The sequence below is a fragment of the Mesorhizobium sp. BHbdii genome (assembly GCF_053848045.1).
The window spans coordinates 2,248,668-2,303,537 of record NZ_JBSPKX010000001.1; the positions used below are offsets into that span (position 1 = coordinate 2,248,668).

The following is a 54,870-nucleotide window of genomic DNA, read 5'->3' on the forward strand; positions in this document are numbered from 1 at the left end:
ACCAGCGCCGGCAAGCCGTGCGCGGCCACTATTACGAGTGGCCGGGCATTGATGGCGAACGCGGCGAGATCTGGTGCTACAGCGACCGTTTTTCATACCGCCGGCACGAGACGGTGGTGCTGCATGTCAGCTCGACGGCCTCCAGCTTCAGCATGTCGATCGTCCGCGACGGCGGCACCGAAACGAAAATGTTCGAGAAGGCTGGGATCGCGGCGCGCTGGCAGGATACACCCGACCAATGTTCGGTCGTGGGCTGCGGCTGGGGCGCTTCGTTTGAATTCCGGGTCGGCGACGACTGGCCGTCCGGAGCCTACCGCATCACGCTGACGGCGGACGGCCGCGACGGCAAGCCGATCCGCTGCCAGGATCTTTTCATCGTTAGCCCGCAGCCCGGCAAGAAACGCGGTCGTGTGCTGCAGGTTGCAGCCACCGGCACCTGGCTTGCCTACAACACGTGGGGTGGCTCCAATCATTACGAAGGCATCACCGGCCCGAACCGCGACCAGTATGCCCCAATAGTCTCGAAGCAGCGGCCATGGTGCCGCGGTTTTGTTGTTCTGCCGAACGAGGCGCCGCGCGTGCCGCTCGAGGTCGCCGTGCCGCCGAAGACCGTGCCGCGCTATCCGCATATGGAATGGGCCTTCGCCACCGGCCATTCGAAGAAATACGCCTCGTCCGGCTGGGCAAGCTATGACAGCCACTTCTTTCGTTTTGCCGAGCGTGCCGGCTATGCCGTCGACCTGGCCAGCCAGCACGAACTGCATTTCTCGCCCGAAATCCTCGACGGCTATGACTGCGTCGTCTTCGTCGGCCACGACGAATACTGGACCTGGGAGATGCGCGACACTGTCGACGCCTATGTCGAGCGCGGCGGCCATGCGGCGCGCTTCGCCGGCAATTTCATGTGGCAGACCAGGTTGGAGGACGAGGGCCGCCGGCAAATCTGTTACAAATACCGCGCCCGCGCCGAGGATCCGGCCTATCGGGGCGGCGACGTGACCCGCGCCACGAACTCCTGGGAAGCACCTGAGATTGGCCGGCCGGGCGCCTCGACTTTCGGGCTCAATGCGACTAGGGGCCTCTACGCCGGCTGGGGCGGTTGCGCGCCGCGCGGCGTGCGCGGCTTTCCGGTCTACCGGCCGGAGCATTGGGCGTTCGCCGGCACAGGCATCTACTACGGCGACCTGCTCGGCGCCGACAGCCATGTCTATGGCTATGAGGTCGACGGGCTCGACCACGAGATCCGAGGCGGACAGCCCTACCCGACGCCCAACAGCGGCGCACCGGACGGGCTCCAAATTCTCGCGGTCGGCATGGCCAGCCAGGTAGAGGAGAGCGCCAATATTCCGTTCGAAGACCAGTTCCTCGGCGACGAGGACGGACGCTTCACCGCCGAAACGCTGTTCGGCGAGGCGAGCGACGCCAATCTCGACAAGGTCAAGCGCGGCAACGGCATGATCGTCAATTTCCCGCGCGGCAAGGGCGAGGTGTTCCACGCCGGAAGCTGCGAATGGGTCGCCGGCCTGGTAAGGCAGGACCCGATGGTCGAGCTCGTCACCAAGAATGTTCTCGACCGCTATCTCGGAAAGTCCTGACATGCTGAAGTCCCAAACCCCTGCCCCGGACACCGAGACGCGCCCGCCATCGCATCTGTTCTATCTGTCCAGTCTGCGCCGGCCGCTGGTCGACCGCGCCGAAGGCATCTACATCTGGACGCAGGATGGCCGCCGCTTCATCGACGGATCGAGCGGACCGATGGTCGCCAATATCGGTCATTCCAACCGCAACGTGCTCGATGCGATGAAGCGGCAGATGGACCGCGCAACCTTCGCCTACCGGCTGCATTTCGAGAACGAGCCGGCCGAGGAGCTCGCGCGGCTATTGGCCGGAAAACTTCCCGAAGGCATGGACCGCATTTTTTTCGTCTCGGGCGGCTCGGAAGCGACGGAATCCTGCATCAAGCTCGCGCGGCAGTGGGCAGTGGCGACAGGCCAGCCCAAGCGCTGGAAGGTGATCACCCGCTTTCCCTCCTATCATGGCGGCACGCTTGGTTCGCTATCCGTCACCGGCGACGACGCCTTGGCCGAAACCTTCATACCGATGATGCAGGTCATGCCGACAGTGCCGGCGCCGGCCGCCTGGCGCGACCGCGACAATCTCTCGATGGAGCAGCGCGGCATCCGCTACGCCGACATGCTGGAGGAGAAGATCCTCGCCGAAGGGCCGGAAAGCGTGCTCGCCTTCATCATGGAGCCGGTCGGCGGCGCTGCCACCGCGGCGCTGGTCGCGCCGGACAGCTATTATCCGCGCATCCGCGAAATCTGCGACCGCTACAGCATCCTGCTCATCCATGATGAAGTGATGAGCGGTGCCGGCCGCACCGGAAAATTCCTCGGTGGCGACCATTGGAACTGCAAGCCCGACATCGTCGCGCTGTCGAAGGGGCTGGGCTCGGGCTATGCGCCGCTCGGCGCGCTGGCGGCACCGATGCGGCTGGTGCAGCCGCTGCTCGCCTCCGGCGGCTTCCAGCACGGCCATACCTATGCCGGCAATCCGCTCGCCTGCGCCGCCGGGCTCGCCGTGCTTAGCGAGATGGATCGTCTCGGCCTGATCGCCAATGCAGCTGACATGGGCGATCTTTTGATGGCCAAGCTGAAGGGGTTGGCCAAGCGGTTTCCGTTCATCGCCGACGTGCGCGGCAAGGGCCTGCTCCTAGGTGCCGAGATGGTCGCCGACCCCGATACGCTGGGGCCGATCGCACCGGCGAAGAAGGCCACCCAGCGGCTGCTCGACCTCGCCTATGAGCGCGGCCTGATCATCTATGGGCGAAAGGTCAAGGGCGGCTTCGACGGCGACAATTTCATGGTGGCACCTCCGATGATCATTACCAAGGAACAGATCGGCGAAATCGTCGCCATCATCGGCGACTCGCTGCAGGTGCTGGCCGGCGAGCTCAACCTGCCGGTGGAAGGCTGAAATGGCGCCGCGAAAAGTCATCGTCACCTGCGCCGTCACCGGGTCGGTGCACACGCCGTCAATGTCGCCGCACCTGCCGGTGACGCCGGACCAGATCGCCGCAGAGGCTATTGCCGCCGCCGAAGCCGGCGCCTCGATCTTGCATCTTCACGCCCGCGATCCCAGTGACGGGCGGCCAACCGCCGATCCTGATGTGTTCATGCAGTTCCTGCCGCGCATCAAGCAGGCGACATCAGCGGTGATCAACATCACCACCGGCGGCTCGTCGCTGATGACGCTCGACCAGCGGCTGGCCGCACCGCTCAGGGCCGAGCCCGAGATGTGCTCGCTCAATATGGGCTCGATGAATTTCGCGCTGTTCCCGATGCTCGACCGGCCAAGGGAGTGGCATCACGAGTGGGAGCCCAAGCTGCTTGAAGCGACACGTGACACGATCTTCAAGAACACCTTTGCCGACATGGAGACCGTGCTCGAAAGACTTGGAAAGGGCTGCGGCACACGTTTCGAATTCGAATGCTATGATGTCGGCCACCTCTATTCTTTAGCGCATTTTCGCGACCGGGGGCTGGTGTCAGGACCTCTGTTCATCCAGTTCGTGTTCGGCATATTGGGCGGTATCGGCGCCGATCCCGACAATTTGGTCCATATGAAGCGTATCGCCGACAAACTGTTCGGCGACAGCTATCAGTTTTCGGTGCTGGCCGCCGGCCGCCACCAGATGCCGATGATCTCGATTGCGGCAGCGATGGGCGGCAATGTCCGCATTGGGCTGGAGGATAGCCTCTACGACGGCCGCCAGCTGGCAAAGTCCAATGCCGACCAGGTGCGCCGTATCCGCAGCGTGCTCGACGGGCTGTCGCTGGACGTCGCCTCGCCCGCTGAGGCGCGTGAGATGCTGGCACTCAAGGGCGGCGACCGGGTGGCGTTCTGAGATGCGGCCGTGATCAACCCAGCGTCAAAAGACATTCGCATCCGGCCCGGCACCGTTGAGGACGTCGAAACCATCCATGCCGCGATCCTGCGGCTTGGCGCCCATATCGGCGCGCCCGAGGAAATCACTTCTACGGCCGACGACCTTCGCACCTACGGCTTTGGCGAAAACCCTGCCTTCTCGACGCTGATTGCGGAAGTCGGCGGCGAGTTCGCCGGCCTGTGCCTGCATTTCCCGATCTTCTCGACCTGGATGGGCCGGCCCGGCGTCTATGTGCAGGACCTCTATGTCGAGGACCGGTTTCGCGGCCGCAGGATCGGCGAACGCCTGCTGCGCCGTGCCGCGCGAGAATGCCGGGAGGACGGCGGCGTCTACCTCAGACTGTCCGTCGACACCGACAATGAAACCGCCAAAGCCTTTTACGAAAGACTGGGCATTGCCTGGTCGAGCTACGAGCAGGTGCAGAAGATCGCCGGCGACGCGTTCTTTGCCTTCGCCGATGCGCCGGATGAGGAGCCAAGATGAAAGCCTTTTATGCCTCGGAACAGAAGCGCCATGATCCCAAGGCATTCCTCTCCAGCGGTGCGCAGAAACCCAATCCGGAAAAGCCGGAACGCGTCGAACGGCTGCTCGCCGGCGCAAGGGCCGCCGGCTGCACGATCGAACGGCCGAGAGATCACGGGCCAGGACCGGTTGCGGCGGTGCATACGCCCGAATATCTCGATTTTCTCGAGCACATCTTTGTGCGCTGGCAGCGCATCGAAGGCGCTTCGGCGGAAGTGATCCCCAACATCCATCCGATCGCGCGGGGCGGCTCCTATCCGGCCTCAGCGGTCGGCCAGGCCGGCTATCACATGGCCGACACCGCTTGCCCGATCTCAAGCGAGACCTGGCAGAGCGCGCTGTGGAGCGCTTGGAGCGCGGTCGAGGCCGCTGAGGCCGTGATGTCAGGCGCACCGGCTGCCTATGCGCTCTGCCGTCCGCCCGGCCACCACGCCTTTGCCGATGTCGCCGGCGGCTTCTGTTTCATCAACAATTCAGCGGTCGCGGCACAGACGCTCCGCAAGAGTGCGGCGCGGGTGGCAATCCTCGACGTCGATCTGCATCACGGCAACGGCACGCAAGGCATTTTCTATGCGCGACCGGACGTGCTCACCGTCTCGCTGCATGCCGATCCGGTGCGCTTCTACCCGTTCTTCTGGGGTCATGCCGACGAACGTGGCGAAGGGGCCGGCCTCGGCTACAATTTCAACCTGCCGCTGGCGCGCAAATCCGGCGACGCCGCATTCCTCGACGCGCTGGATGTGGCTTTCCAGCGTATCCGCGCCTTTGCGCCGGAAGCGCTTGTGGTGGCGCTCGGCCTCGACGCCTTCGAAGGCGATCCGTTCGGCGGACTGTCGGTAACGACACCGGGCTTCTCGCGCATCGGCGAGGCTATCGCCGGCCTCGGCCTGCCGACGGTCATCGTGCAGGAGGGCGGCTATCTCTGCGACGAGCTCGGCGACAATCTTACTGCCTTCCTCACCGGCTTCGGCGGCAGCAAGAGGCGGTGATGTCGGATCAAGATCGCTCCTGTCGCAGCATCGCGATGACGCGATGCACGCTCTCCAGTGTCTCGTCGATTTCGGCCGCCGTATTGTAGTGGGCGATGCCGATGCGCACGACGCCCTGTTCGGGCGGAATGCCGAGCTGGTGGACGATTTCCCAGGCATAGTTGTGGCCGGACCACAGGAAGATGTTTTCCGCATTCATCTGCCGTACGATCGTCTCCGGCACGATGCCGTCGACGGTGAAGGAGACCGTCGGGACGCGCTCCCCGACACGCGCCGGATCGGTAATGCCATGGATGGTCAGGCTTGACATAGCCGACAGGCCGTCGATCAGCCTTTGCGCCAGCGGGTTCTCATAAGCTATTGATCTTTCGAAGGCCTTGGCGATCCTGGCGCGGCGCGAGCCGCCATCGCCTGCCGCCGCGCCGAGTTCCGCAAAGTAATCGACCGCGGCCGTCAGTCCGGCCATCAGCTCGATCTGCGGCGTGCCGAGTTCGAACCGCTCCGGCAGAGCATTGGACGAACAGCGGCATTTGTACGGTTTCAGTCTCTCGATGACATCAAGCCTGCCCCACAATATACCCATATGCGGCCCGAAGAATTTATAGGCCGAGCAGATCAGGAAATCACAGCCGATATCCCTGACGTCGATCAGGCCGTGCGGCGCGAACTGAACGGCGTCGACATAGACCAGGGCGCCGGCCTGCTTGGCAATGCCGGTCAGCGCCTTCGCCCGGTTAATCGAGCCGGTCAGATTGCTGGCGTAGTTCAAAGCGACGAGCCGGGTCCTGTCGGTGAGCAGCGCAGCAAGCGCCGCCTCCTCGATCTGCCAGCTCTGCTCGTCGAAAGGCAGCCAGCGCACGACAAAGCCAAGGTCTTCGGCCAGCTGCAGCCACGGCGATACGTTGCCCTCGTGATCCATGCGGGTGAGGATGATTTCGTCGCCCGGTTTCATCGTGCGACCGAGCGTGCGCGATATGTGATAGGTCAGCGTCGTCATATTGGCGCCGATGATGATTTCCTGCGGGCTTGCAGCACCCAGGAAATCGGCCATCGCCGCATGGGCGTCATCGACGATCTGTTGGGACGCGGTCGTGGTTTCGAAAAAGCCGCCGAGATTGGCGTTGGTGGTCAGCAGGCAGCGTGACACCGCGTCGGCAACCGCCTGCGGCACCTGCGTGCCGGCAGGGTTGTCGAGATAGATGCGGCGACGGCCCTTGTCGGTCAGCGACAGGGCCGGAAATTTCTCGCGCACGGCATCGATCGGAAAATCCATTTCTGCCCCTTCCCATTGTAATCATTTGATAACTTCGCTACCGGCCGTATTGCTCACGGACACGGGTTGCCGACACGCTGGTGGATTGCATCGACCGCCTTCTGCATGTCCTCGGTCCAGACGACATCGGCGCAAGACAGCGCCATTTCGAGTTGCGAAATGGTCGTCGCGCCGATGATGCTCGAGGTGACGAAAGGCCGGCTCGTGACATAGGCGTTGGCAAACAATGCCGGCTCCATGCCGAAAGAGCGCGCCAGCTCGTTGTACTCAAGCTGCGCTTCCGCGGCGTTGGGCGTCTCATAGCGCTGGCCCCGATTGAAGAGCTGCGAGCGTGAGCCTTGCGGCCGCGCGCCATGATCGTACTTGCCGGTGAGATAGCCCTGCGCCAACGGCGAATAGGGCAAAAACGAAACCTGTTCGCGCTCGCAGACTTCGGCGAGATTCACCTCGAAGCTGCGGTTGACGAGATTATAGGCGTTTTGCAGCGACACCAGGCGTGGACCGAGGCCCTTGTCAGCTTCGGCGATGAACCGCATGACGCCCCAGGAGCTCTCGTTCGACAGACCGAAATGGCGGATTTTTCCAGCCTTCACCAGTTCGTCGAAGACGGCGAGTGTCTCGGTGATCGGCGTCTCGCCAGCCTGTGCGCCGACGGAATCGGCTCGCAGCGGCACGGCACCGACGCGGTTCGGGTTGGCGCCCCAAGGCACGTCCCGCTCCGGCCAATGGATCTGATAGAGATCGAAATAATCGGTGTTGAGCCTGGTCAGCGACTTTTCGACGGCATCGAAGATGTCGGCGCGCACCAGCTTCGACGGGCGCCCGCCGCGGAACCATGCATTTGCGGTGCGGCCAACCACTTTCGAGGCGAGGATCACTCGATCGCGATTGCGCTTCGCTTTCAACCAGCTGCCGATGATCTTCTCGGTCCAGCCCTGCGTCTCCGCCTTGGGCGGGATCGGGTAGAGCTCGGCAGTGTCGATGAAGTTGACGCCGCGCGAAAAGGCCAGGTCCATCTGGGCGTGGCCATCCGCTTCGGTGTTCTGCTGGCCCCAGGTCATCGAACCCAAGCAGATCTGGGAAACAAGAAGATCGGTCCGACCGAGGCGGCGTTTGTGCATGGAACTTTCTCCGGCGGGAAATTCTTAGCGCTGCTGCGCGGGGAGGAAGCCGCAGCATACAGGAAGGCGCGGGCTGTCTCCAAGCCCGCCGCAAATCGGCTAGCACTTTTCCGCGAGATCCAGTGAACGCAAGGCGCAAGTAGGTAAAAAGCCGGACTGGATTTTCATCCAGTCCGGAATTCCGCCAGGAATGGCGAGGAAAAACCGGCCCTGTGCCGGCATTCAGCTATACGGTCAGCCCGCGCCGGGAGTTTCACCGCCGAAGTCGATTGTGGTCAAGAAATTCGGTGCGGCATAGCTGCCATGCAAATGCTGCACTGCACAATTGTCATGAGTTGACTATATTTGGGACTCGGGAGGACCAACCAGGGCTTGAATCATGGGTTTCCTCACTGAAATGTTCGCCCGTCCGCGTCCGCAGGAACATCTGCGCTACCGCGCGGCGCTGGCGCTGCTTCATTCGATGAGCAATGCCGACCGTGCGGATATCGGCACCAAACCAGCCGACTTCCCGCGCGTCGCCCGCGAAATGTCCTCACGCTAGTCAGGTCGCACGACATTCCGGCTCACCGCCATTCTTCAACGCGACCCCATGAAAGTCGCCTTGCTTAACGGCACGCCATTGTGGCGCAGGATGTCGTAGGCGGTGGTCACGTGGAAATAAAAATTGGGCATGGCGAGATGCAGCAGATACTGCATGCCCGTCATCGAGAATTCGCGCTGGCCAAGCTTCAACTCGAGCACCCTGTCATCCGAGCCGTCCATATCGGCAGCCGAGAATGTCGCCAGATGGTCGACGGTCTTGGCGATGCGCGCCTGGAGATCGGCAAAGCTCGCCTCGTTGTCTTCGTATTTGGGCACCTCGCGACCGGCAAGCCGCGATGGCGCGCCCTTGGCGTGATCGGTGGCGATCTGTACCTGCCTGGTCAACGCATACATGTCCGGCGCCAGCCTCGACGTCAAAAACACCTGCGGGTCGATCTTGCGGTCAAGCGCATTCTGCTCGGCGATATCCAGCACGTTGGATAGCGCCTTCAACCTGGCCGAAAACACCGGCACGGCCGCTTCGTACATCGATATGGTCACGTGATTCTCCTATCCGGCGGGACGCCGACGGCGGGACCTAACGCCTCCGCGGGCGATTCTTCAAGCGTCACCACGTCGCCGCAATCGGTATGATAGGATTTCGCATCAGGTGGAGATTCCCGATGAGAAGCGCCCTTTTCGCAGCGACCGCCATTTTCTCCTTTACCGTGTCAGGCCAGCCAGTGCTCGCCGCCGATGCGCCCTATGTCGACGACAGGTCGGACGCCGAAGCGGTCATCCGCTCGCTCTATAGCGCCATCAACCGGCAAGAATTCGCGCGCGCCTGGGATTATTTCGGCGACACCAAGCCGGCCAAGGATTTCGACGCCTTCGTAAAGGGCTATGACGGCACCAACGCCGTCGAAGTCAAAACCGGTGCCGTGTCCGAAGACGGTGCTGCCGGCAGCATCTACTACAGCGTTCCGGTCGCCATCCGGGCGACAGCTAAGGACGGCAGCGAAAATGTCTTTGCCGGCTGCTACACGCTGCGCCAGGTCAACGCCTCGATCCAGGAACCGCCATTTCGCCCGATCTTCATCGACAAGGGCGCGCTGAAACCGGCGAAGGCCGATTTCGAGAATGCTGTGCCGGAAAGCTGCGGCGACGGACCGCCGCCGCCGAAGAAGGATGCGGCGCTGGAGCAGGCCAAGGAGGCGTTTGCGGCCACCTATGGCGAACAATGCGACAAGGAGATGCCTGGCGGCGAGCCTTTGGGAGAGCCGGACGCCTACTCCCTCCGCTACAAGGATGCGGGCGCCGCGGCCGACGAGCCCGAACGCGAGACGCGGCTGTTCCGATTCTTCTGCTCCATGGCTGCCTACAATGAGAGTGCCGTCTACTATGTCTACGACGAGGTATCCGGCGTCCGGCAGCTGCAGTTCGCCTCGCCGGAACTCGATATCCACTATGAGAACAACGATAGCGAAGGCAGGGTCGAGGCGATGAACGTCACCGGCTTCCAGACCGACGATCAGTTGGTCAATTCCGAATTTGACGACGCCACCAAGACGATCTCGTCCCTCAACAAGTGGCGCGGCGTCGGCGATGCCTCATCAGCCGGGACATATCTTTTTCGCAACGGCAATTTCTCGCTGGTGCAGTACGATGTCGACGCCTCCTACGACGGCGAGATCAACCCGCAGACGGTGGTGGACTACAACACCGCGCCTTGAAAGCGCGCTTCAAGTTTTTTCTTGATGCATGTCGTTGTCCCAAAACCGCTACACACTTTTGGGCGACATGCATTAGGGCGCCTTCGACAGCATCCAATTGAGCGTGCCGCGCCAGTCGGTCATGCGGATCGGCGTGCCGTGCGTGCCGGTCTCGAAACGAACAAAGCGGGCCGGATAGGTTTTCGATTTGGCCAGGATCGAACGGAAGAAGGCTTCCTGTTTTGCCACCGGAAATACCGGATCCTTGCTGCCGTGGCCGAAGAAGACCGGGACACGGCGCCTAAATCCCGGGCTCGAGAAGAAACTTTCATCCCACAGCGAACCGAGCAGCAGCAACCCGTCGATGCGGCCGCCCATATCCTTGCGGGCAGCAAGCTTCCAGCACAGTGCGCCGCCCATCGAGCCGCAGGCAACGAAGATCTTCGCGCCCGGCGACTGCTGGGCATAATGGCCGATCAGCGCGGCGATCTGGGCCGCCCCGGTGTCGCCGAAATCGGAAAAGTCCGGCGACAGATAGAGGCCGCCATTGCCGGCCATCAGGTTCTTGATGCGGTTGAAATTGCCGCCGAAGGTGAAGTCGTCGACGCCCTGCTTGCGGCTGCCGCCCTGCCCGTGCAGATAGAGCACTATGATGGCAGCACCTTGCGTGCGGCCGACGCCGACGTGGCGGATATTTCCGGCATCGGTCTTCAGCGACAGATCCCGCTGCACGTTACGCACACCGGTGTCGACATACTGCGCCTGCGCGCGGCGCTCCGGCACTTTGTCGCGGGCGTTGATATCGCGCAGCTCGCGATAGTCGACGACTGTATACGCGCCGTTGTTCTTGGATGAGAGCGTGCCCGGATAGGCAAACAGATCATCCTTGAAGGGCTTTAGCGGCAGCGTTTGGCCATGCGCCAAACCCGAAAACAAAAGAAACGTCGAGATCAGAAGGGGTAAACGGAAAGCCATGCCAAAGGCATCGTTTTTCGGCTTCGGTTTGTCAATCCTGCAGCACGCCGCCGGCGCCTTCCAGCGCCTCGCGGGTGTCGACGTCTATCGAAGCCGCCTTGCCGATCTCGACATCGACAACATCGAGCCCCTCGGCCTCGACCAGATGGCGCGCGCCGGTATCGCCTTCGAGATGAGCTATCGCCGCAAACAGCGAGCGCGGCAGCAGCACCGGGTTACCTCGCTTACCCTCATGCGAGGCGCGTACGACCGATTGGCCCTCGGACTTGCGGAATGCGTCAATCAGCCTGTCGACGTCGGCCGACGAGACGCCAGGCATGTCGCCGAGCATGATCATGGCGCCGGCGGCATCGCCGGCAACCCGGGCGATGCCGGCCTTCAGGGACGAAGACAGGCCCTCGGTGAAATCCGGATTATCGGCGAAGGTCACATCCAGGCCCGACAATGCGGCGTGTACGCGTTCGCGCTGATGGCCGGTGACAACGATGATGCCCGAAGCTTTCGAACCGAGCGCGCGCTCGGCGGTGCGGCGCACCAGCGGCTTGGCGTCGAACAGCGCCAGCAGCTTGTTCGGGCCGCCCATGCGGCTGGAGCGACCGGCGGCCAGCAGCACGACATCGACTTTCAACTCGGCCCTGGCCGGCAACGGCTCGCGCGGCTGCGGCCGCGTCGGGATTTCCATCAACAGACCGCCGACACCCATGCCGGCAATATCCTTGGCCGTCACGTCGAGACCGGCAATCAACCTGTCGAGAACCCAGTCGAAGCCGTTCTCCTTGGGGCTGCGGGCGCAGCCGGGCGCACCGATGACGTGCTTGCCGCCAAGTGTGCCGAGCACCAGCAGATTACCGGGATCGACCGGCATGCCGGCGCGGATGATGATGCCGCCGGCCTTCTCGATCGCCGCCGGGACGACGTCGCCAAAATCGCTCATCGCCGAAGCGCCGAAGATCACCACCATGTCGTTGTCGCGCGCCAGCGAGGCCGCAGCTTCCGCAACGGGACCAACTTCATGCGGCGTGCGGCGCTCCGCCGTCAGCCGGCCGCCTGAGCGCGCCAGGCGGGCTTCGGTGACACGCAACGTCTTGTCGAGCACGTTCGGCTTGATACCGGGCAGAACCGTCTGGATGACGCCGACACGCACCGGCTGATAGGCATTCACGGCGAAGATCTCGCTGCCGGCGCAGATCCTTGCCACCGCATCGACCAGCACGGAGTCGACCGCGAAGGGAATGATCTTCACGGTCGCCACCATCTGGCCCTTTTCGACCGGTGCGTGCTGCGCCAGCGTGGCGATGGTGATGGTCGGGTCGACGGCGTTTATGGCGTCGATCATCGCCGCGTCGACAGTGAAGATGCCGCCCGCCTCGGCGTGCAGGTTGACCCGGCCGGTCGCGGCGGGCTTGGCCTCGATGTTGCGATGGATCATGCTTTCGGCGATCTTTTCGGCGGCAGCGTCCTCGCTCAAATCGTCGGGAGCAAGAACAGCCGCGACAACCTCCGAAATCCCTGCCGCCTTGAGCAAAGATACATCATCGGCGCTCAGCCGATGCGCCTTGCGGAAGCGCCGTTCTCCGACCGTGGTGGCATGCGCCAGCACCGCGCCCTCGGCCGTGTCGATCGGGATCGGGCCGAATTTCACGCCGCCGCGTCCGTAGAGCGCCGCGCGTCCTCTTGGACGCGCAAAGGACGCTCTACTACTTTGAATCTACGCATTGTGCTTCTCCAAAATCGATTCCGATCTTTGGGCCGATGCGGAGGCTTCGAGGCCACGCGAGCGAAAGGCCTGGATCGCCTGCGCCAGCACCGCGACGGCGATCTCGGCCGGGCTCGCTGCGCCGATGTCGAGGCCGATCGGCGCGTGAATGCGGGCGATCTGGTCGGCGGTCGCGCCCAATGCCAGCAGGCGCTCGACGCGCTTCGCATGGGTCTTGCGGCTGCCGAGCGCCCCGACATAGAAGCAGTTGGCGTCGAGCGCCGCCTTCAGCGCGAAGTCATCGATCTTCGGGTCATGGGTGACGGCTGCCAACGCCGTATAGCTGTCGAGCGGCTGGCGCTTCAAAACATCCTCGGGCCATTCGGCATGCAGCGCGACATCGGGAAAGCGGTCTGCGGTGGCAAACGCCGTGCGCGGATCGACGATCTCGACGGGAAAGCCGGCGATCTTGGCCATCGGCGCCAGTGCCTGGCTGATATGAACGGCGCCGATCACCAACAGGCGCGGCTGCGGCAGATAGGCGTTGAGGAAGAAAGTTCGGCCCTCCGCCTCGACCGACCCGGAACTGCCTGATCGAAACGCCTTGGAGATCGCAGCGCCCAGATCGCCGGCGACCTGGTCGCCCTCGCGCACGATGCGGTCGCGGCCGTCGCCTAGATCGGTGACCAGGATCGCCGCGCGGCGGGCGCGGCGTTCGGCGTTCAGCGTCTTCAGCGCATAAGGATCCATCGTGCCCGGCCTAACCCAACCGCTCGACATAGACTTTGATGCGGCCTCCGCAGGACAAGCCAACCTGCCAGGCGGTCTCATCGGCGACACCGAACTCCAGCATCTTTGCCTTGCCGCTGTCGATGACATCGATTGCCTCGGTGACCACCGCGCCTTCGACGCAGCCGCCAGAGACGGAGCCGTGGAAGTTGCCTTCCGCGTCGATGACAAGATGGCTGCCGACCGGACGCGGCGCCGAGCCCCAGGTCTCGACCACGGTGGCAATGGCGACATCCTTGCCGTCCTTCATCCAGCCTTCGGCGATGATCAGCGGATCGCGCGCCTCATCGAGATAGATACTGTTTTCCATCACCGTTGCTCCCGGAGAAAACATATGGCTATGCGGCGCTTCACGCGCCACCTTCAATCCATCTGCGTGGGTCGACCAAGCGCGCCGAATTCTTGTCCAGCGACTCGCAGAGATCAGCGAGCGCATCGAGATTGTGTACCGAGCGGAACTCGTCGACATGCGGCAGCATCGCCTTGACACCGCGGGCACGGGCCTCGAAACCGTCGAAGCGCAGCAGCGGGTTCAGCCAGATCAACCGCCGGCAGGATTTGTGCAGGCGCTCCATTTCCTCCGACAGGCCGGCGATGTCGTCGCGCTCCAGCCCGTCGGTGATCAGCAGCACCACCGCGCCCTGGCCCAGCACGCGCCGCGACCACAGCCGGTTGAATTCCGCCAGCGTATCGCCGATGCGGGTGCCGCCCGACCAGTCCATCACCGCAGCCGAGCAATCGGCGAGTGCTGCGTCAGGATCGCGATGGCGCATCTGCCGCGTCAGATTTGTCAGCCTGGTGCCGAAGACAAAGGCATGCACGCGTCGGCGCTTTTCGGTCAGCGCATGCAGGAAATGCAGAAAGATGCGCGTGTACTGGCTCATCGAACCGGAAATATCGGCAAGCACGACCAGCGGCGGGTGAACCTCGCGCGGTGACCGGAATCTTGGCAGGATCAGTTCGCCGCCTGTCCGCGCGGCCGAGCGCATCATGGCGCGCGGATCGATACGTCGGCCATGCGCGTCGGATTTGAAACGCCGTGTCCTGACCATGTCGAAGGGCAGCCGCAACGCGGTGATCGCCTTCTTGGCGTCGGCCATCTCGGCGGCGTTCATCTGGGCAAAGTCCTTGCCCCTCAGCACCTCGTTGCCGGAACATGTGAAGCGGGCATCGACCTCGATCTCGGGGATTTCTTGCGCCGGCTGGTTCTTCTGGTGGCCCTCGAACATTGCCTGGCTGACGCGGTTTTCCGCAGCACGCGGCTTCTGCTTCTCTCTGATATCAGGCGCCACCGGAGAAAAAATCGCCAGCATCTTTTCGATCAGCTCGTGCGATTTCCAGAACAGCCGGAACGTCTCGTCAAAGGTTGGGTGGTCCTCGTGCCGCGAGACGAGGACAGCGTGCAGCGTCCAGTAGAAATCGTCGCGGGAACCGATGCCGGCGGCCAGCACCGCCTCGATCGCGTCCTTGACCGAGGCCGGGCCGACCCGCATGCCGGCCTTGCGCAAGGTGCGGGCGAAATACACGATGTTGTCGGCGATCCGCCCGTCCGGCGTGGCCTCTTTCGGTTCGCGACGCGGCGTTGCCATCGCCCTACTCCGCCGCCGAAAGCTCGGCCTTCACCTCGTTGAGGATGCGCCGGCCTTCGCCCTGTTCTACACGGGCAATGTCGTCCTGGTATTTCAACAGCACGCCGATCGTGTCGGAAACGGTTTCCGGATCGAGCGCCACCTTGTCGAGTTCGGTCAGCGCGCCGGCCCAGTCGATGGTCTCGGCAACCCCCGGCACCTTGAACAGCTCGATCTGGCGCAGCTTCTGGATGAACGAAACCACCTCTGCCGACAGCCGGCTGTTGGCCTGCGGTACTTTCCTACGCACGATCTCCAGTTCGCGCTCGGCATTCGGATAATCGACCCAGTGATAGAGGCAGCGCCGCTTCAGCGCGTCGTGGATCTCGCGGGTGCGGTTGGTGGTGATGATGACGATCGGCGGCTCCTCGGCCTTGATCGTGCCGAGTTCGGGAACAGTCACCTGGAAATCGGAGAGGATTTCGAGCAGGAACGCCTCGAAGGCCTCGTCAGTGCGGTCTAGCTCGTCGATAAGGAAGACCGGGGCGCCGCCCGCCTTGCCGGTCAGCGCGTCGAGCACCGGGCGGCGGATCAGGTACTTTTCGGAAAAAACGTTACGCTCCATGTCGGAGCGGTCGACCTTGCCGGCCGCCTCCTCCATGCGGATCTCGATCATCTGCGCGGCGTAATTCCACTCGTAGACGGCGGAGGAGACGTCCAGGCCTTCATAGCATTGCAGGCGGATCAGCCGGCGGCCAAGCGCTTGCGCCAGCACCTTGGCGATCTCGGTCTTGCCGACGCCGGCCTCGCCCTCGAGAAACAGCGGCCGCCTCATGCGCAGCGATAAGAACAGGACGGTCGCCAAAGACCGGTCCGCCACATAGTCCGCGCCGGTCAGCAGATCGAGCGTCTCGTCGATCGTCGCCGGCGCGGGGCGCGATTTCAACTCGGTCATTCTCTCTCCGTGGGTGCAGCCATCCAGAGCCTCTACAGAGCGTGATAGCCGCGGTCGTGATAGATCAGCGGCCGCAAATTATCGCCGGTGCGCAGGCCTGTCACCTTGCCAAAAAGCACACGGTGGGTGGCCAGATCCTTGGTGTCGATCAGTTCACAGTCGAACACGGCGAGCGCGCCCTTCAGCGTCGGCGCACCGGTCGAGATCACGTCCCAATCGCCCAACGCGAAACGTTCCCCGACAGGCAGGCCGGTGAGACCGGAAAAGCCGACCGACAGCGCCTCCTGGTCCGAAGCCAGCGTGTTCAAGGCGAACTTGCCGTTCTTCACGAACGGCTCGTTCTTGGGATTTTCGCGATTGAGACAAACCAGGATGGTCGGCGGCGTGTCCGAGACCGAACAGGCTGCAATCACGGTCGCACCGCGCCGGCCGGCGGGGCCATCGGTGGTAACCACATGGACGTGGCCGGCAAAATGGCTCATCGCGTCGCGATAGGCCTGCGGCCCTATGTCGTTCTTCTTCAGCACCGGCGATTTCCATTGGTTTGAAGCGAGGTGAACCCAGCGTTATATATGGCGGCATATTGCATGCCACAAGCGAAGTGGTTGACATGCATCCTGAATTTCGCGTGTTGCGTGAAAGCTGACCAGCCTTTAGGTCTTGGCAGGAAGTGGCGCCGGCAACACGCGACCGGCGCGGAGGAATTCTTCGCACGCATGCGACCCCGGACAATAGGCACGACAACGACAATAGCGGTGCTGGCCTGGCTGTCTCTCGCCGGCGATGCGAACGCTGAGAAGCTGCTGGTCGGTGTCGCAGCACCACTGTCGGGGCCCTCGGCGATCCTCGGCAGGCAGATCGAGGCGGGTGCTGGCCTGGCAGCGGAAGCGAACGATGCCCAGCTCAAGGTTGTCGATGACGCATGTACGGCCGATGGTGGGGCTGCCGCAGCGAGAGAATTCGTTGCGGCGAAAGTCGGCGCGGTCGTCGGCTTCCTCTGCACCGAGGCGATCGAGGCGGCACTGCCGATCCTGAAGGACGCCAACATACCGGTCATCACCGTCGGCGTGCGCACCGAAAGTCTGACCGACCGGCGCGCCAAGACCGGTTGGCCGATCTTTCGGCTTGGGCCGCGCGGCGATGACGAGCGCAACGCCGTCGCCTCCAATCTGACCCGCCGCTGGCAGAACGAACTGTTCGCCATCGTCGACGACGGTACGATTTACGGCCGCGAAATCGCTGAGACGCTTCGGGCGGCAGCCGATCAGGCGGCGCTGAAACCGGTGTTCGTCGACACATTCCGGCCTCAGCTCGACAACCAGATCGGGCTGGTCGGGCGGCTGAGGAAAGCCGGCGCAACGCATGTGTTCGCCGGGGGCGACGGCGAAGACATCGCCATCATGGGCCGCGACGCCGGCCAGCTCGATGCCGGCATCACCTTTGCCGGCGGCGAGGCGCTCCGCACCCCGCCCGGCGACGTGCCTTATGCCACGGGCACGCTGATGATCGCACCGCCCGAATGGGATGATGTCGCCGCCCCCAAGGTGCTCGACAGCTTTGCCGCGCAAAAGATCGTGCCGGAGGGTTACATGCTGCCGGCCTATGCGGCGGTCGAGATCGCCGAGGCGGCGACGGCCCTGGCGGAAACCTCCGGCAATCCACTGGCCGATGCGCTCACCGCGCGCGACTTCAGCACCGCGATCGGACCGATCCGCTTTGACGGCAAGGGCGACTTGACCGAAAACCTCTATCGGGTCTTCCGTTTCAACGGCGCAAATTTCGCGCCGGCGGAGGCCAAATGATGTTTCGGACAGGGCCGCGCAATCTCATCACCGATGTCGCCGGCCTGCGCGTCGGCAACGCTTCCGATGTGAGGCTGAGGTCCGGGGTGACCACCATCGTCTGCGACGTACCTGCGGTGGCCGGTGTCCAGATCCTGGGCGGTGCGCCGGGCACCCGCGAGACCGACCTGCTCGAGCCGCACAATTCGATCGAGGCGATCCATGCTGTGGTGCTTTCGGGTGGTTCGGCCTTCGGTCTCGACGCCGCCTCCGGCGTACAGGCGGCACTGCGTGAAAGGGGCATCGGTGTCGAGGTCGGCGGCTTTCGCGTGCCGATCGTGCCGGCGGCGATCCTGTTCGACCTGCGCAATGGCGGCGACAAGGATTGGGGCCGCTATCCGCCCTACCGCGATCTCGGCTATGAGGCGGCACAGGCTGTCGGCCTCGACTTTGCGCTGGGCACGGTCGGCGCGGGCACCGGTGCGTTGAGTTCCGGCCTCAAGGGCGGCCTCGGCTCGGCCTCGACGGTGCTCGACAGCGGCGTCACCATCGGTGCGCTCGCCGCCGTCAATCCGACCGGCTCGGTGACGATCGCCCAAACCCGCCACTTCTGGGCGGCGCCCTTCGAGATCGGCGGCGAGTTCGGCGGGCTTGGTTATCCCTCGCCTATGCCGGAGAACGCGAAAACGATCCTGCTGAAGTTTCGCGACAAGCGTATCGGGAAACGGACGGAGGTCGGCGGCAACACGACCATCGCCGTCATCGCCACGGACGCCGTCCTCACCAAGGCCGCCGCCAAACGCCTGGCGATATCAGCGCATGACGGCTTCGTGCGCGCCATTTGGCCAACACACACGCCGGCCGACGGCGATCTGGTTTTCGCGCTGGCGACCGGCGAGAGCGGCATCGAGCTCGCGCCCAACGACGCCATCGAGCTTTACGCCGCGGCCGGCGCCACCATGGCGCGCGCCATCAGCCGTGGCGTCTTTGCCGCGACGCCAGCCGACGGCGACCTGTTTCCGGTCTGGTCGTCGCGCTGAATGCCGTAATCAAATGGACCGTAATCAAATGTCGTGATCAGGTGGGGTCGGATTTTTCCTCCTCGAATGTGACCGCAACATCCGAATTTGCCGACAGCCGCACTTTCTGGCCCTCGACTTCGGCTACGAGGCTGAGCGGGATATAGTGGTGATGCCCCCTGTGAGCGCCCTCGCCGCTGTCGCGCTTGGTCAGCTTGATTCGTTGTCCCTCAACTTTGTCGACGGTGCCGACATGGACGCCGTCGGCGCCGATCACTTCCATATGTTCGCGAATGCTGGCTGCACCGGTCATTGTGGGTTCTCCATTTGAAGCTGCCGACATAAACAAATGAGAACGCGATTGGATGCATCGGCTTGTGTCTCAGAGGCGCGACGTTTTGACGACGTCGTGATAGTGATCGAAACAACGCCGGCTGCTCAAACGGAAATCCGATGCAAATCCTTGTCCTGTTTGCCGTTTCCCTCCTCGCCCAGTTTGCAACTTCGCTCGACGCGCATGCCGGCGATGTCGCCGAGCTTGAAATCCTTGGCTTCACTAGTGATGGCGGCGCCTTCGCCTTCGAGGAGTATGGCGTCCAGGACGGATCGGGATTTCCCTATGCCAATCGCTATTACATCAACACAGCCGACGACAGTTTTCTCAAGGGCACACCGATCAGAGTGCGGCTTGACGACGAGAACGCAACGCTTGACGCAGCGCGCCTTGCAGCCCGGCAGAAAGGCGAAGCCATTATCAAGCAGGCGGAATTGACCGCGAATCGCGGCATCTCGGCCGGCTTCAACCCGGTGACCGAACTTTCGGCCGATCCGTTCCGCATGGTAGTCAACCCGCAACCGATCTTTTCGCCGGTCGATGATCCGCTCGAGTTCCGGCTCGACGAGATCGGTATGAACGATACCGAAAACTGCCAGAGCCTGGGCGAGATCAACGGCTTTCGCTTGCTGCGCATCGAAGCGAAAGACGGCGGCAAGACTGAGCTTCTGCACGAGGACAAGTCGATCCCCAAAAGCAGAGGCTGCCCGAACGGCTATCGGATCGGCGCGGTGCAGACATTTTCCTTGCAAAGCCTCAGCGCCTATGCCGTGCTGATCGCGGTGCGCCAGTACGGCTTCGAAGGGCCGGACTATCGCTGGATCGCGGTGACCGGCCGGCTGTGACGCCGCTCCCCGCCTTACACAACCGCCTGGATCGTATCCGCAACGCTTTGCCATCGCCGGGCGTCGCGGTTTGCGGCGCCCTGCCGTGGGCCGCAGCGATGGGCGCCAGCGCGCTTGTCAATCTGCTGTTGGACGACTGGGAGACCCCGGCAAAGATCCGCTTCGTCTCGCTGCTCTATGCGGCCGGCGGTGCGCTCGCCTTTCCGGTTGGCCTGTTCCTGGCGCGGCTCGTCTCGCTCGGACGGCATTGGCAAGTTGCCTTGGCGGCCGCGTTTGTCTGCCTTCTTGCCGCCACGATCGGCTTCACTGGCGGGCTCTTTGCGCTGCAATACCGTTCCTACTATGCCCAGTGGCATGAACCTGCACTGACCATCGCCTGGTCCATCCAGTTCGTGCACACAATGGCGACGGCGTTCTATCAATTCATCGTTCTGGGCATTCGGCTTTATTTTCCGCTCGGTTTCATCGCGCTGGCTCTCGCCAGCATCTGGTTTGCGCGGCAGCAGCGTTGAGGATTTTGTCTGTCTCTGTTAGGACGCGGGCGAACGCCCTCGCAAGTCAGGACTGACGGATGATCCCTCGCTACTCCCGGCCGGAAATGGTGGCCATCTGGTCGCCTGAAACCCGATTCCGCATCTGGTTCGAGATTGAGGCCTACGCTTGCGATGCACTGGCCGAGCTCGGCGTCATCCCGAAGGAGGCCGCCAAAACCATCTGGGAAAAGGGCGGTGCCGCGAAGTTCGACGTCGATGCCATCGACGAGATCGAGCGTGTCACCAAGCACGACGTCATCGCCTTCCTCACTCATCTTAGTGAATTCGTCGGGCCGGATGCCCGCTTCATCCATCAGGGCATGACCTCCTCGGACGTTCTCGACACCTGCTTTGCCGTGCAGCTCACCCGCGCCAGCGACATCCTTCTGGCCGACATCGACGGTCTGCTTGCGGCGCTCAAGCGTCGCGCTTTCGAACACAAGGACACAATCACCATCGGCCGCAGCCACGGCATCCATGCCGAGCCGACCACCTTCGGCGTCAAGCTGGCGCAGGCCTATGCCGAATTCTCGCGCTGCCGCGAGCGGCTGGTGCACGCGCGTGAGGATATTGCGACGTGCGCCATATCAGGTGCTGTCGGCACTTTCGCCAACATCGATCCCTATGTCGAAGAGCATGTGGCGAAGAAACTTGGATTGAAGCCGGAGCCGGTGTCGACGCAGGTGATCCCGCGCGACCGCCACGCGATGTTCTTCGCGACACTCGGTGTCATCGCATCGTCGATCGAACGGCTGGCGATCGAGATCCGCCATCTGCAGCGCACCGAGGTGCTGGAGGCGGAAGAGTATTTTTCGCCCGGACAGAAAGGCTCGTCGGCGATGCCGCACAAGCGTAACCCGGTGCTTGCCGAAAACCTCACCGGGCTTGCGCGCATGGTGCGTTCCTTCGCGCTACCGGCGATGGAGAACGTGGCGCTCTGGCACGAGCGCGATATCTCGCATTCGTCGGTCGAGCGCATGATCGGCCCGGATGCGACCGTGACGCTCGATTTTGCGCTGTCGCGGCTGACCAGTGTCATCGACAGATTGCTCGTCTATCCCGACAACATGCTGAAGAACATGAACAAGTTCCGCGGCCTCGTGCATTCGCAGCGTGTGCTACTGGCGCTGACCCAGGCCGGTGTCAGCCGTGAGGACGCCTACCGGCTGGTGCAGAGAAACGCCATGAAAGTGTGGGAGCAGAGTGCTGATTTCCTTGACGAACTTTTGGCTGACAAAGAGGTCACCGCAGCCTTGCCCGAAGCCGAGATCCGCGAGAAATTCGACTTGGACTATCATACCAAACAAGTCGACACGATCTTCAAGCGCGTGTTCGGAGAAGCGTGATGATTTCGGCGGCCGGAGATTTCGATTTTCTCGCCCTGCCGGGCCGCGGCAATTCCGGGCCAGATCACTGGATGTCGCATTGGTGCCGGGCGTTCCCCAATTCTAGCCGCGTGCTGCAGGCCGAATGGGACAGGCCCAACCCTGAGGACTGGATCGGCCGGGTGGACGCAGCGATTGCCGCAGCACCTCGGCGCGTGGTGCTGCTTGCGCACTCGCTGGCGGTGGCGACGGCAGTGAAGTGGGCGGCCGGCGCCAGCGAAAGCCAACTCAACAAGGTTGCGGGCGCATTGCTGGTTGCCGCAACCAATGTCGAGAATCCTGATCCTTCCTTCGACCTTGTTCGTCCATTTGCGCCGATGCCGCTGAAACGCTTGCCATTTCCGACCTTGGTGGTGGCAAGCCGCACCGATCCGCGCGTCACCTTCGACCAGGCAACGGCCTTCGCCGCTGCCTGGGGCGCGGACCTCGCCGATGCCGGCGATCTCGGCCATATGGGAAACGAGACCCACCTCGGCCTTTGGCCGGCGGGCCTGCTCATGCTCGGCCGCCTGCTGGAAAAGGCCCGGCTCTAACAGGCTTCCGAAACGCTCAGGCCTTGCCGGGAACGGTCCTGATCACCGTGCCCCATGGATCCTCGCGGGTCGTTGCATCGGTCACGTTGTCCGAACGCATTTCGACCCAGGCCAGGCCGGACCGGGACGGATCGCGACGACCGGCGCCGGCGCTCTGCCACGCATTGGCGCCGATGTGGTGGTGGTAGCCGCCTGACGACAGGAACACCGCCGCACCGCCATATTTCGCCACCGTATCGAAGCCGAACTCCTGGTGCCACCACGTCTCAGCATCTTCCGGCCGACCGACGCGCAGGTGGACGTGGCCGATGATGCTGTTGTCCGGCATGCCCTGCCAGCCGGCATCGCCGGCCGGCACTTCTGCGACGACAGAGGGGATATTCATCCGTTCGGTCGCCATCGCCACCTTGTCGCCATTCCATTTCCAGTCCTCATGGCGGCGGTCGGCATAGATTTCGATACCGTTGCCTTCCGGGTCGGTCAGGTAAAGCGCCTCGCTGACCAGATGGTCCGACGCGCCTTCGATGTCGATCTTGTTGGCGATGGCATGATTGATCCAGCGACCGAGATCAGCCCGGCTGGGCAGCAGGAAAGCCGTGTGGAAGAGGCCGGCGCTGCGCGGATCGTCGGGTTTCGCCGCTGCATCCGCCTCAATGTCGAGCAAGGGACGATTGGCGGCGCCGAGCGTGATCGCGCCGCCGGCGCGGCTCAGTTCCCGCAGACCGACGGCGTTGCGATAGTAAGCGGCCAGGCTTTCGGCATTTCGCGCGCGCAACCCGACGCGGGCAACGCTGACCGGGGTCGTGGCGGCAAAAGGCAGTTCGCTCATCAAAATCTCCGTTCGGGCGGCCCTCGACGAGATCCCCAAAGCCAGGACCCCTGTGCCACCGATCATTGTACGTCGTGTCAGTCCCAAAATCCTGGTTTCCTTACACGACTGTTTCTTTTCCTGACGACAGATCGTCGATCGCGATCGTTCACACAAGGCGGCAAGAAGCGAACATGGTGTTCACAATTGTGGGCAATCGCACCGATAATCGCGGTTGCACGAAACCGTGTCGCTCGCTACATGCGCGCCATGAAAGTCAGGGATGCAGACATTCTCATCGTGCCGGGCTACACCAATTCCGGCCCCGACCATTGGCAGAGCCGCTGGCAGTCGAAATTGTCGACGGCGCGCCGTGTCGAGCAGGCGGAATGGTCGAAGCCGGTGCGCGAAGACTGGACGGCGAGCGTGGCGAAGGCGGTCAACGAGGCCGAACGGCCGGTCGTTTTCGTCGCGCATTCGCTGGGCGTCGCCGCCGTAGTCCAGGCAATGCCGCAGTTCCAGCGCCGGGTCGCCGGAGCCTTCTTCGTGGCGCCGCCCGACGTCGCCAATCCTAGGATAAAACCAAGGCACCTGATGACCTTCGGTCCCTATCCGCGCGAGCCGCTGGCATTTCCTTCGGTGGTGATCGCCAGCCGCAACGACCCGTTCTGCACGTTCGAGGTGGCCGAGGACATTGCCGGCGCCTGGGGCTCACTGTTCATCGATGCCGGCGATGCCGGCCATCTCAATGCCGATTCCGGCTTCGGGCCGTGGCCCGAAGGATCGATGACGTTCGCCAAGTTCCTGACGGATCTTTAGTGCATGTCGCCCAAAAATGCGCAGCGGTTTTGGGACAACGACATGCATAAAACAAGGATTAAGCGCGTTGCATCCCTTCAACGCGACGCGCTTTAGGACCCGATCGAGTCCTTGACGCTCTTCAGCAGGGTTTTTGCCCCCAGACCGATCAGCGCGTGCTCGGAGCCCATCGCCAGCAGCCGATAGCCCATCGACACCACACGGCCGGCGATGGCCGGCTCGACGACGTAGATTGCGGCATGCTTGCCGGCCTTGCGTGTCCGCTCGGCGATCGAGGCAACGGTTTCCATCATGCTTTCGAGCGTCGAGTTGACGGCGGCGCCGTTCGACCAGGCAATCGAGAAATCCGAGGGGCCGAGGAAGATGCCATCGATACCCTGCGTGTCGAGGATGCCGTCGAGCGCATCGAGGGCGGCGTGCGTTTCGACCATGGCGAAGGCCATGGTGCGCTCGTTGCTGTCGCGCAGCCAGTCGGCATAGTCGCCCTTGCCATGACGCGGAAAGGCATAAGTCGGGCCCCAGGAGCGCTCGCCGAGTGGCGGGTACTTCATGGCGGCGGCAAACAGCCGCGCGTCCGCCACCGAATTCACCATCGGCGCAATCACCGCCTCGGCGCCGAAATCGAGCGCGCGGCTGGCCATGTCGAAGCGGCCGACCGGAATGCGCACCAGCGCCGGTTTGTTGGCGGCCAGCACCGGCCCAAGGCCGCGCAGCACGCTGTCCTCGTGATGTCCGCCATGCTGCATATCGAGGGTGACGGCATCGAAACCCTGTCTGGCAAGAATCTCGACCGTCAGGGCATCAGGCACGCCGGACCATGCGGTGCACAACGTTTCATCGGCCGCAAGGCGTGACTTGAGGGACATTGGCGCCTTCCTTAATCGCTCTCGCATCGGCCCAAAATCGGCAAGCCCGACGCGAGGAGTCATGTTTGAGAGCGTACTTTGTGCGTCCGAATGGATGCATGTCGCTCTAATGCAGTTCAGCCGGAAACAGCTGCAAAGGCAAAGAAAAACCGCCCGGAGAGACTGGGCGGTCGATTGGTCCAGCGTATCGATTGGCTCAGAGCAAGGGATCAGGTGTTCTTGATCTGCTCGATCGCCTGCGCCATCAGATCGTCCATGGTGCGGCGAATCTGATGGTCCGACTGGACGACCCCGGCCTCGTCGAAATCCTTGCGTATCTTGCGGAACACGTCGTGATCGCCGGCTTCCTCGATGTCGGCGAGGACCACCTGCTTGGCATAGGCTTCGGCGTCGGCCCCGGCCTTGCCGAGCTTTTCGGCGGCCCACAGGCCGAGCGCCTTGTTGCGGCGGGCCGCGGCCTTGAACCGGAGCTCCTCGTCGATTGCGAACTTGCGCTCGAAGCCCTCCTCGCGATCTTTCATGCTGCTCATGGCATCCCTCCGGTCAAATCCGATTCGTTGGCAGTTGGAATATTTGTATTGCCGCAGCACAAACCAAAAGCCCGCGGGCCGGTCAATATGGTATGTCACTTGCTGCGCTGCGGCATTTCATTCCCGAAAGCGGTTGATTGAAAGGATTTGCCGATTGAGCAAACAGTGCGATTGGGATAGACACCGGCATTGAACCCCTACCGTTGCCGCACTAATTTAGGCAGACGGACAGGAACTGGCCGCTTGCCGCCTGCCCGGAAATCCAGAGAAAAGATCAGATGAAAAATCGCCGCCGCATTTATGAAGGCAAGGCCAAGATCCTCTATGAGGGCCCTGAGCCGGGAACACTGATCCAGTTCTTCAAGGACGACGCGACCGCTTTCAACAAGAAGAAGCACGAAATCGTCGATGGCAAGGGCGTGCTCAACAACCGCATTTCCGAGCACATCTTCAACCATCTCAACCGGATGGGCATTCCGACTCACTTCATCCGCCGGCTCAACATGCGCGAGCAGCTGATCAAGGAAGTCGAGATCCTCCCGCTCGAAGTGGTGGTGCGCAATGTCGCCGCCGGTTCGCTGGCCAAGCGTCTTGGCATCGAGGAAGGCACCGTGCTGCCGCGCTCGATCATCGAATTCTATTACAAGGCCGACGCGCTCGACGACCCGATGGTGTCTGAAGAGCACATCACCGCTTTTGGCTGGGCGAGCCCGCAGGAGATCGACGACGTCATGGCGCTGGCCATCCGTGTCAACGATTTCCTCTCCGGCTTGTTCATGGGCGTCGGCATCCAGCTCGTCGACTTCAAGATCGAGTGCGGCCGCCTGTTCGAGGGCGACATGATGCGCATCGTCGTTGCCGACGAGATCTCGCCGGACTCCTGCCGTCTGTGGGACGTGGCGACCCAGGACAAGCTCGACAAGGACCGTTTCCGCCGCGACATGGGAGGGCTGGTCGAAGCCTATCAAGAAGTCGCCCGCCGCCTCGGCATCATGAACGAAAACGAGCCGCCGCGTCCCGCCGGACCAGTGCTCGTCGCCTCTACCGATGGCGTCAAAGGCAAGCCGCACTGAGATTCTTTGCCGCTCAACACTTCGAACAGGAGCATGTCCAGCGTGATCAAGGCCCGCATTACCGTAACCCTCAAGAATGGCGTGCTCGACCCGCAAGGCAAGGCGATCGAGCATGCGCTGTCCGGGATGGGCTTTGACGGCGTCGGCCAGGTGCGGCAGGGCAAGGTTTTCGACGTCGAGCTCTCCGAGAGCGACAAGGCCAAGGCGGAGGCCGATCTCAAGGCGATGTGCGACAAGCTTCTGGCGAATACGGTGATCGAGAATTACGCAGTGGAGATCGCCTGAGGTGAAATCAGCCGTCGTTCTTCTGCCTGGCCTCAACCGCGACCGCGACATGATCGCGGCGCTGACCAAGATTTCGGGAACGCCACCGGTCACCGTTTGGCAGACCGACAGCGAAATCCCCGATGTCGATCTGATCACCATCCCCGGCGGCTTTTCCTTCGGCGACTATCTGCGCTGCGGCGCCATTGCGGCGCGTATGCCGGTGATGCGGGCGGTCGCCGAAAAGGCAGCCAAAGGCGTGATGGTCATCGGGGTCTGCAACGGATTCCAGATCCTGGTAGAGGCCGGCCTGCTGCCGGGCGCCTTGATGCGCAACACCTCGCTGAAATTCGTCTGCCGGCAAGTCAAGCTGCAGATCGCCAACGCCAACACGATGTTCACCCGTCGCTATCAGCCGGGTCAGATCATCCGCTCGCCGGTGGCGCATCACGACGGCAATTACTTTGCCGACGCCGAGACGCTTCGCAGGCTCGAAGGCGAAGGGCAGGTCGTGTTCCGCTATGCCGAAGGCACCAACCCCAACGGCTCGATCAACGACATTGCCGGCATCATCAACGGCCAGGGCAACGTGCTTGGCCTGATGCCGCATCCCGAGAACCTGATCGAAGCAGCGCATGGCGGCAGCGACGGCCGGGCGCTGTTCGAAAGTGCCCTCGGCATCGCCGCTTGATATCCTCAGCGCTCATACCTTTTCCCAACTCGAAATAGGCGCCGCCTGACCATGAGACAGACGATTGCCCGCCTCGCTCTCGTCGCCACCGCCGGCCTTGTGCTCGCCTCCTGCCAATCGAAGCCGAAGAGCGCACCGGCGCCTTCGGGCAAGAGTGCGGCGCTGCTTGCCATGGAACAGGTGGCGATCGCCGCTCACAAATGCTGGATCGCCAGCAAGGATCCCGCCTTCAGGCCCTATCAGATGGCCAATGAGCTGAATTCGTTCACCGGCACGCCGCGCTTCCTGTTGGTCCCAGCCAAGCATTATGGCGCAAAGCCGTTGCTGGTCGTGCAGGCGCAAGGCAATTCACGCCGGGTGGACGTGTACGGTCCGCTGATGGCCGAACCGCTCGGTGCGCGCATCGGCTCGGACATCGCCCGTTGGCAGACAGGCAACCCGGCCTGCGGTGTGGCTGCGTAGCGTGCCATCGACGCCGGAATGGTGATGCAGATTTGCAGGACGAGCGTGGCCAGGCCTATGACCAAACCGGCGATTTGCAGGAAGCGGCCATGACGGCCTAATGCACTGGCGCGCCGATATCAGGCGAAGAGTCCTAACGGCGCCGCCGGCGTCGCCGTCTCGGCGCTCGGCATCACCGGGCTTTTTCTGGTGCTGTGCATAGTCGCCGTACTTGCAGACCGCGGCGTCTCACGGATGAGGAGCCACGGTAACGATCAAGGCACGAAAAGGCGTCCTAAGACCGCGTCTTCTTAAGGATGCACACAAGCTTGATGCATCTTTCAGTCCCAGAACCGCCTCAGACCCTCTCGGTGGGCCTCGCAGCGCGAGATGCCGATATCCTTGAGCTGATCGTCGGTCATCTCCAGCAATGCCAGCCGGCTTCGCCGGCGATCCAGCAGGCTGCCGATCCGGCTCGCGAGTGACCTGACCGTGCGCACCAGGCGACGGACATAACCTTGCCGGCCCGACGGACCGACTCCGAGCAATTCAGCTCTCGTGTAACGGATTGTATCGATTGCAGCCATTTTCTTGCTACCAGAATTCGAGATTGTACCCTTTTGTTGCGCAATCCATATGTATTGACTCTCAATTCGGTGCAATATAGAAAATTGTCACCATGACAAATTGGCTACCCGACCTTACGTCCGGCTCCGGACCCCTCTACCAGCGGCTTGCAGATTCCATTGAAACCGACATCGACCGCGGCGTTATCGATGCGGGGGCAAAACTGCCGCCGCAACGCGACCTGGCTTATGACATCGGAACAACTGTCGGCACGGTCGGTCGGGCCTACCAATTGTTGCGCGAACGGGGGCTGGTGAGCGGCGAAGTCGGGCGCGGAACCTATGTTCTGGGCCGGCATGAGACCAAGACCGATCTGCTGGCATCCGACCCACATGTGGAAGGCACGCGCTATATCGATGCGCCTCGCGGTAAGTTGCGCTTCGACAGCACGGCTGCGCCGGATATTGGCCAGGGCGCCATTGTCGCCGATGTGCTCTCGCGCACGGCGCAGGACCATCGGTATGAGATTTCAAGCTATACGCGGGATTTTCCGGACCGCTGGTTCGAGGCCGGTTGCAGCTGGCTCTCGCGAAATTCGTTTCGCCCGAGCCCTGACGGCATCGTACCGACGCTCGGCACCCATGCGGCGGTTATGGCGGCGATTGCCGCGCTCACCACGCCTGGCGACTATATCGTCTTCGAGCACCTCACCTATTCGCAGATTTCACGCAGCGCCGGCCTGATCGGCCGCCGGACCGCGCTGGTGACGTCTGACGACGAAGGACTAGACCCAGAGGATTTCGAGCGCGTCTGCGCGCAAAAACATCCGAAAATGATGTTCCTGATGCCGACGGCCAAGAACCCCACACTGGTGACGCTGTCGGCAACACGCCGCGAGGCGATCGCGCGCGTCGCGCGCGAATACAATGTCATCCTGATCGAGGACGATCTCTATGGCGATCTGACCGACGACCCGACCCCGCTATTGGCCGAATATGCCCCCGAACGGACCATCGTTGCCGGGGGCCTGTCGAAATCCGTCGCGGCTGGTGTTCGCGGCGGCTGGCTCGCCTGTCCACCGGCCTATCGCCACCGGATCCGGGTCGCTCACAAGATGCTGACGGGTGGCCTCCCCTTCCTGCTGGCGGAAGTGTGTAGCCGGCTGGTTCTGTCCGGCCAGGCCAGCGAGATGCGCAATCGCAGCATCGTCGAGATCAACGCGCGCATCGCGATCGTGCGCGAGACGCTGGCCGGGTTCGACTTCAAGGCAGTGGACAATGTGCCCTTTGTCTGGCTCACCCTGCCTGATCCATGGCTTTCCGGCACCTTCAAGAATGCCTGTCTCGAACATGGCGTGCTCATCGATGATGAGGACGAGTTCAAGGCGGGACGTTCCGAGCAGGTTTTCCACGGCGTGCGTTTTGGCGTTTCGCAGCCGAGTCGGCGAGAGGACATCGCGGGCGGCGTCGGCGTGATAAGGCGGCTTCTCGACGAGGGCCGCGCCGGATACGACAGTTTCTCCTGAACCGGCTTGAAACCGGCGGGTCGAGTGGGCTTTCCATCGTTTTTCGTCGCTTGATGGGTGTATCGGCCTTCGCGCTTGCGATAAGAGGGGACTCGATCCAAGGATATAAATTGCCGCCCATGACCATTTCCAATTCCGTGCCGATCACTCCGGAACTCATTGCCGCGCACGGGCTGAAGCCCGACGAGTATCAACGCATCCTCGACCTGGTCGGGCGCGAGCCGAGCTTTACCGAGCTTGGCATCTTCTCGGCGATGTGGAACGAGCATTGTTCCTATAAATCCTCGAAGAAGTGGCTGCGCACGCTGCCGACCACAGGACCGCAGGTCATCCAGGGACCGGGTGAGAATGCCGGCGTGGTCGACATCGGCGACGGCGACTGCGTCGTCTTCAAGATGGAGAGCCACAACCACCCCTCCTACATCGAGCCCTATCAGGGGGCGGCGACCGGCGTCGGCGGCATCCTGCGCGATGTCTTCACCATGGGCGCGCGGCCGATCGCGGCGATGAACGCGCTGCGCTTCGGTGCGCCGGACCATCCCAAGACCAAACACCTCGTTGCCGGCGTCGTTTCCGGCGTCGGCGGCTACGGCAATTCCTTCGGCGTGCCGACGGTCGGCGGTGAGGTCAATTTCGACGCGCGCTACAATGGCAACATCCTGGTCAACGCCTTCGCGGCGGGGCTCGCCAAGACCGATGCGATCTTTCTGTCGGAGGCGAAGGGCGTCGGTCTGCCGGTCGTCTATCTCGGCGCCAAGACCGGCCGCGACGGTGTCGGCGGCGCAACCATGGCCTCGGCCGAATTCGACGACAAGATCGACGAGAAGCGGCCCACCGTTCAGGTCGGCGACCCGTTCACCGAAAAATGCCTGCTCGAAGCCTGCCTCGAGCTGATGGCGTCCGGTGCCGTCATCGCCATCCAGGACATGGGGGCTGCCGGTCTCACCTGCTCGGCGGTCGAGATGGGCGCCAAGGGCGACCTCGGCATCGAGCTCGACCTCGACAAGGTGCCGGTGCGCGAGGAGCGCATGAGCGCCTATGAGATGATGCTGTCGGAGAGCCAGGAGCGTATGCTGATGGTGCTGCGCCCCGAAAAGGAAAAGGAAGCCGAGGGGATCTTCCACAAATGGGGCCTCGACTTCGCCATCGTCGGCAAGACCACCGACGATCTGCGCTTTCGCGTGCTGCATCAGGGCGACGAAGTCGCCAATCTGCCGATCAAAGACCTTGGCGACCAGGCGCCGGAATATGACCGTCCCTGGGCCGAGCCGAAGAAGCCGGCGCCCCTGGCTGCCAGCGATGCCCCACAAGCGGACATCGCCGAGGCTTTGTTGAAACTGCTCGGCGGACCCGACCTTTCATCGCGCCGCTGGGTATGGGAGCAGTACGACACGCTGATTCAGGGCAATTCGCTGCAGCTTCCGGGCGGCGATGCCGGCGTGGTGCGCGTCGAAGGTCATCCGACCAAAGCGCTCGCCTTCTCGTCCGACGTGACGCCGCGCTATTGCGAGGCCGACCCTTACGAGGGTGGCAAGCAGGCGGTGGCCGAATGCTGGCGCAACCTTACCGCCACCGGCGCCCTGCCGCTCGCGGCCACCGACAATCTCAATTTCGGCAATCCGGAACGGCCCGAGATCATGGGCCAGTTGGTCGGCGCCGTGAAAGGCATTGGCGACGCCTGCCGTGCTCTCGGCTTTCCGATCGTCTCCGGCAATGTCTCGCTGTACAACGAAACCAACGGGCAAGGCATCTTGCCGACGCCGACCATCGGCGGCGTCGGACTGATCGCCGACTGGTCCAAAATGGCACAGATCGGCTTTGCCGCCGAGGGCCAGATGATCCTACTGGTCGGCGCGCCGTCCATGTGGGGAACGCATCTCGCGCAGTCGGCCTACCTGCGCGACATTCATGGCCGCACCGACGGCCCGCCGCCGCCGGTCGACCTCGACCATGAAAAGCGCGTCGGCGACCATGTACGCGCCCTGATCGCCTCCGGCGTCGTTACCGCTGCACATGACGTTTCCGATGGTGGCATTGCGGTCGCGCTGGCCGAGATGGCGATGGCGTCCGGCATCGGCGCGACCGTCCCCGGCCTGGTCGGGACCGATCCGATCCCGGTCTGGTTCGGCGAGGATCAGGGCCGCTATCTCTTGACGCTGTCGATCGATCCGCAGAGCGATGAATGGGATGCAATTCGCGAACAGCAAAGTAAGCTCGGCATCTTTGCGCCGTGGATCGGCTCGACCGGCGGTAGTGACCTGAAACTCGGCGAGGCACGGGCGATCCCTGTCGGCGAATTGACCGCTGCCCACGAATCCTGGTTTCCTCGCTTCATGGGAAATGAGCTCGTGGACCCGTGATATGATCGAGTGGGGCCGTTTGGGTGGTCCATCCGCCATTTCGATCATATCTATGAGATCACGACCTGAACAAGGAATCCTCGCATGGCAATGGATGCGCACGACATCGAACGGCTAATCAAGGAAGGCATTCCGGACGCCAAGGTGACGATTCGCGACCTGGCCGGCGACGGTGACCATTATGCGGCCGAGGTGGTGGCCGAGAGCTTTCGCGGAAAAAGCCGCGTCCAGCAGCATCAGATGGTCTATGACGCATTGAAGGGCAATATGGGCGGCGTGCTGCACGCGCTCGCTTTGCAGACCAGCGTGCCGGACTGAGGGTTTCGCCTCCAACCCCTCGTCACTTTTTCGCCGAGACGGCAATGATCGGCCCTGCAGGATAGTTTCCGCCGACGATCATCCTCTCGCCATTCGACAGCGCCGAAACCACGCCGTCGAAGAAAAGTGCGTTGGGGCAATGCAGCGCATCACGGAACAGGCGTGCAAAGCTGCCGAGACTGACTTGCGAGCGTGAGATCGCCAGCACGACCGTGTCTTCGTCACGCACGCCGACGCCATTGCGGATGTGACGCGACGTGCCGTTCGCCTCGAAGCGAGGATGAAGCCGGCCGTCGATCACCAGCATCGGGCCGGATTGCGTGGCGAACGCCACGTCCGGCTTGGCGGCGGCATAGGCGTTCGTTTCCATGACCGCCGCCAAGCCGTCGTTCCGAACCAGGAACACGCCATTCGGCTTCAGGAAGAAATTGCCTTCGCTATCAGCGAGGTTGAGCGGCGCCATCTCGCGACCATTTTCGACGAGAAGGCCGACCGGCGTCAGGTCCTCATGATACATGCCGGCGTTCATGGCGAGCAGCACCGGCCTGCCCTCGCCCGACATCGCCCTGTCGAATTTGTCCAGCGAGCCGAAAGCTTTGCCGTCTGCGCCGGCGTGGAAGACAGCAACGTCGTAGCTGCGAAGATCGATCTCGCAGACGATATAGGGGATCGCCTCGAAATTCAGGTCCCGGCATGGCCCGGGCAGTTTGCCGCCGACGGTGACAGGCGGATGCTCCGATGGCCTGAACCACCAGATCAAGGCCAGCGCAACGAGCAGAACCCCAATCAGGATTGCCGCGCTAAGTCGCCTTTTCATCGCTTCCTTAGGAAATAGCTGGCCGATGCTCTTGGCCCAATATCAGGCCATCCTTTGCGCCATTTGCGTGACGATGCGGCAAACGTCTTGTTTCGGGCAACCTATGGGTTTATTTGAAGGGTATGTTTCGAGCCCGACTCCCGCGGGCATGAAAGGATTCTCCATGAGCGGTATCAACGACTACATCGACAGCGAAGTGAAGGGCAACGACGTCGTTCTCTTCATGAAGGGCACGCCCGGTTTCCCGCAATGCGGATTTTCCGGTCAGGTCGTGCAGATCCTCGACTACATCGGGGCCGACTACAAGGGCGTGGACGTGCTGACGTCGTCCGAGCTGCGGCAAGGTATCAAGGAATACTCCAACTGGCCGACGATTCCTCAGCTCTACGTCAAGGGTGAATTCGTTGGCGGCTGCGACATCATCCGCGAGATGTTCCAGGCAGGGGAACTTCAGACGTTCCTCGTCGAAAAGGGCGTGAGCGTCAAAGGCGCCGCCTGACGAGCACGTCGGGCACTTCGCCAAGCTGATTACCTCCCGGTGTCGGGGTACAAGACGAACGAATGCGCCGGTGCGCCGGCGCTTTTTCGTTTGAAGATCGGACTTTGCCGTGGATCAGCATGCACAAGCGCCGCAACAGGCAGGTACCTTGCCTATTCCGCGCTGGGAATTCATCGCTCTGTGCGCGGCATTGATGGCGCTCAACTCGCTAGCCATCGACATCATGCTGCCGGCACTGCAGCAGATCGGCGCCTCGCTGGGTGTGGAGAATGAAAACCACCGCCAATATGTGATTGCCGCTTATATTCTGGGCTTTGGCGGTGGACAGCTCTTCTTCGGACCGATCTCGGACCGCTTCGGGCGCCGTGCTCCGCTCGTTGTCGGGCTGGTGATCTATGTCGCGGCAGCGGCTGCGGCGGCAATTGCCCCGACATTCGCCATCCTTATCCTGTGCAGGGTGGTGCAAGGCATCGGCGCCGCGGCCACACGCGTCATCGCCGTCTCGATCGTGCGCGACACTTTCGACGGCCGGCGCATGGCCGAGGTCATGTCATTGATCTTCATGGTGTTCATGGCCATTCCGGTCGTCGCCCCCGGCATCGGTCAGTTCATCATGCTGTTCGCGACCTGGCACGTGATCTTCATCACTATGGCGGCCGGGGCGCTGATCGTGTCGGCCTGGGCGCTGCTGCGCTTGCCCGAAACGCTGCATCCCGAATATCGCAGGCCGCTGACGGCCGAATCCATCATCGGCGGCTTCCGCATCGTGCTGACCAATCGCATGGCACTTTGCTATGCCTTTGCCAGCACTTTTGCCTTTGGCGCAATGTTTGGCTTCATCAACTCGGCGCAGCAGATCTATGTCGGCGTTTTCGGCGTCGGCGAGATGTTCCCGGTGATTTTCGCAGGGATAGCCGGCGTGCTCGCCTTTTCGAACTATCTGAATTCGCGCCTTGTCGGCCGCATCGGCATGCGCCGCTTGTCGCAGAGCGCGCTGCTCTTGTTTCTGGCCATCAGCCTCGCCTGGCTGATCGTTTCCATCCAAATGAAGATGCCGCTCTGGCTTTTCATCACCTTCTTTGCCTGCGCGATGGTCCCGTTCGGCGCACTCGGTGCGAATTTCAACGCGCTCGCCATGGAGCCGCTCGGCCAACTGGCCGGCACGGCATCGTCCATTCTGGGTTTCATGCAGACCTTCCTCGGCGGCCTGCTCGGCACGCTGATCGGCCAAGCCTTCAACGGCACAGTGACGCCCTTGGCCGCCGGATTCTGCAGCGTTTCGCTTGGCGCATTGGTGATGGTGCTGATCGCCGAGCGCGGCAAATTCTTCCAGCCGCAAAATCCGCCGGTTTAATGCCGGACGCGCTTTAGGATGCAGCCCCACTCGCTGCTGTGAAGCGAGGGAACAGCATACGCCCTGCGATCGCTCCACCCATGCTGTCCGAAACGGGCAGTGGCAGAGCCTTGTCAAGAGCCTCGAGGACGGAAGCCACGAAGGCCCGGTTAAGCGTGGCATCATTCCCTAGACGGGAGTAGGTGGCGCGAGGCTTGCCGATAAGTGTGCCGTTTCGGCGAATTGAGAACTGCAGCGTCAGAGTCATGCCCGCGGTTCCGGGCGGCGGCTCCCAACAGGCGACGATCGCGGAGAACATCTCGTTTACGGTGTCGATGGGATCGGGACTGCGACATGCGCGTTCCTGCGATCTCGCCTCGTTCGGGCCGGCAACCAAGGCCAGGGCAAGCGCCAGTGCGACAATTGCGGACCGAGGTTTCATTTCGGGTCTCCGGTTTCGCGCGGACAAATGTAATGTAAGCGAATTTTTTGACGAAAGCCTCCATCGATATCAGCCTGTCGTATCCTTTCAGACGCGATGCGCTTTTAGTGACGCACCATGCCGGCGTCGACATTCAACGTCTGGCCGGTGATCCAGCGCGCGTCGTCCGAGGCCAAGAACGACACCACGTCGGCGATATGTTCCGGCTGGCCCTTCCCCTTCATCGCCTGCAGCATCTCGACGAAGCCGAACGCCTCGTTGTGCGGGCTCGCCTTGACGCCATCGCTCTCGATTAGGCCCGGCGTCACCGCGTTGGCGGTGATATTGTATTTGCCGAGCTCTGTGGCGAGCGCTCTGGTGAAACCGATGACGCCGCCCTTGGCCGCGACATAGGCTGCCATGTTCGGCGTGCCGGCAAAGAAGGTGTTGGAGGCGATGCTGATCACCCGGCCGGCCTTGCCCGCTGCACGCATCTGGTCCGTTCCTGCGCGGCTGACGATAAAGGTGCCGGTCAGATTGACGTCGATGATCTTGCGCCAATGGTCGAGATCGACATCGTCCCAGGCGACGAACGGCACGATGCTGGCATTGTTGACCAGAATATCGACGCCCCCGGTCAGCGCCTGGATCTCGGCGAAGAGTGCCTTGACCGATGCAGGATCGGAAATGTCGGCGGCGATCGCCTTCGCTTTTCCGCCGATCGACCCGGCCGCGGTTTCGGCGCCTTCCGCGTTGATGTCGCTGACGATGACGGTCGCGCCATCGGCGGCCAACCGCGCGGCGATCGCCTTGCCGATGCCTTGTGCGGCCCCGGTAACCAGGGCGGTCTTTCCCGCAAGCCGTTCAGTCATGAAAACGCTCCCTCAATTGTGATCTGGTGATTTTCTGGTTCACGCGTCGGCGTCGATAATGGCCAGCGCCGCGTCGATGCCTTTGCCGACCGCGAGTTCCTGGCCTAAAGCATTCATAGCGCCGCCAAGTGCCGTCAGCGCCGCGATCGCATAGATCGGCTGGGCGGTCGGGCCCATATGGCCGATACGTGTCAGCTTGCCCAATGTTTCGCCACGGCCCGACGAAAACACCACGCCGTAGCGGGCGCGCGCCGCCTGGCGAAGCGCCTTCTCATCAATGTCTTCTGGCGTCCGGACGGCAGTCGTGGTTGGCGATGCGACATTGTCGCTGGCGGCCCAGATCGACAGACCCATGGCGGCGACGCCCGCGCGCATGGCCCTGGCGGTCAGCGCGTGGCGCGCCCACACCGCTGCCGGTCCCTCGTTGAGGTAGAGGTCGAGCGCGACGTCGAGCCCGTTCATCTCTGCGACGGACGGCGTGAAGGGAAACGGCTTGTCCTTCGACCAAGCATGCTCCCAGTCGACGATGCTGAGCATCGACGCGCGTGGCGCCAGTGGATTTGCCTTCATCTTGGCCCAGGCGCGCTCGCTGACGCCCATCATCGTGAGGCCGGGAGGCGCGCCGAGGCATTTGTTCGGCCCGGTGACGTAGATGTCGGCCTTGCAATCCTCAGGATGCGTTTTCATGCCGCCGAAGGACGAAACGGCATCGACGATCAGATAGGCGCCATGCGCCGAAACCAGCGCGCCGATGGCGTCGATCGGGTTGATGGTGCCCGACGGCGTATCGTGGTGGCAGACGGAAACGATGGTGATTTCCGGATGCGCTTCCAGCATTGCCGCAACCGCCTGCGGGTCGATCGCCTCGTTGTAGGGCACCTCGATTTCGAGGAGTTGCGGCGAATAGCGCTTGGCCCAATAGCCAAACCCCTTGCCGTAGACACCGGAGGCAAGGTTGAGCACGACGTCGTCAGGCGTGATCAGAGAGGCTGCGGCCGCCTCCAGGCCAAGAACCGGCTCGCCATGGAGAATGACCGGCCTGTTCGACAGCCGCATTGCCTTCTGCGCCTTGTCGACCACACCCTCGTAAAAGAGCTGGAACGCTGGGTCGTAGTCGTAGAGCACGGTGCGGCCGAGGCCGCGCAGCACATCGGGATAAGCGTTCACCGGCCCCGCGGTGAGCGTGATGACCGGTTCGGCGTGTTCGAAATAGCGCATGGTCTTTGTCTCCGCATTGACGGCGGTCAGCCGTAGAACTGCGTGCCGATCCGATAGGTCTTGAAGTTTTCCATGTCGTGCGAATACATCAGCTCGGCCCCATAATCCTCGGCGAGCTTCTTCACCTTGCGCATCGAGTTGACACCCGCCACTGGGTCGATGTGGAAGGCCGCCTGGCACAGCGTTTCAAGGCTCTTCTGCGTGTAGGCTGCATCGATGGTGAACATGATCGGCTTGCGCTTGGGAAACTCCACCAGCAGGCTGTAATGGCCGATCGAATGGCCGGGCGTCGAGATCATTTTGACCCCCCTGGCAAGCTCGACATCGCCGTCAATGCCCTCAAAGGTCGAGTTAGCCCGCGTCGTGCCTTCCAGCAATTGCGCGGTTGCGCCACGCGCTTCTGCAGCCTCCGCCGAAAAGCTCAGATCGGAATAGCCGAGATGCTCGAAAGGCTGGGGATTGCAGGCCTGCGGCACCTCGGTGCGATGGCAGATTTTCTTGGCATGCGGGAAATACTTGTTGCCGCCGCAATGGTCGAAGTGGAAATGCGAGTTGACAACGACGTCGATATCCTTCGGCTCGAGACCAAGCAGCGCCAGGGCGCCGGGAATTGTCTGGTGCTTTTCCTGGATCGGCTTTTCGAAGGGCAGCACTTTCATGACGTGATCGTAGTCGTAGCCGGTGTCGATGAGGAACCGGCCCTCAGCATGCTCGATCAGGATCGAATAGACGGGAAAGCGCACTTCGCCGCCGGGGCCGCGATTCCAGAACACGTGATAGCCGTCGAGCACGAGCGAATCTCCGTCGAGCAGGTAGACCTTGGTATCCGACATTTTTGTCTCCTCTTTTGGCGCGGGTCCCATCCGCGCATGAATTGCCGTCAGCGCGCGCCGCGCTCGTAAGGAATACCGAGCGCTGCCGGCAGACTGGCGCGCCGGCCGAACAGCACCAGCATGATCATCACCGCCATGAACGGCAGCATCTGGATGACGTCGGTTGGTATGTTGATGCCGGCCACCTGCATGGCCGTCGTCAGCGACAGGCAGACGCCGAACAGCAAGGCGCCGAACAGCACCCAGACCGGTCGGCCGCGTGCCAGCATGGTCAGCACGATGCCGAGAAAGCCCGCGCCATTGGTGATGAACGGAATGAACAGGCCTGCTCCGACATTGGCGAGAAAGGCGCCGCCGAGCCCCGCCAGCGCTCCCGTCGTCAGCACGGCGATGGTGCGGGTTCGCACGACGTCAATGCCGGCGACGTCAAGGGCGGCCGGCTTATCGCCCGCCGCCTGCAGGGTGAGGCCGAGCTGCGTGCGCCGATAGACGTAGCCCATGGCGAAAACCAGCGCGACCGCGAGATAGACGCTGAGATGCTGCCTGAACAGCGCCGGCCCGATGACCGGAATGTCCGACAGCAACGGGATGACGGTCACGTCCACTGCCGGCAGGCGGGGATAGCTGCGCGAAAACTGGAAATGGTGGAGCAGAGCCGTCAGACCTTCCAGTCCGAGCGTCAGCGCGATGCCGATGACGATCTGGTTCAACCCGATGCGCACGCAAAGCAGCGCCATGACCAGCGCCACCGCGATACCACCGCCGGCGCCGGTGAGAAAGCCGAGCCACAGCGATCCGGAATAGAAGGCGCCGACAAAGCCGAGATAGGCGCCGGCCAGCATCATGCCCTCGATGCCGATGTTGAGTACGCCGGCCTTTTCGGACATCTGTTCGCCGAGACCGGCCAGCAGCAGCGGGATCGCCGCGGTGACCGCGCCAAACAAAAGCGCGCTGAGAAAGACTTCGCCGAACAGCCCGGTCATCGCTTCAGTTCCTTCGCGACTGGTTGTAGCGGTGATCGAGGTATTCGGCGAGCGCGAGCACGATCAGCACGATGGAGACCAGCACGAGCGTGAAATGATTGGGCACGTCGAGCCGGCGCGCCGCACTCTCGCCGCCGATCGACAGCACCGAGAGCAGGAACACGAAACCGATGGCGGCAAAGCCGTTCATGCGGGCGAGGAACACCACGGGGATGACTGCAAGCCCATACGCAGGGTTCCAGTCGGCGCGGACGTTACCCTGAACGCCGAGGATATCGACGGCGCCGGCAAGGCCGGCCAGCCCGGCCGAAATGGCGAAGACGGCAATGGTGAGCTTCGGCACGCCGAGCCCCGCATGGATGGCTGCGCGCGGGTTTGCGCCGACGATCCTCAGCTTCAGGCCGAAGGCCGTGCGCGTCATCACCAGATGTACAGTGATGATTGCCACCAGTCCCAGAAGCAATCCGCTGGTGATGGTCGTGTCGAACAGGCGCGGCAGCCGGTCCTCGACCGGCAAAGTGCGGGTCTGCGGCACGGTAGTCCCTGGATCGCGAAACACCAACTTGACCAGCACATTGGCAAGCGAGGTACCCAGGAAGGTCATCATCAGCGTGGTGATGATCTCGTTGACGCCCTGATAGGCCCGCAGCAGCGCCGGCACCAGCGACCAGATCATCGCAACCAACATGGCGATGACGAACGAGCAGATCAGCGCCAGCCAGGCCGGCATGACCTGCACGAGAGCCGGAGCGCTGGCCGCAGCCGTTACCGCGCCGAGCAGGAACTGGCCATCGCCGCCAAGATTCCACATGCCGGCGCGAAAGGCCACGATCAGACCGGCGGCAAGAAACAGCAGTGGCGCCATGCGCGTCAGCGTCTGCTGGATGCCGAGCGGCGATAAAAGCCCTCTCTTGAGCACAAAGCCATAGTAGGCAAGCGGATCGACGCCGACGGCAAGCAGGATGCTGCCGGCGATGATCAGCGCGGCCAGGATCGGGCCGAGCGTCATCAGCAGCCGATGCTGGATATCGCGGCGCGTGACCACAGCAGCCGTGGCATCGAGTGCGGTTGCACCGGCGGATGGTGCGGTGTCGATGCTCATGCGGCAAGCCCGATCATCAAGCGACCTATCTTGGTGCGGGCATCGTCGGCATTCTCGACGGTGCCGACGAGCGATCCGTTCGCGATGACGGCAATGCGGTCGCACATGCTGAGCAACTCCTCCAGATCGGTGGAGATGAGCAGCACGGCAAGGCCGCGAGCCGCCGTGTCGCGGATTCGCTGGCGTGAAGCCAATGTGTTGGCGAGATCGAGCCCGTATGTCGGCTTGTTGAAGATCACCACTTTTGCGCCTTCGGCGAGTTCGCGCGCCAGCAGCACCTTCTGGATATTGCCGCCGGAGAGCCGGGCGACCGGCGTTTTCAGGCTGGGCGTACGCACGTCGTATTCACGGACCAGTTGGGCCGCGCGCTTGTCGATTTCGGCGCGCTGCTCGACGCCTCTGCGCCAGAAGGGGGCCGCGCCGACCTGCTTGAGAAAGAAGTTGATCGAGACCGGGAAGGTCCCGACCGTGCCCTCGCCGAGCCGGTCGTCGGTCAGATAGCGAAGGCCCCTCTGGCGGCGTTCGCCGACACTCAGCGTCTCGATGGGCGAGCCCTGCAGCCGCACCGACCCGCCCACAATCGCACGCTGGCCGGCCAGCGCCTCCGCCAGTTGCTTCTGGCCATTGCCGTCGATACCGGCGATGCCCAGCAGTTCGCCTGGACGGATATCGAACGAAATCGACGACAGGCCCGGCGCATCGTCTGTCGGCGCAACGCCGAGATCATGGACCTGAAGCAGCGGAGCCGCTTCGGCGTGGATGGTGCGAACCGGACGCTCGGCCGCTTCCGGGTCGTCCTTCTGCTTGCCGAACATCAATTCGACGATCTCAGAGATGATCGCTTGCTCGCCCAGTGCACGAAACCGCTCGGGAGGAATTTCGCCGACCTTGCGGCCGAGTTTCAGCACCGAGATTCGATCGCCAAAAGCCGCCGCCTCCTTGAGCTTGTGGGTGATGAAGACGATCGCCAACCCCTGCTCGACCAGGCGGCGCATCAGCGCGCCAAGCTCGTCGATGCCCTTCGGCGTTAGCATCGAGGTCGACTCGTCGAGGATCAGAAGCCGGCTGTTGCGCACCATCGCGCGCAGGATCTCGACCTGCTGCTGCTCGCCGAGCGAGAGTTCCGACACCTTGGCATGCAGCTTGACCGTGATGCCGAGTGTCATTGTGATTTCGGCGACGCGCTCTTCCAATTCTTCGGTTTTGGGGCGCTGCCACCACGGTCCGCCGAGCAGCAGGTTTTCCGCCACCGTCAGCGTCGGCACCAGCATCATGTGCTGGAATACGGTTCCGATGCCGAGCGCCAGTGCATGGCGGGGCGATGTGATCGCGGTAGGCTCGCCGTCGACAAGTATGCGCCCCTCGTCCGGCTGCTGCAGGCCCGAAAGCATGCCGATCAAGGTGGATTTCCCGGCGCCGTTTTCACCGAGCAACACATGCACCTCGCCCGGACGGATCGCCAGATCGACGCTGTCATTGGCGACCACACCGGGGAACCGTTTGGTGACGCCTTCAAGCGCGACGATGTCGCGCTTGTCGACCGACAATGAGGACGCACTGCTCATGAAAGCCAAGGCCTTGAAAACATAAAATCGGTTCGGAGGGGTGAACGGATCACCCCTCCGGAAGCCTGCTTTTGATCGCCCTACTGGGCGACGCTGGTCATCAGCGCCCTGACGGCTGCTGCATCATAGACCGGATCGACCTTGGTCTTGCCGGAAATGATGTCTTCGCGCAGCGCCTGGATCTCCGCCCAGACATCGTCGGGGATCGCAGCGGTTTTCAAAAGCTTGACTGAATCGTCCTTGAGGCCGATCGAGTAGCTCTTGGTGCCGAACGTGTCGGCCTTCAGGTCGGCGATCATCGCCGCGTAGACCGGCTCGATATTCCAGACCACCGACGAAAGCAGGAAACCTTTGTCGATCGGCGTCTTGTCGCCGATGACGTCGATGAAATAGACCTTGCCTCCATCGCCGGCCTTGGTCGTCTCGACCGCCTGCAGCATGCCGAAGCTCGAGCCGTTGCCCTGGCCGAAGATGATGTCGGCGCCGGACGCGATCACACTTTCGGTGACGCGCTTGCCGCCGGCCGCATCGCTGTAGGCGGCGGGCCCGATCACCGCATAGGTGACCTTGACGTCCGGATTCTCGGCCTTGACGCCCTGCGCGAACGCAGCCGACTGCGAGTTCCACGACGGAGGCTCGCCGGACACGACGATACCGACCGACTTGGAACGCGACATCTTGGCGGCGAGACGACCGGCAAGATACGCGCCCTGGTGACCGCTCAGCGTGTAGTCGGCGACCAGGCCCTTCTCCAGACCGGTCGGTGTATCGACGATCGCCACCGGCACCTTGGTTTCCTTGGCGATTTCGGGTGCCGCGGTGTTGTAGCCGCTGGCATGGGCGATCAGCAGGCTGGCGCCGTCAGCCGCCAGTTCCCGCAATGTCGGCCGCACGTCACCATAGCCGAGCCCCTGCGCCATCACTATCTCGACACCGGCAGCTTTCGCCGCTGCCTTGGCAGCGTCGATGCCTTGCTGGTTCCAGCCATAATCAGTGCCTTCTTCCGGCGTCAGGATGGCAATGGACTTGACTTCGGCGGCAAGTGCATTGCCCAGCAAGAGGCTGCTTAATATAACAGCGCTTACGCTGCTCTTCAGAAACTTAGACATGTTACCCTCTCTGTTCGGTTGAACCAAGATATTCTTATTGTTATTGCGCAAACGCGAGGTAGACTGCCTGAACAATTCCATACGGAGTTCAGGCAAGGTGGTTGTGCGATACATCCTTCCGATAGCGCTGGCGTTCACGTCGTTCGCCAGCGCGGTTGAATTGCGGCACGTCACCGTGCGAACCGGCACCGACGGGCTCGATCGTGTGCCGCTGACGATTTCGAATGCGGGGCGCGAGGCGCTTTCCTGCAACGCAGACTTCGCCCACTGGTATTCGGCCACGATCGCCACCGCGGCGCCTGGCAAGAGCGCCAGTGTCGAGCTGTGGTTCGATCCAAAAACCGGGACGTTTTCGATCCTCAACGACAAGCGCGAAAACCTGCCCGTCGAGCGACTGTGGTGCGGCCTGGCCAGCCAGGCATACGCCACGCGCGTTCAAATCGCGCTTGATCGAACCAGCGCCGCAAAGGGGCAAGTGGCCGTGACGTGCAGCAGCGCGGACGACAGGCTGGCCTGTCGATAGACCCTCGCTTTTCACCAGGTCAGACACCGCCCCCGACCTTCACTCTGCCGCCAGGAATTTGTCAGTGAAGACGTCGTCGGCCGACAGGGCCGTTTTGAGGACGCCCTGATCCGTCAGCGTCTTCAAGGTCTCTTCCCACTGAGTCTTGGTCATCCAGCCGAGGCCGTGCTCCTTCGTCGCCGGACTGTTGAACGTCGAAGCGATGTCGGCGTTCAGCTGGGCCAGCAGCACATCCTTCTTTTCCGCGTAGCCCGGAACGGCCTTGGCGGTGATCTCGGCGGCTTCTTCCGGATGAGCTGCGACATAGTCGAAAGCTTCCCTGTAGGCCTTCACGAAACGGCGCACGACATCGGGCTTGTCCTTGATCATCGCCTCAGAGGTGAACAGCCCCGAGCCATAGGCTTTCCAGCCGTGATCCGCGCCGAGCATGATGCTCAGCGACCCCGGGCCGCCGGCCTTGGCTTCAAGTTCGGGCACTTCGGCGTCGAGATAACCGACCACTGTCTGCACGCGTCCGAGCAGCAGGTAGCTCTCGTAAGGCGGCGAGACGCTGTTGAGCGTCATGTCCTTCTCGCTCATGCCATTGGCAGCCAGAAAACCCCTGAAGAAGATGTAGGTGGAGCCTGCCGGATGGATGCCGATGGTCAGGCCCTTGAGGTCGGACGGCTTGGTCAGCTTGAGCGTCTTGGCGAGCGAGATGATGCCCAGCGGCGACTGCTGGTTGACTGCCGCTAGCGCCACGACGGGAACATTCTGGGATCGTGCCACGGCAAGCGTCGGAAGATCGCCGAAGCCGAATTCAGCGTTGCCGTTGCCCACGAGGCGCATTGCGTCCGGCGAGCCAGAGCCTTTGCGGACCTCGATGACATCTATGTCGTTCTTGGCGAAGAAGCCTTTTTCCTTGCCGACAAAGAACATGGCGTGATTGCCGCGCACCACCCAGTCGAGCTGGACGTTGACCGTGTCCGCCGCCAGAGCCGCGTTCGAGAAGCCAAGCGCGCTGACAAACGCCGCAAAGGTGGCTGCCTTGATAAGAGAGCGTCTCAGCATTGTTTGTTCCCCTTGTTTGTTGGTTGTTCAAAAGATCCTAAGCCCGGCTGAATTTGGGCGCCCAGGGCACCACGAAGCGTTCTAGAATTTCGGCTGCGTAGTAGAAGGCGATGCCGAGCACGGAAACGAGCAGCAGCGCCGCAAAGACAAGAGCCGTGTCGAGCTGGGTCGACGCGAACTGGATGACGTAGCCGAGCCCGTCCGAGGCTCCGGCAAATTCGCCAACGATGGCGCCGATCACACTCAGGGTCGCTGCAATTTTGGTTCCGGCCATTAGGCTCGGCAGCGAGTGGGGAACACGGATCCTGAACAGGATCTGGGTCCGGCTGGCGCCAACCGAATTCATCAGCGACAGAAGCGAACGGTCGACCGATTGCATGCCGGCCAGCATCGACAGCGTCACCGGGAAGAAGGCGATGACCAGGATCAGACCGATTTTGGGTGCGAGCCCGTAGCCGAACCAGAGGATGAAGATCGGCGCCAGCGCGACCTTCGGCACATTCTGGAACAACACGACGAGCGGGTAGAGAGCGCGGCCCAGCCAGTCGAAGCGCACGATGACGAGAGCAAGCGCAATGCCGACTACGACCGAGACAAGGAAGCCAAACAGGATTTCGCCCGCCGTGACCACCGTCGCCTGCATGAGGGTGCCCCATTGGGCGACCAGCGATTTCGCAATCTCGGATGGGGCAGGAACGATAAAGGAGGATATGGAGAATATCCGCACCGCGGCTTCCCACAACACGATCGTCACCAGCAGAAGGATGACCGCCGGAAGCCAGCTGCTTGTCGCCGCATTCCAGTCGGAAACAGGCTCTGGCTGGGAGAGGTTCGTGAGAGGCTGCTCGCTCACGTCGCGCCTCCCGGCTGATGACTGGAGCGCAGCATCGTTCGAAGCTGAAGCACCAGGCTGACGAATTCGGGGACTTCGGTCACGGAAGCGTCGCGCGGATAGGGCAGCGGAATGTCCAGACTCTGAGTAATGCGTCCCGGGTTGATCCCCAGCACATGAACCTGGCGAGACAACTGAATGGCTTCGTCGATCGAATGCGTCACGAAGACAATCGTCTTTCCGGTCCTCTGCCAGATCTCAAGCAGCGACTGGCCCATCGAATCGCGGGTGATCGCGTCAAGGGCACCAAACGGCTCGTCCATCAGCAAGACCGCCGGATCAAGCGCCAAAGCCCGGGCGATGGCGACCCGCTGACGCATGCCGCCAGACAGTTCGTTTGGGCGCTTGTGGGCGGCATCGCCAAGGCCCACCAGTTCCAGCATCTCCTGTCCACGCGCCCGCAGCGCCGAGCGCGACATCGACTTGTCGGCGATGCCTAGCAGCATCGAGGCATTGTCGACGGCGTTTTTCCACGGCAGCAGATTGGCGTCCTGAAAGACCAGACCTATCATCCGTTTGCGCGCCGCCTCGCCTGGCGAAACGCCGGCGATCGAGACGCTGCCGTTGCTCGGACTTACCAGCCCAGCAAGCACTTTAAGCAACGTACTCTTGCCACAACCGGACGGACCGATGAGGGAAACGAACGAACCCTTCGGAACCGAAAGGTCTATATCCCTAAGGATCAGTTGCCGGTTCTGATCCGTGCCCATGATTACCGACAAGCCCTTGGTGGAAATGAGGTCGTCGTGGCGAATATGGGCGGGTCGGCCGCCGGCTGGTCGAATGGTTTCAACCTGCATGGTCGGTCACCCCACACATGGTCATTGGCCGCAGCCGCGCGGTTTTGATGGTGCAGTCCGCATGAGCGGCCAACCAGGTGAAATTCCCAACACGGCCAGCCTCGTGCGCAACTCGTGCCATCGCCTACTCCTGGCCCTCGAGGATGCGGCGCACCGCGACGAGCTTGCGCGCCCGTTCGCCTTGCAGCGCCTTTATCTGTTCGGGCGTGTAGGAGAACATGCCCTCGCCCGACTTGATTCCGAACTTCGATGCACCGGTCTTCTCCAGAACCATCGGCGCGACATCATCCCGATTGGAAAGATCGGCGTTCAGGAACGACGAGACCGATTTGTAGATGTCGAGGCCCGCCATATCGAGCAGCGCCATCGGCCCGATGACGGCGACCTTGTAACCGATGCCCCAGGATACGCAGGTGTCGAGATCCTCCGGTTCGATGACGCCGCGCTCGACCAGGTCGACCGCTTCACGCAGCAGCGCGTAAAGCACGCGATTTTCGACGAAACCGGGAACGTCCTTCTTCACAACCACCGGCAATAGCCCGATCGAGCGGATCAGGTCGCGTATCGTCGCGACGGTTTCAGGCGCGGTCTTCTCGCCGCCAATCACCTCGATCATCGGAATGATGTGCGGAGGGTTCGACCAGTGCATGCCGACCAACCTCTCGGGATGCGAAATATGGGCCTGCAGCTTGGTGATCGGAATTCCTGACGTGTCCGAGGCGACGATCACCGAAGAACCTATCAGCGGGTCGATGGCGCGATAGGTTTCGGCCTTGATGTCGATATTCTCAGGCACATTCTCGATGACCAGTTCCGCACCATCGACAGCCTCGGCGAGGGTGCGGACGAAGCGCACCGTGCCAGCGCCCGATGCGGGCGGCTTGATATCGAGACGGTCCAGAATCGCGCCAGCAATGTCGAGCATGCCGCTGGCGCGTTCGACCGCGACATCGGAAACATCATACGCCGCCACGTCGAGCCCGCCGCGCGAAAGCCGCGCGGCGATGCCCGGACCCATCGTTCCCAGTCCGATGAGGGCGGCGCGCTTGATCATCATGCGGCCCTTGCGGGGGCGGCGGCGGTCGCCGCCTTGAAGGCCGGACGAGCGGCGATTGTGGCCACCCAGCGCTCGAGGTTGGGCAGCGACGGCCGGTCGATCTTGAAGTCGATACAGCGCTTCAGGATCGGCGCGCAGGCGATGTCGGCAATGGTCAGCTTGCCCAGTGCCAGGAAATCCTTGCCGGCCAGATGCCCGTCGACGATCTTGAGTTGCGCCACAAGGTCCTTCACCTGCTCCTTGTATTCGGCGGTCTGCTCTTCGGGCGTCAGCTTGGCGCCCTTGAAGGCGGCCAAGTAGCCCGGATTAACAGCTGCCAGCAGAAAATCCATCCAGCGCTCGACCTCGGTCTTTTCCGCCGGGGTGGCGCCATTCAGCTGCTCGCCGCCGGATGCCGCGAGATAGCGCAGGATGGTGTTCGACTCCCAGATCACGGTGTTGCCGTCGATCAGCGTCGGAACTTTCGACGTCGGATTGAGCGCCTTGTACTCGGCCGTCTGGGTGTTTTCGAACTGGCGGCCGTAGTCCTCGCGCTTATACGCCGCCCCAAGCTCTTCGAGCATGAAGAGCACCTTTTGAACGTTGCCCGATGTCTGGCGTCCCAAAAGCTTGTACATGTCGTCTCCTCGATTGTGTCGTGACCTACTTGCCGGCCGGCAGCGGCTTGTAGACGATGGCGTCCATTTCGATCTTGGTGTTGATGACGGCTTTTGCCTCGACGGTCGTGCGCGCCAGCACCGCGTCGCCGATCCCTTCGAGGAACGCCTTGTTGTAGCGGCCGAAATCGCGCGTATCCTCGAGATAGGTGGTGATCCGCACGACATCGGACAGCGTTGCGCCCTCATCGGCAATGACGCGCGCGATGGTCTTCAGCGTCGCCAGCGTCTCTTCCTCGATCGTGCCGCTGATCATGTTGTTGTTCTCGTCCTTCGGCACCTGGCCGGAGACGAAAATGAAATCGCCGGCCCGCACCGCCGGATGAAACGGCAGGTTCGGATTCTTCTTGCCGATGGCGTAGTGGCTGGCGGATTTTCGCGTGCTGTCGCTCAACCTATCCCCCTAGAGAACGCTGGTTTCGATGATGTCGACGCCACGGATGCGGTCGATCAGGTAGACGATGCCGCGATCGTCGATGGTGACGTCGTTGGAAGACGAACGCTCAGCGCCTTCAGGCGCGTCGGGCACGAAATGGCCGACCTCCTTGGGTGCGAACGGGTCGGCGATGTCGACCAGCCGCAGCCCCTGCGCGAACCATGCAAACGGAATGATGGTGCCCTTGAAGCGCTCGGAAGGCTGATGGCAGCCGGTCATCGGCGGTTGTGGTTCGCCATCCGGGTCGAGGCCAGGCACCTGGAAGGTCGAGATCGGCAGCGGGTTCGTCTCGTCGGTGATGTCGTAGATCCAGGTGAAGGCCGGCGGCGAGGGTCGGAGTTTGGCGACATCCTCGTCCGCCACCACCATGATGTTGCGGCCCTTCAGCGGCTGCGGGATCGGCAGGCATGTGTGCGTGGGATGCGGGAAGCTCGGGCTCGAATTGATATGCGAGACAAGCTTCGGCTTCGAAATGTCGGAAATGTCGAGGATGAACAGACCGTGATGCCAGTAGCTGACATAGAGCCGGTCGCCCATGCGCAACGGATGGTGGCAGCGCGGCGTGACGTAGTCATGCCACGGATACTCCTCACCGCCGCCGGTCCACTGCCCCGGTATCCACCAGCGCCCGACCTCGACCGGATTTACCGGATCGATCAGGTCGAGGATCATCACGATGTTGCCGACATAGCCGTCGGCGGTCGGCGAGATATAGGCGTAGCGGCCGTCATAGTCATAGCGGTGCACGCCATGGCCGCCGGTTGTCCATTTCGAGATCAGCTTCGGCTCCGTCGGTCGGGTCGTGTCGTAAATCGCCAGGCCACCGCCGAAATCGGCCGGGCCCGCATTGCCGAAGCGCTCGTGGTTGATGATCATCAGACCGTCCTGGGCACGCACCTTGTGCGAGTGCCAGCCCGGCGGAACGTCGATCGTCGCGATCTTCTTCGGATTGCGCGGATCGGAAATGTCGACCAGCGTCGTGCCGCTCGGCGGGCGCATGTGGCCGACATAGAGGATGTTGCCGTCGACCCAGACCTGGCCACCGCCCGGACAGTCGACATGGCCGATCTGCTTTGTGTTGAACGCCGAAACCAAATTCATCCGCCTTTGCTGCTGAACCGTCTCTTTCGGTGTCCGCGCCATTATGCCGGCGCGGACAGTTTCCGCTGCAAAGACTAGACGATGCGGAGCAGGTCGCCGGCCTGGTTGCGGCCCCAGCGCTTGTAGAGGAGCAGCGCCTTCTGGGTCGGCGCATCGGTCGCGCCGAAGAAGATGACCGGCTCGGTCGAGGAGCCGTTGACATGCTCGACCCACGAACCGCCCGGTATGGCGATCGTGTCGAACTGGTTCCAGTCGTAGCGCTTGCCGTCGATGATTGAATGGCCATGGCCGCGGAACGGCGCCAACAGCAGGCTGGCGGTCTCGCGCTGCGGCAGCGTCTTCTCGCCCGGCCGCAACATCTGGACGTAGAAGTTGATCGTGCGGAAGACCGGGCCGCCGGTGGTGGGGTCGACATAGTCGATGACGATGCCTTCGTGCGGATCGCCGTCCCAATCCTTGTGCGCGTCGAGGATCGCTTCCATCTTTTCCCAGCGATAGACATACATCGGCGACGACAGGCCACCGCCACGCTTGTGGTCGACGAAGCGCGGCATCAAGCCACCCTCGCCGTAGATTCGCTGCGAATAATCGCTCGGGAACCGGGCGGTCTGCACCTTCTTCTCGACTTCCTTGCCGTCGACCATCTCGGTATATTTGTGGTCGAAATGCACGGCGTGCAGCGTCTCGACCAGCGGCAGGTCGAGAACCGATAGATTGACCGCCTGTTCGCCGCCGACCGTGCCGTGATTGTGCCAGGCGTCGTTCGGCGTCAGCACCATGTCGCCAGGGCCGAAAACCACATCCTCGCCCTCGACGCCGGTAAAGTTGCCCTTGCCGGTCAGGCCAAAACGTATGGCGCTCGGCGAATGCTTGTGCGGCGGCATGATCTCGTCGGGATCATTCAGGCGGTAGGCGGTGTACATCGTGCTGACCGAGGCGCGCTTGGGCGCAAGACCCGGATTGACCAGGATCAGCGACCGGCGCTCGCTATCGTCCATGGTCACCAGTTCCGCGGCGCGCTGCAGCAGCGGCTCGATGTCGGCATAGGACCAGACGAAGGGGATCGCCTTCGACGTCGCCATCAGCTGCTTGATCTCGTCGTGATCGACGCCTTCCGATGTCGCCCAGAACGGAAACATGTTCTTTTCATAGAGGGCGTCGTAGAGGCCCTTCAGCGCTGCCTTTTTGTTGGTGACGGAAAGGTCTGCTGGTTGCGCCAAGGACATGACTGACACCTCTCTTCACGAAGAATGCGTTTAACCAACTCAACCGTATTCGTATTGGTTTTGCTCGACAATCCCAAAAATGACAATCTCTGAAGTTTTTTGGTTGAATTCTTTTCTGAGGCAAATTCCCCCGAAAAGCGGCAGAAAAACTCGGAAAATGTGCGATAAAATGGACAATCCAGCAGATGCGGAACAAGCTACGGCGACCGCGACAATCGCCCGGCGGCTCAACCAATTCGAATTTTCTTTCAACCAAAGAATTTTGGTTGAACACTGAGCGGCGCCGATCAGGCAGCCATGCTTTGTTCAGCAGGGCTGCGGATCAGGTCCGAAGCCTTTTCGGCGATCATGATAACCGCCGCATTGATGTTGCCGCAGACGAGATCCGGCATGATGGAAGCGTCCACCACGCGGAGCCCGGCGACTCCGCGCACCCGCAGTTCGGGATCGACCACCGAGCCGGCGTCGACACCCATGCGGCAGGTGCCGGCTGGATGATGCACAGTGATCGAGGTCTTGCGAATATGCTCATCGATTTCGTCGTCGCTCTGGCATGGTGACCCCGGAAAGAATTCCGATGCGATGAACGGCGTCATCGACGGTTGTGCAGCGAGGTTGCGCGCAACGCGGAAGCCGGCGCGAAGCGACTGCCAGTCACGCGGGGAAGACAGGAAATTCTGGTGGATCAGCGGCGCGGCCAACGGGTCGCTCGACGCCAGTTTGACGCTCCCCCTGCTCTCCGGCTGGACGGCGACGATGCGGGTCGCAAAGCCATCGGCGAAGGGCGCCTTGAATGGCGACAGGTAAGGCCATGCGGCAAGGGGTGCAGCCGTAAAAAGCAGCTGAACATCCGGCAACGGCCGGCTTGCATCGCTTTTCAGAAACGCCACGACCCCGCCGGGCACGTCCCCCGAAAAGCCCTTGCCAGTGAGATAGGTCTTGACGAAATCCAGCCCGATACGGTCGGCCCGCATCATCTTCAGGAATGGTCCCGGCTGCTTGCGCCGGTACATCAAAATGACCGAAACATGGTCCTGCAGGTTCTTGCCGACCTGCGGCCGGTCGACTTTCGTCTCGATACTATGCGCGGCGAGCTCGCCGCCATCGCCGATCCCCGACAGCATCAGCAGCTGCGGCGTATTGATGACGCCGCCGGCAAGCAGGACCTCACGCCGCGCCAGCACCTGGTGGGTCGCCCCGCCTCTGGCGTAGGCGATGCCGGTCGCCCGCCCATCCTTCAGCAGGATCCTTGTCGCCATCGCGCCGGTCAGCACCTTGACATTGTTGCGGCGCATGGCGGGACGCAGATAGGCCGACGCCGTCGAGCAGCGGCGACCGTTTGCGATCGTCATCTGCAGGCGGCCAAAGCCTTCCTGCACGGCGCCGTTATAGTCGTCAGTCTGGGGGTATCCGGCATCCCGGCCGGCTGTGGCGAAGGCATCGATCAGCTCGTCCTTGTAGCGGCAGAACTGCGTGTTCAGTGGCCCGCTGCCGCCGCGATAGTCGCTCTCGCCCTTTTCCCAGCGCTCCTGCTTCTTGAAATAGGGCAGCACCTTGTCGAACGACCAATCGGTGAGGCCGCTGGCCGCCCAGCGATCATAGTCGCCACGATTGCCGCGCACATAGGCCATGGCGTTGGTGGAGGAGGAGCCGCCGATGACCTTGCCGCGCGCGCATTCGACCTTGCGTCCGCCGACATTGGCCTCGGGCTCGCAGAAATACATCCAATCGTGACGGCGCTCGGTCAGGATCTTACCCCAGCCGAGCGGGATGTGGATCATTGGATCGCGATCCCAGTCCCCGGCTTCCAGGAGCAGCACGGAAACATCAGGATCTTCGCTCAGGCGGTTTGCAAGCACGCAGCCGGCTGACCCGGCTCCGACAATGACATAGTCGAATGTTTCTCCAAACGGCATGCACGGTCCTCGGGAGAAGGACGGCCCCGCCGAGATGTGAGCCGTCAAAAGAAACAACTGCGGCACTCAACCATCGCGCAACTGGTGTTGTCAACCACTGGGCGCAGATGTAGATTGGTTGGGTTGGTTGAGTGCCGTGTTCATCGATTCCGTGTCACTATATGATATCGGGACGCTGAGTCGACCGCCGCCGATCAGACAGGAGATTTGGTTTTGAGCGCATTCGAGCCGCAGATCGTATCATCGGATCTCGACGACATTATCGCAGCGGTCCGCCAGTTGCAGCAGGATGGCGGCAAGCTTCCTTCCGAGCGTGACCTAGCCGAATATCTGAACGTGAAGCGCCATCAGCTTCGCAAGGCGCTCGAGTTGCTGCGCCAATCAGGTGATTTGAAACCGGCGCGCGCCAGGCGTGCGCCAACCGCCCTGCCCCGATACGGCGAAGAGCTCGTCAGGGTAACCAACCCTATCGAGGTTCTGGAGTTGCGCCTGCTCATGGAGCCGGGCCTCGCCCGGCTGGCATCGCTGCGCGCCTCCTCGTTCGAGACGGCCCGGATCATTGACGCGGCAACCACGCCGGAGAATGCCTCGTCGGGCGCGGTCGATTTCGCTTTTCATTCCGCCATCGTCGCTGCCGCCCGCAACCATCTTGCCGCCGAATTCTATAAGATGCTGCGCCAGGTCGGGGTCGATGCGCGGGTGAAGATCGCACGCACCGCAGCACCCACCTGCCCTAAGCGGATCGCCGAGCGCGACGGCGAACATCGTCTGATCGCCGAAGCGATCTCGAAACGCGACCCCGAAGCTGCCGAAGCGGCCATGCGCGCGCATTTGCTGTCCGTGCAAAGACGAATCACGGAACGGTCGAATGCCGGCGCTTTCGCGGCATGAGCGTTGCGCGTTCTAGCCAGCAAGCCTGCTCGCGGGGCCTTTCAAATTGATGCGTCATTTCGACGTGCTGGTCGTCGGCGCGGGATCCGCTGGCTCGGTGGTGGCTAGCCGGCTAAGCGAGGACAGCTCGTGCCGGGTCGGCTTGATCGAAGCCGGGACCATGCCGTCCGATCCCGATATCGCCGACCCGCTGAAATGGACGATGCTGCAGGGCCGCGCCTATGACTGGGCCTATCGGACGGTGCCGCAACCCTTTACCGCAAACCGCGTCCATGAATGGCCGCGCGGAAAGATCGTCGGCGGTTCGAGCTGCCTGCATGCCATGGCCTATGTGCGTGGCCATCCCGATGATTTCCAACCCTGGGCAGTAGCAGGCGGCGAGCGCTGGTCCTTTTCGGGCTTGTTGCCAGGCTTCGTCCGCAGCGAAGCTTTCACCGCCTTCGACGCGCCGTCGCGCGGCCGCAGCGGACCGCTGGACGTCTATCTGCCGGATGCGGAGGTCAGCCCCGTCGTCCGCGCTTATATGGCCGCTGGACAGGCCATGGGGGTCCCCGTCCTGACCGACCACAACAGCGGCGAGCTCGCCGGCACGAGCCCCAATTCGCTGAACCTCCGCGCCGGCAAGCGCCTGAGCGTCGCCGACGCCTATCTGCCGCCGGAGGTCATGACGCGACCGAACCTCGCTCTCCTAACCGACCACGAGGTCGAGCACCTCGTGCTGGAAGGCCAGCGGGCCACGGGTGTGGCTGTCGTGTGCGATGGAGCGAGCATGACGATCTCCGCCGACAGGGTCGTTCTTTGCGC

At 62.6% G+C, this 54,870-nt stretch carries 59 protein-coding genes and 1 pseudogene (2 of these 60 running past the window's edge); 26 read left to right on the forward strand and 34 right to left on the reverse strand.

Annotated elements, in window-relative coordinates:
• The 5 genes in view from ACWTU8_RS10965 to ACWTU8_RS10985 are tightly spaced (at most 12 nt apart) and all read left to right on the forward strand, a layout consistent with a single transcriptional unit that may run on beyond the window.
• Window positions 1-1,595: the 3' portion of a N,N-dimethylformamidase beta subunit family domain-containing protein gene (locus ACWTU8_RS10965; protein WP_455848081.1), read on the forward strand. The gene continues 46 nt to the left of window position 1, outside the view; only the last 1,595 of its 1,641 coding nucleotides appear in the window; its start codon lies beyond the left edge, outside the window; the stop codon is at window positions 1,593-1,595.
• Between the two features lies 1 nt (window position 1,596).
• Window positions 1,597-2,976 carry an aminotransferase family protein gene (locus ACWTU8_RS10970; RefSeq protein WP_455848082.1) on the forward strand — a complete coding sequence of 460 codons (1,380 nt, stop codon included), beginning with the start codon at window positions 1,597-1,599 and terminating at the stop codon, window positions 2,974-2,976.
• Window position 2,977: 1 nt separating this feature from the next.
• Window positions 2,978-3,907 carry a 3-keto-5-aminohexanoate cleavage protein gene (locus ACWTU8_RS10975; RefSeq protein WP_455848083.1) on the forward strand — a complete coding sequence of 310 codons (930 nt, stop codon included), beginning with the start codon at window positions 2,978-2,980 and terminating at the stop codon, window positions 3,905-3,907.
• A 12-nt stretch (window positions 3,908-3,919) separates the two neighbouring features.
• Complete coding sequence (locus ACWTU8_RS10980) at window positions 3,920-4,432, forward strand: N-acetyltransferase family protein (RefSeq protein ID WP_455848434.1); 513 nt, start codon at window positions 3,920-3,922, stop codon at window positions 4,430-4,432.
• The gene (locus tag ACWTU8_RS10985; protein WP_455848084.1) at window positions 4,429-5,460 is read left to right on the forward strand and encodes a histone deacetylase family protein; all 1,032 of its coding nucleotides are present in this window, start codon (window positions 4,429-4,431) and stop codon (window positions 5,458-5,460) included. Before ACWTU8_RS10980 ends, ACWTU8_RS10985 begins: the two co-directional genes overlap by 4 nt.
• Window positions 5,461-5,467: 7 nt before the next feature.
• Here ACWTU8_RS10985 and ACWTU8_RS10990 read toward each other — a convergent pair whose 3' ends face one another.
• Both ACWTU8_RS10990 and ACWTU8_RS10995 read right to left on the reverse strand, forming a co-directional pair.
• Complete coding sequence (locus ACWTU8_RS10990) at window positions 5,468-6,733, reverse strand: cysteine desulfurase-like protein (protein ID WP_455848085.1); 1,266 nt, start codon at window positions 6,731-6,733, stop codon at window positions 5,468-5,470.
• 53 nt (window positions 6,734-6,786) lie between these two features.
• Window positions 6,787-7,854 (reverse strand): aldo/keto reductase, encoded by a 1,068-nt coding sequence (locus ACWTU8_RS10995; RefSeq protein WP_455848086.1) that lies wholly within the window; start codon window positions 7,852-7,854, stop codon window positions 6,787-6,789.
• A 379-nt stretch (window positions 7,855-8,233) separates the two neighbouring features.
• Here ACWTU8_RS10995 and ACWTU8_RS11000 point away from each other — a divergent pair, with 379 nt between their 5' ends.
• Window positions 8,234-8,398: a hypothetical protein gene (locus ACWTU8_RS11000; protein WP_455848087.1), complete on the forward strand. Its 165-nt coding sequence runs from the start codon at window positions 8,234-8,236 to the stop codon at window positions 8,396-8,398.
• 35 nt (window positions 8,399-8,433) lie between these two features.
• Here the strand turns inward: ACWTU8_RS11000 and ACWTU8_RS11005 are convergent, their stop codons facing one another.
• Window positions 8,434-8,940 (reverse strand): DUF1993 domain-containing protein, encoded by a 507-nt coding sequence (locus ACWTU8_RS11005; RefSeq protein ID WP_065008156.1) that lies wholly within the window; start codon window positions 8,938-8,940, stop codon window positions 8,434-8,436.
• Between the two features lie 122 nt (window positions 8,941-9,062).
• Here ACWTU8_RS11005 and ACWTU8_RS11010 point away from each other — a divergent pair, with 122 nt between their 5' ends.
• Window positions 9,063-10,112, forward strand: a complete 1,050-nt coding sequence (locus ACWTU8_RS11010) for a DUF1176 domain-containing protein (RefSeq protein WP_455848088.1) — start codon at window positions 9,063-9,065, stop codon at window positions 10,110-10,112.
• Window positions 10,113-10,184: 72 nt separating this feature from the next.
• On the opposite strand, the gene ACWTU8_RS11015 is transcribed toward ACWTU8_RS11010, so the two are convergent.
• The 7 genes from ACWTU8_RS11015 to ACWTU8_RS11045 all read right to left on the reverse strand — a co-directional run bounded on the left by ACWTU8_RS11015 (window position 10,185) and on the right by ACWTU8_RS11045 (window position 16,601).
• Window positions 10,185-11,066, reverse strand: a complete 882-nt coding sequence (locus ACWTU8_RS11015; RefSeq protein ID WP_455848089.1) for an alpha/beta hydrolase — start codon at window positions 11,064-11,066, stop codon at window positions 10,185-10,187.
• A gap of 31 nt (window positions 11,067-11,097) precedes the next feature.
• A complete protein-coding gene (locus ACWTU8_RS11020) occupies window positions 11,098-12,708 on the reverse strand; it encodes an NTP transferase domain-containing protein (protein ID WP_455848090.1) in 1,611 nt (536 codons plus the stop codon).
• A gap of 66 nt (window positions 12,709-12,774) precedes the next feature.
• Entirely contained in the window at window positions 12,775-13,512 is a 738-nt protein-coding gene (locus tag ACWTU8_RS11025; RefSeq protein ID WP_455848091.1) for an XdhC family protein, read from the reverse strand.
• 10 nt (window positions 13,513-13,522) lie between these two features.
• Window positions 13,523-13,861, reverse strand: a complete 339-nt coding sequence (locus tag ACWTU8_RS11030; protein WP_065008152.1) for an XdhC family protein — start codon at window positions 13,859-13,861, stop codon at window positions 13,523-13,525.
• A gap of 40 nt (window positions 13,862-13,901) precedes the next feature.
• Entirely contained in the window at window positions 13,902-15,140 is a 1,239-nt protein-coding gene (locus tag ACWTU8_RS11035) for a vWA domain-containing protein (RefSeq protein WP_455848092.1), read from the reverse strand.
• Between the two features lie 4 nt (window positions 15,141-15,144).
• The gene (locus tag ACWTU8_RS11040; protein WP_455848093.1) at window positions 15,145-16,074 is read right to left on the reverse strand and encodes an AAA family ATPase; all 930 of its coding nucleotides are present in this window, start codon (window positions 16,072-16,074) and stop codon (window positions 15,145-15,147) included.
• Between the two features lie 32 nt (window positions 16,075-16,106).
• On the reverse strand, window positions 16,107-16,601 hold the full coding sequence (locus ACWTU8_RS11045; RefSeq protein WP_455848094.1) for a flavin reductase: 495 nt from the start codon (window positions 16,599-16,601) through the stop codon (window positions 16,107-16,109).
• Window positions 16,602-16,790: 189 nt separating this feature from the next.
• Here ACWTU8_RS11045 and ACWTU8_RS11050 point away from each other — a divergent pair, with 189 nt between their 5' ends.
• Window positions 16,791-17,876 carry a branched-chain amino acid ABC transporter substrate-binding protein gene (locus ACWTU8_RS11050; RefSeq protein ID WP_455848095.1) on the forward strand — a complete coding sequence of 362 codons (1,086 nt, stop codon included), beginning with the start codon at window positions 16,791-16,793 and terminating at the stop codon, window positions 17,874-17,876.
• Complete coding sequence (locus ACWTU8_RS11055) at window positions 17,876-18,895, forward strand: P1 family peptidase (protein ID WP_455848435.1); 1,020 nt, start codon at window positions 17,876-17,878, stop codon at window positions 18,893-18,895. Before ACWTU8_RS11050 ends, ACWTU8_RS11055 begins: the two co-directional genes overlap by 1 nt.
• Window positions 18,896-18,932: 37 nt before the next feature.
• Here ACWTU8_RS11055 and ACWTU8_RS11060 read toward each other — a convergent pair whose 3' ends face one another.
• Window positions 18,933-19,187: a DUF2171 domain-containing protein gene (locus tag ACWTU8_RS11060; protein WP_455848096.1), complete on the reverse strand. Its 255-nt coding sequence runs from the start codon at window positions 19,185-19,187 to the stop codon at window positions 18,933-18,935.
• Between the two features lie 140 nt (window positions 19,188-19,327).
• On the opposite strand from ACWTU8_RS11060, the gene ACWTU8_RS11065 reads away from it, so the two are divergent.
• The 4 genes from ACWTU8_RS11065 to ACWTU8_RS11080 are packed head-to-tail and all read left to right on the forward strand — an operon-like array spanning window position 19,328 to window position 22,504.
• Complete coding sequence (locus ACWTU8_RS11065; RefSeq protein ID WP_455848097.1) at window positions 19,328-20,053, forward strand: DUF2259 domain-containing protein; 726 nt, start codon at window positions 19,328-19,330, stop codon at window positions 20,051-20,053.
• Entirely contained in the window at window positions 20,050-20,565 is a 516-nt protein-coding gene (locus ACWTU8_RS11070; RefSeq protein WP_455848098.1) for a hypothetical protein, read from the forward strand. The genes ACWTU8_RS11065 and ACWTU8_RS11070 overlap by 4 nt, the downstream gene beginning before the upstream one ends.
• 59 nt (window positions 20,566-20,624) lie before the next feature.
• The gene (gene purB / locus ACWTU8_RS11075) at window positions 20,625-21,932 is read left to right on the forward strand and encodes an adenylosuccinate lyase (protein WP_455848099.1); all 1,308 of its coding nucleotides are present in this window, start codon (window positions 20,625-20,627) and stop codon (window positions 21,930-21,932) included.
• Window positions 21,932-22,504, forward strand: a complete 573-nt coding sequence (locus tag ACWTU8_RS11080) for an RBBP9/YdeN family alpha/beta hydrolase (protein WP_455848100.1) — start codon at window positions 21,932-21,934, stop codon at window positions 22,502-22,504. The genes purB and ACWTU8_RS11080 overlap by 1 nt, the downstream gene beginning before the upstream one ends.
• 16 nt (window positions 22,505-22,520) lie before the next feature.
• Here the strand turns inward: ACWTU8_RS11080 and ACWTU8_RS11085 are convergent, their stop codons facing one another.
• Entirely contained in the window at window positions 22,521-23,333 is an 813-nt protein-coding gene (locus ACWTU8_RS11085; protein WP_455848101.1) for a VOC family protein, read from the reverse strand.
• A 249-nt stretch (window positions 23,334-23,582) separates the two neighbouring features.
• On the opposite strand from ACWTU8_RS11085, the gene ACWTU8_RS11090 reads away from it, so the two are divergent.
• Window positions 23,583-24,131 (forward strand): RBBP9/YdeN family alpha/beta hydrolase, encoded by a 549-nt coding sequence (locus ACWTU8_RS11090; protein WP_455848436.1) that lies wholly within the window; start codon window positions 23,583-23,585, stop codon window positions 24,129-24,131.
• A gap of 92 nt (window positions 24,132-24,223) precedes the next feature.
• On the opposite strand, the gene ACWTU8_RS11095 is transcribed toward ACWTU8_RS11090, so the two are convergent.
• The gene (locus ACWTU8_RS11095; protein ID WP_455848102.1) at window positions 24,224-24,997 is read right to left on the reverse strand and encodes an HpcH/HpaI aldolase family protein; all 774 of its coding nucleotides are present in this window, start codon (window positions 24,995-24,997) and stop codon (window positions 24,224-24,226) included.
• A gap of 209 nt (window positions 24,998-25,206) precedes the next feature.
• On the reverse strand, window positions 25,207-25,527 hold the full coding sequence (locus ACWTU8_RS11100) for a DUF1476 domain-containing protein (protein ID WP_455848103.1): 321 nt from the start codon (window positions 25,525-25,527) through the stop codon (window positions 25,207-25,209).
• A gap of 278 nt (window positions 25,528-25,805) precedes the next feature.
• On the opposite strand from ACWTU8_RS11100, the gene purC reads away from it, so the two are divergent.
• The 4 genes from purC to ACWTU8_RS11120 are packed head-to-tail and all read left to right on the forward strand — an operon-like array spanning window position 25,806 to window position 28,017.
• Entirely contained in the window at window positions 25,806-26,600 is a 795-nt protein-coding gene (gene purC / locus ACWTU8_RS11105; RefSeq protein ID WP_455848104.1) for a phosphoribosylaminoimidazolesuccinocarboxamide synthase, read from the forward strand.
• A gap of 42 nt (window positions 26,601-26,642) precedes the next feature.
• Window positions 26,643-26,885, forward strand: a complete 243-nt coding sequence (purS, locus tag ACWTU8_RS11110) for a phosphoribosylformylglycinamidine synthase subunit PurS (RefSeq protein WP_095521871.1) — start codon at window positions 26,643-26,645, stop codon at window positions 26,883-26,885.
• A 1-nt stretch (window position 26,886) separates the two neighbouring features.
• Complete coding sequence (gene purQ, locus ACWTU8_RS11115; protein ID WP_455848105.1) at window positions 26,887-27,555, forward strand: phosphoribosylformylglycinamidine synthase subunit PurQ; 669 nt, start codon at window positions 26,887-26,889, stop codon at window positions 27,553-27,555.
• Between the two features lie 51 nt (window positions 27,556-27,606).
• A complete protein-coding gene (locus tag ACWTU8_RS11120) occupies window positions 27,607-28,017 on the forward strand; it encodes a hypothetical protein (RefSeq protein WP_029353667.1) in 411 nt (136 codons plus the stop codon).
• A gap of 5 nt (window positions 28,018-28,022) precedes the next feature.
• On the opposite strand, the pseudogene ACWTU8_RS11125 reads toward ACWTU8_RS11120, so the two are convergent.
• Together ACWTU8_RS11125 and ACWTU8_RS11130 are read right to left on the reverse strand one after the other, a co-directional pair.
• Window positions 28,023-28,097: pseudogene (locus tag ACWTU8_RS11125) on the reverse strand (Pr6Pr family membrane protein); the annotation flags it as partial.
• A gap of 240 nt (window positions 28,098-28,337) precedes the next feature.
• Window positions 28,338-28,583 (reverse strand): DUF1127 domain-containing protein, encoded by a 246-nt coding sequence (locus ACWTU8_RS11130; RefSeq protein ID WP_095521644.1) that lies wholly within the window; start codon window positions 28,581-28,583, stop codon window positions 28,338-28,340.
• 92 nt (window positions 28,584-28,675) lie between these two features.
• On the opposite strand from ACWTU8_RS11130, the gene ACWTU8_RS11135 reads away from it, so the two are divergent.
• From ACWTU8_RS11135 to ACWTU8_RS11145, 3 genes are all read left to right on the forward strand, one after another.
• A complete protein-coding gene (locus ACWTU8_RS11135; RefSeq protein WP_455848106.1) occupies window positions 28,676-30,088 on the forward strand; it encodes an aminotransferase-like domain-containing protein in 1,413 nt (470 codons plus the stop codon).
• A 119-nt stretch (window positions 30,089-30,207) separates the two neighbouring features.
• Complete coding sequence (gene purL / locus ACWTU8_RS11140) at window positions 30,208-32,448, forward strand: phosphoribosylformylglycinamidine synthase subunit PurL (protein ID WP_455848107.1); 2,241 nt, start codon at window positions 30,208-30,210, stop codon at window positions 32,446-32,448.
• An 84-nt stretch (window positions 32,449-32,532) separates the two neighbouring features.
• Window positions 32,533-32,766, forward strand: coding sequence for a BolA/IbaG family iron-sulfur metabolism protein (locus tag ACWTU8_RS11145; protein ID WP_023674714.1), 234 nt, complete (start codon window positions 32,533-32,535; stop codon window positions 32,764-32,766).
• Window positions 32,767-32,788: 22 nt separating this feature from the next.
• Here ACWTU8_RS11145 and ACWTU8_RS11150 read toward each other — a convergent pair whose 3' ends face one another.
• On the reverse strand, window positions 32,789-33,583 hold the full coding sequence (locus ACWTU8_RS11150) for a phosphodiester glycosidase family protein (RefSeq protein ID WP_455848108.1): 795 nt from the start codon (window positions 33,581-33,583) through the stop codon (window positions 32,789-32,791).
• A gap of 163 nt (window positions 33,584-33,746) precedes the next feature.
• Here ACWTU8_RS11150 and grxD point away from each other — a divergent pair, with 163 nt between their 5' ends.
• Both grxD and ACWTU8_RS11160 read left to right on the forward strand, forming a co-directional pair.
• Window positions 33,747-34,082 carry a Grx4 family monothiol glutaredoxin gene (gene grxD / locus ACWTU8_RS11155; protein WP_455848109.1) on the forward strand — a complete coding sequence of 112 codons (336 nt, stop codon included), beginning with the start codon at window positions 33,747-33,749 and terminating at the stop codon, window positions 34,080-34,082.
• Window positions 34,083-34,191: 109 nt separating this feature from the next.
• Window positions 34,192-35,436, forward strand: coding sequence for a multidrug effflux MFS transporter (locus ACWTU8_RS11160; protein WP_455848110.1), 1,245 nt, complete (start codon window positions 34,192-34,194; stop codon window positions 35,434-35,436).
• 13 nt (window positions 35,437-35,449) lie between these two features.
• On the opposite strand, the gene ACWTU8_RS11165 is transcribed toward ACWTU8_RS11160, so the two are convergent.
• The 8 genes from ACWTU8_RS11165 to ACWTU8_RS11200 all read right to left on the reverse strand — a co-directional run bounded on the left by ACWTU8_RS11165 (window position 35,450) and on the right by ACWTU8_RS11200 (window position 43,518).
• Complete coding sequence (locus ACWTU8_RS11165; protein ID WP_455848111.1) at window positions 35,450-35,857, reverse strand: hypothetical protein; 408 nt, start codon at window positions 35,855-35,857, stop codon at window positions 35,450-35,452.
• Window positions 35,858-35,961: 104 nt separating this feature from the next.
• A complete protein-coding gene (pldH, locus tag ACWTU8_RS11170; protein ID WP_455848112.1) occupies window positions 35,962-36,708 on the reverse strand; it encodes a pyridoxal 4-dehydrogenase, SDR-type in 747 nt (248 codons plus the stop codon).
• Window positions 36,709-36,747: 39 nt separating this feature from the next.
• Window positions 36,748-37,926, reverse strand: a complete 1,179-nt coding sequence (gene ppaT, locus ACWTU8_RS11175; protein WP_455848113.1) for a pyridoxamine--pyruvate transaminase — start codon at window positions 37,924-37,926, stop codon at window positions 36,748-36,750.
• 26 nt (window positions 37,927-37,952) lie between these two features.
• Entirely contained in the window at window positions 37,953-38,759 is an 807-nt protein-coding gene (gene pldA / locus ACWTU8_RS11180; RefSeq protein WP_455848114.1) for a 4-pyridoxolactonase, read from the reverse strand.
• Window positions 38,760-38,806: 47 nt separating this feature from the next.
• The gene (locus ACWTU8_RS11185) at window positions 38,807-39,742 is read right to left on the reverse strand and encodes a putative B6 ABC transporter permease subunit 1 (protein ID WP_455848115.1); all 936 of its coding nucleotides are present in this window, start codon (window positions 39,740-39,742) and stop codon (window positions 38,807-38,809) included.
• A gap of 4 nt (window positions 39,743-39,746) precedes the next feature.
• Complete coding sequence (locus ACWTU8_RS11190) at window positions 39,747-40,844, reverse strand: putative B6 ABC transporter permease subunit 2 (protein ID WP_455848116.1); 1,098 nt, start codon at window positions 40,842-40,844, stop codon at window positions 39,747-39,749.
• The gene (locus tag ACWTU8_RS11195) at window positions 40,841-42,409 is read right to left on the reverse strand and encodes a putative B6 ABC transporter ATP-binding protein (protein ID WP_455848117.1); all 1,569 of its coding nucleotides are present in this window, start codon (window positions 42,407-42,409) and stop codon (window positions 40,841-40,843) included. The genes ACWTU8_RS11190 and ACWTU8_RS11195 overlap by 4 nt, the downstream gene beginning before the upstream one ends.
• Before the next feature lie 80 nt (window positions 42,410-42,489).
• Window positions 42,490-43,518: a putative B6 ABC transporter substrate-binding protein gene (locus tag ACWTU8_RS11200; RefSeq protein ID WP_455848118.1), complete on the reverse strand. Its 1,029-nt coding sequence runs from the start codon at window positions 43,516-43,518 to the stop codon at window positions 42,490-42,492.
• A 103-nt stretch (window positions 43,519-43,621) separates the two neighbouring features.
• On the opposite strand from ACWTU8_RS11200, the gene ACWTU8_RS11205 reads away from it, so the two are divergent.
• Entirely contained in the window at window positions 43,622-44,041 is a 420-nt protein-coding gene (locus tag ACWTU8_RS11205) for a hypothetical protein (protein ID WP_455848119.1), read from the forward strand.
• Window positions 44,042-44,080: 39 nt separating this feature from the next.
• Here ACWTU8_RS11205 and ACWTU8_RS11210 read toward each other — a convergent pair whose 3' ends face one another.
• The 9 genes from ACWTU8_RS11210 to ACWTU8_RS11250 form a co-directional block, all read right to left on the reverse strand.
• Window positions 44,081-45,091, reverse strand: coding sequence for an ABC transporter substrate-binding protein (locus ACWTU8_RS11210; protein WP_455838201.1), 1,011 nt, complete (start codon window positions 45,089-45,091; stop codon window positions 44,081-44,083).
• A gap of 37 nt (window positions 45,092-45,128) precedes the next feature.
• Window positions 45,129-45,944: an ABC transporter permease gene (locus tag ACWTU8_RS11215; protein WP_455848120.1), complete on the reverse strand. Its 816-nt coding sequence runs from the start codon at window positions 45,942-45,944 to the stop codon at window positions 45,129-45,131.
• Window positions 45,941-46,783, reverse strand: coding sequence for an ABC transporter ATP-binding protein (locus tag ACWTU8_RS11220; protein ID WP_455848121.1), 843 nt, complete (start codon window positions 46,781-46,783; stop codon window positions 45,941-45,943). Before ACWTU8_RS11220 ends, ACWTU8_RS11215 begins: the two co-directional genes overlap by 4 nt.
• A 124-nt stretch (window positions 46,784-46,907) precedes the next feature.
• Complete coding sequence (gene fhmpcd1 / locus ACWTU8_RS11225; RefSeq protein WP_455848437.1) at window positions 46,908-47,837, reverse strand: 5-formyl-3-hydroxy-2-methylpyridine 4-carboxylate 5-dehydrogenase; 930 nt, start codon at window positions 47,835-47,837, stop codon at window positions 46,908-46,910.
• Entirely contained in the window at window positions 47,837-48,457 is a 621-nt protein-coding gene (locus ACWTU8_RS11230) for a glutathione S-transferase family protein (protein ID WP_455848122.1), read from the reverse strand. Before ACWTU8_RS11230 ends, fhmpcd1 begins: the two co-directional genes overlap by 1 nt.
• 25 nt (window positions 48,458-48,482) lie before the next feature.
• Window positions 48,483-48,890, reverse strand: coding sequence for a RidA family protein (locus ACWTU8_RS11235; RefSeq protein ID WP_029353627.1), 408 nt, complete (start codon window positions 48,888-48,890; stop codon window positions 48,483-48,485).
• Between the two features lie 9 nt (window positions 48,891-48,899).
• Window positions 48,900-50,033, reverse strand: a complete 1,134-nt coding sequence (locus ACWTU8_RS11240) for an LVIVD repeat-containing protein (RefSeq protein ID WP_029353625.1) — start codon at window positions 50,031-50,033, stop codon at window positions 48,900-48,902.
• 74 nt (window positions 50,034-50,107) lie between these two features.
• On the reverse strand, window positions 50,108-51,259 hold the full coding sequence (locus ACWTU8_RS11245) for a cupin domain-containing protein (protein WP_455848123.1): 1,152 nt from the start codon (window positions 51,257-51,259) through the stop codon (window positions 50,108-50,110).
• A 287-nt stretch (window positions 51,260-51,546) separates the two neighbouring features.
• Window positions 51,547-53,175, reverse strand: coding sequence for a GMC family oxidoreductase (locus ACWTU8_RS11250; RefSeq protein WP_455848124.1), 1,629 nt, complete (start codon window positions 53,173-53,175; stop codon window positions 51,547-51,549).
• A 213-nt stretch (window positions 53,176-53,388) separates the two neighbouring features.
• Between ACWTU8_RS11250 and ACWTU8_RS11255 the strand changes: the two genes are divergently transcribed.
• Window positions 53,389-54,066, forward strand: a complete 678-nt coding sequence (locus ACWTU8_RS11255; RefSeq protein ID WP_455848125.1) for a FadR/GntR family transcriptional regulator — start codon at window positions 53,389-53,391, stop codon at window positions 54,064-54,066.
• 46 nt (window positions 54,067-54,112) lie between these two features.
• Window positions 54,113-54,870, forward strand: partial view of a GMC family oxidoreductase gene (locus ACWTU8_RS11260; RefSeq protein ID WP_455848126.1) — the 5' end (the start) only. 778 nt of this gene lie beyond the right edge of the window; only the first 758 of its 1,536 coding nucleotides appear in the window; the start codon lies at window positions 54,113-54,115; the stop codon falls past the right edge of the window.

Coding starts and splice junctions, on each gene's coding strand:
- ACWTU8_RS10970 (WP_455848082.1), top strand. CDS start 1,597: ATGCTGAAGTCCCAAACCCCTGCCCCGGACACCGAGACGCGCCCGCCA.
- ACWTU8_RS10975 (WP_455848083.1), top strand. CDS start 2,978: ATGGCGCCGCGAAAAGTCATCGTCACCTGCGCCGTCACCGGGTCGGTG.
- ACWTU8_RS10985 (WP_455848084.1), top strand. CDS start 4,429: ATGAAAGCCTTTTATGCCTCGGAACAGAAGCGCCATGATCCCAAGGCA.
- ACWTU8_RS10990 (WP_455848085.1), bottom strand. CDS start 6,733: ATGGATTTTCCGATCGATGCCGTGCGCGAGAAATTTCCGGCCCTGTCG.
- ACWTU8_RS10995 (WP_455848086.1), bottom strand. CDS start 7,854: ATGCACAAACGCCGCCTCGGTCGGACCGATCTTCTTGTTTCCCAGATC.
- ACWTU8_RS11000 (WP_455848087.1), top strand. CDS start 8,234: ATGGGTTTCCTCACTGAAATGTTCGCCCGTCCGCGTCCGCAGGAACAT.
- ACWTU8_RS11010 (WP_455848088.1), top strand. CDS start 9,063: ATGAGAAGCGCCCTTTTCGCAGCGACCGCCATTTTCTCCTTTACCGTG.
- ACWTU8_RS11015 (WP_455848089.1), bottom strand. CDS start 11,066: ATGGCTTTCCGTTTACCCCTTCTGATCTCGACGTTTCTTTTGTTTTCG.
- ACWTU8_RS11025 (WP_455848091.1), bottom strand. CDS start 13,512: ATGGATCCTTATGCGCTGAAGACGCTGAACGCCGAACGCCGCGCCCGC.
- ACWTU8_RS11030 (WP_065008152.1), bottom strand. CDS start 13,861: ATGGAAAACAGTATCTATCTCGATGAGGCGCGCGATCCGCTGATCATC.
- ACWTU8_RS11035 (WP_455848092.1), bottom strand. CDS start 15,140: ATGGCAACGCCGCGTCGCGAACCGAAAGAGGCCACGCCGGACGGGCGG.
- ACWTU8_RS11040 (WP_455848093.1), bottom strand. CDS start 16,074: ATGACCGAGTTGAAATCGCGCCCCGCGCCGGCGACGATCGACGAGACG.
- ACWTU8_RS11050 (WP_455848095.1), top strand. CDS start 16,791: ATGCGACCCCGGACAATAGGCACGACAACGACAATAGCGGTGCTGGCC.
- ACWTU8_RS11055 (WP_455848435.1), top strand. CDS start 17,876: ATGTTTCGGACAGGGCCGCGCAATCTCATCACCGATGTCGCCGGCCTG.
- ACWTU8_RS11060 (WP_455848096.1), bottom strand. CDS start 19,187: ATGACCGGTGCAGCCAGCATTCGCGAACATATGGAAGTGATCGGCGCC.
- ACWTU8_RS11065 (WP_455848097.1), top strand. CDS start 19,328: ATGCAAATCCTTGTCCTGTTTGCCGTTTCCCTCCTCGCCCAGTTTGCA.
- purB (WP_455848099.1), top strand. CDS start 20,625: ATGATCCCTCGCTACTCCCGGCCGGAAATGGTGGCCATCTGGTCGCCT.
- ACWTU8_RS11080 (WP_455848100.1), top strand. CDS start 21,932: ATGATTTCGGCGGCCGGAGATTTCGATTTTCTCGCCCTGCCGGGCCGC.
- ACWTU8_RS11085 (WP_455848101.1), bottom strand. CDS start 23,333: ATGAGCGAACTGCCTTTTGCCGCCACGACCCCGGTCAGCGTTGCCCGC.
- ACWTU8_RS11090 (WP_455848436.1), top strand. CDS start 23,583: ATGAAAGTCAGGGATGCAGACATTCTCATCGTGCCGGGCTACACCAAT.
- ACWTU8_RS11095 (WP_455848102.1), bottom strand. CDS start 24,997: ATGTCCCTCAAGTCACGCCTTGCGGCCGATGAAACGTTGTGCACCGCA.
- ACWTU8_RS11100 (WP_455848103.1), bottom strand. CDS start 25,527: ATGAGCAGCATGAAAGATCGCGAGGAGGGCTTCGAGCGCAAGTTCGCA.
- purC (WP_455848104.1), top strand. CDS start 25,806: ATGAAAAATCGCCGCCGCATTTATGAAGGCAAGGCCAAGATCCTCTAT.
- ACWTU8_RS11120 (WP_029353667.1), top strand. CDS start 27,607: ATGAGACAGACGATTGCCCGCCTCGCTCTCGTCGCCACCGCCGGCCTT.
- ACWTU8_RS11130 (WP_095521644.1), bottom strand. CDS start 28,583: ATGGCTGCAATCGATACAATCCGTTACACGAGAGCTGAATTGCTCGGA.
- ACWTU8_RS11135 (WP_455848106.1), top strand. CDS start 28,676: ATGACAAATTGGCTACCCGACCTTACGTCCGGCTCCGGACCCCTCTAC.
- purL (WP_455848107.1), top strand. CDS start 30,208: ATGACCATTTCCAATTCCGTGCCGATCACTCCGGAACTCATTGCCGCG.
- ACWTU8_RS11145 (WP_023674714.1), top strand. CDS start 32,533: ATGGCAATGGATGCGCACGACATCGAACGGCTAATCAAGGAAGGCATT.
- ACWTU8_RS11150 (WP_455848108.1), bottom strand. CDS start 33,583: ATGAAAAGGCGACTTAGCGCGGCAATCCTGATTGGGGTTCTGCTCGTT.
- grxD (WP_455848109.1), top strand. CDS start 33,747: ATGAGCGGTATCAACGACTACATCGACAGCGAAGTGAAGGGCAACGAC.
- ACWTU8_RS11165 (WP_455848111.1), bottom strand. CDS start 35,857: ATGAAACCTCGGTCCGCAATTGTCGCACTGGCGCTTGCCCTGGCCTTG.
- pldH (WP_455848112.1), bottom strand. CDS start 36,708: ATGACTGAACGGCTTGCGGGAAAGACCGCCCTGGTTACCGGGGCCGCA.
- ppaT (WP_455848113.1), bottom strand. CDS start 37,926: ATGCGCTATTTCGAACACGCCGAACCGGTCATCACGCTCACCGCGGGG.
- pldA (WP_455848114.1), bottom strand. CDS start 38,759: ATGTCGGATACCAAGGTCTACCTGCTCGACGGAGATTCGCTCGTGCTC.
- ACWTU8_RS11185 (WP_455848115.1), bottom strand. CDS start 39,742: ATGACCGGGCTGTTCGGCGAAGTCTTTCTCAGCGCGCTTTTGTTTGGC.
- ACWTU8_RS11190 (WP_455848116.1), bottom strand. CDS start 40,844: ATGAGCATCGACACCGCACCATCCGCCGGTGCAACCGCACTCGATGCC.
- ACWTU8_RS11195 (WP_455848117.1), bottom strand. CDS start 42,409: ATGAGCAGTGCGTCCTCATTGTCGGTCGACAAGCGCGACATCGTCGCG.
- ACWTU8_RS11200 (WP_455848118.1), bottom strand. CDS start 43,518: ATGTCTAAGTTTCTGAAGAGCAGCGTAAGCGCTGTTATATTAAGCAGC.
- ACWTU8_RS11210 (WP_455838201.1), bottom strand. CDS start 45,091: ATGCTGAGACGCTCTCTTATCAAGGCAGCCACCTTTGCGGCGTTTGTC.
- ACWTU8_RS11220 (WP_455848121.1), bottom strand. CDS start 46,783: ATGCAGGTTGAAACCATTCGACCAGCCGGCGGCCGACCCGCCCATATT.
- fhmpcd1 (WP_455848437.1), bottom strand. CDS start 47,837: ATGATCAAGCGCGCCGCCCTCATCGGACTGGGAACGATGGGTCCGGGC.
- ACWTU8_RS11230 (WP_455848122.1), bottom strand. CDS start 48,457: ATGTACAAGCTTTTGGGACGCCAGACATCGGGCAACGTTCAAAAGGTG.
- ACWTU8_RS11240 (WP_029353625.1), bottom strand. CDS start 50,033: ATGAATTTGGTTTCGGCGTTCAACACAAAGCAGATCGGCCATGTCGAC.
- ACWTU8_RS11245 (WP_455848123.1), bottom strand. CDS start 51,259: ATGTCCTTGGCGCAACCAGCAGACCTTTCCGTCACCAACAAAAAGGCA.
- ACWTU8_RS11250 (WP_455848124.1), bottom strand. CDS start 53,175: ATGCCGTTTGGAGAAACATTCGACTATGTCATTGTCGGAGCCGGGTCA.